Genomic DNA, 52,942 nt, shown 5'->3' with positions numbered 1-52,942 from the left:
TGACTACCACCATTTACGACTACAAAACTACTGCTTTTGAGGTTACTACAGGCTGTCATAACCACTAAAACGTTTGCTTTAGATGGCATGATAGGCTATAGTAACCTCAAAAGCGTCTTAGAAATATGTTTCTACCGCAGTAGAACGCCTACTTTTCGTTGTTGTGTCATCTGTACCGATAGTTTTCGATGTATGACACCGTGATTGGCTGCTTTGTCTCCGTTATTTCATCGTCTAACCGGTCATTTAGGCTGTGAAGAGGCCGATGAGCGAGATTTTTTTACTTTCTGAACGCATCTGTGTATATGGAATGTGCAATGTATGCCGAAAGTTACAACATTGATTCCGCGGGAAAATAATTTTAGTTACGTTTGAGACAGTTTTTTCAATTGCCTTGCCTTTTTAGCACGTCAGTCACATAATCACCATGATATAGAATAGTTATGAAACGATTACTACCACTTTTCGTCATGCTGTTGTTCCCTCTGTCGCTATACGCACAGAGTCTAACGCGAGCAGAAGCTCTCGCACGAGCGAAGAGCTTGTATGGAGAACATTTCTCTTCTTTCGAGTTTGCCGTCAAAGAGGATGTCATCCCACCTCAAACTCGTGTGTTCTCAGGGAAAGATTTGTTGCTTTCCCCAAATGTCCAATCATGGTTTGATTCCCATGCACAACTAAATTCTGACCAATCGGAACAACCGTCCCCCGTGCAAAATCTGAGTTACGAGATTGACGGTGATCAATTGACCCTCAAATGGGAAGCTTCGGAAACTAACGGGGAGATCCTACTCGTGAAAGAAGATTTTACAGAGTACGATCCTGTTTCTCTGCTACCCACCGGGTGGACAGCCATAGATGCCGACGAGGACGGGAATGGTTGGCGTGCGGGAGGCAATAGTTATCTGTACGACGGATTGCACGTTGCCATTTCGTTCTCATCATGGAATGGCCTTCCCGATCTTAATCCCGACAACTACCTGATTACGCCCGAGGTATCGGGTGCAAGCCGGATTACCTATTTGGTCACATCGGGCGATTATAACTGGCCGGACCACTATGGTGTCTTTATCTCTAAAACCGGAACGGCGGCAGCGGACTTTGTCCACCTCTTCGACGAGACGCTTACTGCTACCGGTCCAAGCCAAAAGAGCCTTATGAAAGATGGACGTTGGTATCAATTTCAGGCGCGCGAACTTATCCTGCCGGAAGGGACTAAATATGTAGCATTCCGTCATTACGATTCGTCGGATATGTTTGCCGTGGTAGTAACGCAAGTCCGCGTCTACGGAAAGACAGTCGCACGTTACAACATCTACAAAGACGGCTCACTGCTTCAAACCGATGTTGAGGGAATGAGTTTTACGACACCTCTTCCGGCCCAAACGAGCGAATACTGCGTCCGTGCAGTCGTTGATGGCGTCGAAAGCGATCCTGCGTGCGTGACCGTGGAGATGACTGCCCTCTCTGTGCCGAATGCACAGGTCATAGAGATCAGTGGAGAAGAGGGGCGGATCAGAATAGCGACTCTTCAGCCCGAGACGATGCGCCTGTTCGACCTGCAAGGACGCATGCTGCTGACCCGAGAAGTAAAGGGCCAGGTTTCAGTCTCGATCGCTGCCGGCATATACGTTGTGCAGGTAGGGAGCATCAAGCAGAAAGTAATCGTCCGCTAAGGGCGGATCCCCAAGCCAAGAAGCCGCAGCGTAAGGATAATTCCTTACGCTGCGGCTTCCGCTTTTGTTGCTCTCATAACCTCAAAAGCGTCTTAGAAATATGTTTCTACCGCAGTAGAACGCCTACTTTTCGTTTTGTACCATCTGCACCGGCAGTTTTCGAGGCTATTCACCGTGATTGGCTGCTTTGTCTCCGTTATTTCATCGTCTAACCGGTCATTTGGATGATGAAGAGACCGATGAACAGCGTCTTTTTGATTCTTGCCTTCTGAATGTGCTTGTTTGTGCGGAATGTGCAATGATGAAGTTTGGGACTAAATATTTGCATAATTCAATCTGCTTTTTTAAATTTCGGTCGAAAAACAATTGTAGAGACATCAACGTATGAAAAATGGCGATAATCCACCAAGCGCATTGTCGGCAGACCTGTAAATACAGAGCCGTGCCGCACCATCTGTGAAAACAAGCTAATATTCATTTGAAGACAATACGACAATGAGAAAAACAATAATTTTCTACTTGCTGCTCGCCCTGTTTAGCTTTTCTTGGGCACAAGAAAGAGTCGATGAAAAAGTATTCTCCGCAGGAACAAGTATTTTTAGGGGCATCCTTGAAAAGGTGAAAGCACCGCTTATGTATGGAGATCGTGAGGTATGGGGTATGGCTCGTGCGAGCGAGGATTTCTTTTTTATACTTCCCGTTACGGATGACCTCACTCCCGTGCTTTTCTATAACCGTCTTACAAACGAACCCTGCTTTGTGTCAAACCAAGGAATAACTGAGTTTTTCAAATTCGCTCAAGAAGGTGATTACATTGAAGTAGAAGGAAGCTCTGTATTCATGGGGAATCTTTTGTACTATCGTTTTTTTCCGACAAGAATTACCTCCTATAATGCTTCCATTGAAGGCGTTGTGAGCATGACGGGGAATCCTGCTTTTACAATTCCGATACTCCCCGGGGCTTCTGATTGCATAGAAATCTCAAACAACCGCAAAGTCTTTCTGACAAATCAATTAGGGGTTGTAAACATCACTGACGGGATGGAACCTCCGATTATTGCCGGAGTCTCTGCTTCCTATGGGTCTTCTGTTCGGGTGTATGGTCATGTCTCACAGCGGTGGGACATCATAGGCCACAGCTATTTGGATATCTACCCGACCAATTGCTACTCGCTCAGCATGAAACCCGTTGCAGGAGACGATGAAGTTTTTGTCAAACAACAAGGCAGGCAAATAGAGATCGATAGCAACAGCCCCATAGTCCAAGTGGTCGCCTACGATCTTGAGGGGAAAAGCGTTTTTCAAAAAAGAATGACCGAAAACGCTTATACCCTATCCTTTAGAGTACCTATGCTCGGCTTTATGACTATCATGATCGAAACACAAAATTCGATTATCAATAAAAAACTTAATGTTACACAGCTATGAAACGAATAATTTTATTACTCAGTGCTCTTTGCTTCTTTTTCTTTGTGTCACCTTATGTACAAGCGCAGAATGAAGGTTCAGATGCTTATTATCAACAAATGTTTGAGCTAATCCGCTCCGACTTCGAACGGGATATGCTCTTACCTCAAGTGGCCTCCATAACACTTCCGTCTGGACCGCTATCTGTGGTGAAAATTTTATATAATTCCGGCTCTTAACTAAAAATTTATGATGAAAAAAGCATTAGTTTTCTTACTACTGGTTTGCCTATTCTCCTCGTTCAGCAGTTTTGCCCAAACAGCTACGAACGGCAGCCGGAGTTATTTTACAGGACGAATTGAGAAGGTGAGTTTGAACTTAGGGCTCCCCCCCGTAAGCACAGAGATTTGGGGAATAACCCATGATGCGAATGGTCTCCCTTTCGAAATTCCTATCTCTTTCAGTCGTTTCAACAGCCTGGGAGATATAGCTACCACCTATTACATAGCGAATAGCGAGGCAACTTTGAATGAATGGTGCGACTATGCACACCCGGGCGACATCGTGACGATAGAAGGTCGTTTTATGAAAATGACTTACAACATACCAACCTACAATGCTGTCTGCACTCGGATCACATTTGAGAATCAAGAAATAGAAGGAGCGATCGTCTTGGTACCCAGACCCAAAGTCTCGCTGCCTCATGTATCGGAATCGGTGCCTTGTATCCGAACCGAAGCCGGGAGGGAGTTTATCCTTTGCGAAGAAGACGACACCTTTGTGTCTTACGATGGTAACGAAGTAACGATAGGAGGTAAACCTTTCTTGCTCAATACCAATGTAAAGATTGTGGGGGACGTATCCCAAAAGTATGCTGTGGGCGTAGGAGAAATTCGATTCTTGCAGATTTGTGCCAAAACAGTATCACAACAAAAATGAACACAAGATGAAACAAACAATACTCGGCATACAGCTACCGCAATGGACAAGGATTTGGCTTTCATTTTTCATGATTGCAGGATGTACAGTAGCATTATCGGGGCAATCGCAATCGAGAGGATACGCAACGACCGGCATCTTAGAGCCTGTCATATTGCCCGATACTGTCTCAGTCGATTATCACTCGGCCTGGGGGATGGTATGCGATGCACAACTGAATGCCTTTGACAAGCCGATAGCCTTTAGAGCACCATTCAGTTATCAGGGAAAAGGTTATTATTATCCTACAGCTTATTATGGGGGATTAAGGGAGTTCTGTCCATACGCCAAGTTGGGCGATAGGCTCGTTACAGAAGGTCGTTTCCATGAATTTGATGCCTACTATGAACTGATGTGCACACGCATCACTCTCCCCAATCGAACATTCGAGGGAGTGATTACCGAGATCCCAATGCCGCAATTTACGTATCCGGAAGTGACAGCTACCATTGTTTGCGTAAAAGACGACAGCGGCTTCGAGATCGCAATCAAAGATGACGAAGGCAACTTTATCAGTAGTGAAAATGGCGAAGTAATGATAGCCGGCAACTCCTACCCCCTCCAAACACACGTCAGGATAGAGGGAGATATTGTGCAGGATTACCAACTGAACTATCCCATTTTTTTCTACAGCACGGTTGCCAAATCATGCCACACGACAGACAATCAAACGGTTATACCGTCATCCAACGGCACAAACATCTCCACGCAAGGAACAACCATCAGTATCATGACAGAAAAACAGGTTAAAACAGTCTATATTTATGATATGGCCGGACGGATGCTCTTTGCCACGAGTCAAACACAAGCCAGAGAATTTTGCATTGACTTAAAGGCCAAAGGCCATGTTCTCGTCACTGTTTTGTTTGCTGATAATACACAGACGTCCAAGAACATCATCCTGTAAGACGGATATCGTCAGCTGAAAAACCTACCCTAAAGATTTTATCAGAAGGTATCACGAAAATATATTATTTGAATCTTATTGACGCCGATGAGAACACTTTCGTCGGCGTCTTTTTTTCTGTATTTTCCGCATAAAATCGGACTTTAGAGAGTTAATGGATTGATATTAAGTAGATAATATTGTTTCTACTCAGCTAAGGGGAACGGATAAGAAACGAGCGAGGTGCTTCTTACGTCTTGATTTTGCAACTTTACAAGCATCCCTTACTTCTTACTCGCAAAGGTACTGATTATCCGATGAAAAACGACTGCGATCAAAGAAAATCGTTGCGTCTGTCAAATAATTCTCTAAATCTTTCGTTATTAAGCTCTTGATATTGTACCTTTGTACATATGAGCTTAGAACGAAGAACAAACACTGAGGAATTATTCCTCAAAATTGCACGACTCATAGAGGAAAGTCGGGCACGTATCGCCACGTCAATAAACCTCGCAGAAGTATATACCAAGTATCATATTGGACAATATATCTTTGAAGAAGAGTTGCGGGGCGAAGAAAGAGCTCAATACGGCAAGCATGTGCTACAATCCCTCTCTGCTAAACTAACTGAGCGTTTTGGCATCGGGTGGAGCTATTCAAACCTACGACAAATCAGACAGTTTTATTTAGCCTATAGCAATTTGACAGCCACTGGTTGTCAAATTGAAGATAGTACACCCAATTTCTCCCTATCTTGGTCTCATTATTTGCTTTTGATGCGAGTAGATAATCTCGATGCCCGACGGTTCTACGAGATAGAATGTACGCAACAGCAATGGTCGAAACGTCAACTGTCAAGACAGATAGGGAGTAGCCTGTACGAAAGATTAGCTTTAAGCCGAGACAAAGAAGGCGTTATGCGCCTCGCACAAGAAGGACAATCATAAGTAAGCCTGAAGATATCATCAAAGACCCTATTACTTTGGAATTCTTGGGTCTGAAGTCTAATGTGGTTTATTCAGAGAGCAAACTTGAACACGCTATCATCGGTAAAATGCAGCAGTTTTTACTCGAACTCGGGAAAGGCTTCCTTTTTGAGGCGAGGCAAAAGCGTTTCACATTTGAAGAGAAGCACTTTTATGTAGACTTGGTATTCTACAATAGGCTATTGCGGTGCTATGTACTGATTGATTTGAAGATAGGAGAGCTCTCGCACCAAGATTTGGGGCAGATGCAAATGTATGTCAACTACTATGACCGCTACGTCCGACAAGAATTTGAAAGCCCTACAATAGGCATCCTACTATGCGAGAACAAAAATGATGCATTGGTAGAGCTCACGCTCCCAAAGGATGCTAACATCTACGCTTCCGCTTATCAACTATACCTTCCAGACAAAGCTCTATTGCAGGAGAAAGTCAAAGAGTGGGTTGCAGAATTTGAGAACACAAGCAAGTAAATATGAGGTCCAATATAGATATTAGCGAAACCGATTTGCGGAATCAATCGGAGGAACTGCTCACGGAGTTACTTCGAGATCACACCACAGGGAATAATATCTTCTGGGCTACAGATGACTATGAGCCTCTAGGAGCGGAATATGGATATTATTCTCCCATTACTGTCGCTTGTATTACAGGCGAGCGAGGCTCAATCATCCAACCACGGGTCCTCAAGTCCCGTGCAGAGCAGATAGGGCGTACCAAAGATAAGGCAGAGGTATTTACCCCATCGTGGGTGTGTAATGCCCAAAACAATCTGATTGATGAGGCTTGGTTTGGGCGTAAAGATGTATTCAACTACGAGGACAACGAGTCTAAAACATGGACAGCTACTACCGAGCCTATAGTGTTCCCCGAGGGAAAGACCTGGAAAGACTATGTACGCTCTACTCGCATGGAGATTACTTGTGGCGAGGCGCCCTACCTCGTAAGTCGCTATGATGCCACGACAGGAGAGTTTATTCCCATAGCACAGCGTATAGGTATGCTCGATAGGAAGCTACGCGTTATCTCGGAGAATACCGATAGCTCTGGGGAGTGGCTCAGGATGGCACAGGAGGCTTATAAGCATATCTATGCCTATGAGTGGCAGGGCGACAACCTTTTGCTCGCCAGAGAAGCCCTGCTGATAACCTTTGTTGAGTATTACACGGCGAAGTTTGGCAAGGAACCAGAGCTCCGTTCGATGAAATATATCGCCTACATTATTGCGTGGAATGTCTTTCAGATGGACGGGCTTCGTGGCGTTGTCCCTAACAGCTGTAAGCATGACAAAGTGGTTGTAGAGCAAGACTTATTCGAGAGGGTAGAGCGCCCTGACCCTTGTCTTGGATGTCAGAATGAAACCTTCAAAGGGCACAATGGAACGCACTGCTACATCCGTGAGTGGGGATGCAAAGACCCCCAGACTGGCAAAAACAATCGCAAGATACGATTTGTAGATCTCATCAAACACAATATATAACTATGGCAACCTTTGATTCATCGCTCAAGCCTCGCCTCATTTATGTGTTCGCGATTGCAGATGAGCAGCACGCAGGCAGTCTCAAGATAGGCGAAACGACACTCGGGGATGTGGGGGCTGCATCTACAGAGCCCAATAGCCCTGTCCTCAATAATGCCGCACGAGCACGCATAGACCAGTACACCCGCACGGCTGGTATCAGCTATGAGCTACTACATACAGAGCTGACCATATACTTCCGTGGGGGGAGTGTCTGCTCCTTCAACGATAAGGAGGTGCATAGGGTCTTGGAGCGTTCGGGCGTTAAGCGTAAAGCATTTGCAGGAGCTAGCGAATGGTATTCATGCGACTTGGAGACCGTCAAGCGCGCTATAGCTGCTATCAAAGAGGGCAAAGAAAGCCTAAAGGCGAGCGAAGTTACTTCTGCCGATAATCCCATCATCCTCCGTCCAGAGCAAAAGGACGCTGTCGAGCGTACGCTCAAGCAGTTCCGCAGAGGCAATCAGATGCTCTGGAATGCCAAGATGCGCTTCGGTAAGACGCTCTGTGCCCTGCGTGTCGCCCGAGAGATGGAGGCGCAGCGTACCATCATCATCACGCATCGCCCTGTGGTAGACGCTAGTTGGTTCGAAGACTTTGGCAAGACCTTTTACGACTGCCCCGAGTGGCACTATGGCTCGCAGAATAAGGGCGAGAGCTTTGCTTCGCTAGAGCGCCTAGCCTCCAAGGGCGGTAGGTATGTCTACTTTGCCTCGATGCAGGATATGCGTGGCTCCAAGGAGGTAGGGGGCAAGTTTGATAAGAATAACGAGATATTCTCTACCACCTGGGACCTCGTGATTGTAGACGAAGCCCACGAAGGAACGCAAACAGAACTTGGCAAGGCGGTGCTTGAGCTCCTTATTGGCAAAGAGACAAAGACTCTACGCCTCTCGGGGACCCCCTTCAACCTGCTCGACGATCACAAGGAAGGCGAGGTCTTTACATGGGACTATGTGATGGAGCAACAAGCCAAGATTGATTGGGAAATCAATCATTTGGGTGATACCAATCCCTATGCCTCTCTGCCTGCGATACATATCTACACCTACGACCTTGGTCGCTTGATGAGCGAGTATAGTGATGAAGAGAAGGCCTTCAACTTTCGAGAGTTCTTTCGCACTAAAGAGGACGGTAGCTTTGTTCACGAGGGAGATATAGATCGCTTCCTCGCTCTGCTGTGCACCGACGACGAGGACTCGCTCTATCCCTACGCCAACGACAAGTTCCGCCAGATCTTCCGTCATACCCTTTGGATTTTGCCTGGCGTCAAAGCTGCCAAAGCCCTTAGTCGTAAATTGAATGAACACCCCGTTTTGGGGCTCTTCCGAGTGGTTAATGTGGCAGGTGATGGCGATGACGAAGAGGAGAGCCGTGATGCCCTTGAGCTGGTCAACAAGGCTATCGGGAAAGACCCTGACGAGACCTACACCATTACCCTCTCGTGCGGACGATTGACTACAGGGGTGAGCGTCAAGCCTTGGACAGGCGTGTTTATGATGGCAGGCGCTTACAGCACCTCTGCAGCTGGTTATATGCAGACCATCTTCCGTGTGCAGACCCCCTACACGCATAATGGGCGGATGAAGACCGACTGCTACGCCTTCGACTTCGCTCCGGATCGCACGCTGCGTGTCCTCGCCGAGGCTGCTAAGGTATCGCACAAAGCAGGTAAGCAGGGCGAAGGCGACCGCAAAATCTTGGGAGACTTCCTCAACTTCTGCCCTATCATTGCCATCGAGGGCAGCCAGATGAAGCAATATCAGGTAGAGACGATGCTTGCCCAGCTCAAGCGAGCGCAGATTGAGAAGGTGGTGCAGGATGGCTTTGAAAACGGAGCTCTCTACAACGATGAGCTACTCAAACTGACCGAGGTAGATCTCAAGGAGTTTGACGATCTCAAAGGCATCATTGGCAAAACGAAAGCCATGCCCAAGGTAGGCGATATCGATATCAATCGCCAAGGGCTGACCAATGAGCAGTACGAGGAGAAAGAACGCCTCGAAAAGAAGAAAAAGAAAGACCTCACGCCCGAGGAGCAACGCCGATTGGAGGAACTCAAAGCCAAGGGCGATCAGCGCCGAGAGGCGATTTCTATCCTCAGAGGTATCTCGATCCGTATGCCGCTCATGCTCTATGGGGCGGAAATGAAAGACGAGGACAAGGAGCTAACCATCGACAACTTTGCTAACCTCGTTGATGAGCAGTCTTGGCTGGAATTTATGCCTCGGGGCGTGACCAAGCAAGTCTTCCGTAAGTTTAAGCGCTACTACGACCCCGACATCTTCCGCGAGGCGGGCAAGCGCATTCGAGAGATGGCTCGCATGGCTGATAAGTTCACTATCGAAGAGCGCATTGCGCGATTAACGAGCATCTTCGCTACCTTCCGTAACCCCGACAAGGAGACTGTCCTTACGCCTTGGCGCGTGGTCAATATGCACCTTGGCGATAGCCTTGGGGGCTATTGCTTCATGAACGAGGACTTTAGCGCCCCGCTCGATTTGCCTAGGTATATAGTCCATGAGGGCGTTACGAACGAAGTCTTTCATCCTCGGAGCGTCATCTTGGAGATCAACTCCAAGAGTGGTCTATATCCCCTCTATGCTGCCTATAATATCTATTATAGGCAACCCACCGTATCAAGTGATGGTCGAGGGTAATGGCAGAGCCAAGCCAGTATATCATCTTTTTATAGACCTTGCCTCACAGCTTGCACAGAGAGTATCGCTGATTACGCCTGCTCGCTACCTGTTTAATGCAGGCTTTACGCCCACAGAGTGGAACAACAAGGTGCTACAAGATGAACATTTCAAAGTGGTTACTTACAAAGCCGATAGTACGGAGATCTTCCCTACGGTGGATATTAAGGGCGGTGTGGCTGTGATGTATCGTGATAGTAAGCAGAGTTTCGGGAAAATCGGGACATTCAAAGCCTATCCTGAGTTGGACACGATAGCCTGTAAGGTAGAGGCTAGACAAGAGTCTTCGCTTACAGAAATCATCTATGCCGAGTCGAGCTATCGTTTCGACACCAGCAAGAGCGAGGTCGAGAGACTCGTTGCCCAGAGACTAGGAGGCGATAAGAAGATAATTAGTAACATCTTTGATAAACTACCCGACCTCTTTACCGAGGAGCAGCGTCTAGGAGCTATTGGTTTCTATGGCCGCACTAAGGCTGGGCGATGCCTACGCTATGCCGATAGGGCCTTATTTGAGGGACATCCGAATTTGGATAAGCACAAGGTGATTGTCCCCGAAAGCAATGGCTCGGGGGCAATCGGCGAAGTGCTTAGTACCCCCCTAATCGGGGAACCCCTAATCGGGGTTACCCAAACGTTCTTGACGATTGGGGCCTTCGACACTCGCGCCGAGGCCGAGGCCTGCCTCAAGTACGTCAAGACGAAGTTTGCCCGTACAATGCTCGGCATCCTCAAGGCTACACAACACAACCCGAAGGATACTTGGCAGCTAGTGCCACTGCAAGACTTTACCGAGCGCTCCGACATCGACTGGACACAGAGCGTTGCGGACATCGACCGCCAGCTCTACCGCAAGTACGGCTTAGAGGAGAGCGAAATAGCTTTCATCGAGGAGAAAGTACGAGCGATGGAATAAGCCCCTATATACCCCGCCGAATTTCCGTATATACGCAGACTTATTTTCGTATATACGGAAATTTATTTTTGTATATACAAAATCCCGACGGGTGTATAGGGGTATAAATTATGTGCTTACATAGACTTTATTGTTTTCTCTATGATTTGGATTTCCTCTTCATCGAAGCCAAATCTCCTATACAGCTCTTCGTCTGTCCATGTTTGCTTGAAGTCGAGCAGAGGTACAAACCGAAAGTTCGACCTTGAGATATTCATCGATGCCAATGCCTGAAGCAAAAGGTAGCGTAGTGTTTTTGTCCGCAGATAAATTGATAGGTTCTCTGCCTCTTGCTCTGTGTCGAAATTACCAATTAGCAGGTAGGAGTCTGTACACACAGACATTGGCTCTGCTCTCTGCACGGTAGCTATCACTTTCACCCGCCCTTGCTCGTCTGTCTCTCCAAGATGCCCACTTAGGACCTTCCCCATAAACACTTTGTGCCTATCTATCAAAGGTATGCTCGCACCTACCTCGTCCTCTTTAATCCACCCCACACCTCCGCTCGAATACACTTTTAACACAGTCTCATCTGTTGGAGTATCAGTCCCTCTAACCGCAGAAGGCAGACCGAACGGATTACGAGTAGATACAAGCGAGCTCAAACTTGAGAAACCCTGAGAAGACAGCACTTTCTTGATAATACTCAAAGAGGTATTGTAACGAATGAAGATGTCATGTTCATCCAATCGTCGCATCATCTTGTTTCGCTCCCCCTCTATAACATTCTCAAAGGCACACAAGCCCTCATACCTCCTATCCCATAAGAAATAGCATATTCCCCCGCTGATATTGGTATTGGGGAAGCATTCTTTGGGATTGGGGTAGTCTGTCATCTTCCTAATGCGTCTATCTGCCAGCATATCGGCTCTAAAGGCGTCCAATCCTTTTCCCCCTGTGTACCAGCGAGCAGGCATAATCATAGAGATGTAATTAGGTGTTATACTTCTGGCTATATCAACAAAATGATTGTACACAGCAATGGCTCCTGTTCCAGAGCCTCCACCATCCATCACTTGATACGGTGGGTTGCCTATAATAGCGTAAATCGGCGAGTTTTTTTTTACGATATTACTGAGAAATAAACTCAAGTAATATGGTAAAATCATTTAGACAACAGCTCAAGAAAGAAGAACTATCGGATAATACGATTACTGCCTACCTCTATGCGGTGGAGGATTTTGGAAAGAAGTACTCCAGTTTCAATCGAAAAAACCTTTTGCTTTACAAGGCGGAACAAATAGAGCAGTTTAAGCCCAAGACGGTCAATCTACGTATTCAAGCACTCAACAAATACTTAGTATTCATCGGCAAGCCACGCCTTCGTCTGAAATCACTCAAGATACAGCAAAGAACCTATCTCGAGAATGTGATAAGCAATGCGGATTATCAATACCTCAAGGCCAAGCTCAAATCCGAAGGGGAGGAAGTGTGGTATTTCCTCATTCGCTTCTTGGGAGCCACAGGCGCACGGGTGAGCGAACTTGTGCAGTTCAAGGCCGAGCATATAAGAGCGGGTTACCTAGACCTCTATACCAAAGGAGGGAAGGTACGCCGGATTTTTATCCCTCGCGAGCTTTGTCTAGAGGCTCGGGGCTGGTTGCTTCGCTCGGGTCTAGAGAGTGGACATTTGTTCTTGGATAAGCACGGCAGGCCGATACGTCCCCGAGCTATTCGGCATAAATTACAGCGCTTTGCCCGTCAATGGGGTATAAACGCTAAGGTTATGCACCCGCACTCTTTTCGGCATCGCTACGCTAAGAATTTCTTGGAAGTATTCAATGATATTGCCTTGTTGGCAGACCTGATGGGGCACGAGAGCATCGAGACTACTCGTATCTATCTACGCCGTACTGCCAGCGAGCAGCAGGCTATTGTAGACAAGGTCATTACTTGGTAGCCTGTTTAGCCCGATTCTCAAAAGCCATTGTCAGCTGTATCGCCTGCACTTGTAGTCTAATGATGGCTTCGGAGTAGACCTCAAGCTGGTGTATCATTCTTTGGGCTGTTTTAACCGAGTGGTAGCTATTGAGCGTCTTGACGGCTTCGTTGTCGAGCCACGCTTCTGTTTGGGGCGGATTACCGATGAGTTGCTCCACTCGGTGGATGAAGTCGGCAAAGGAGGAGCGGAGTTGCACCCACGCTTTGCCCTCTACGATGATAATTTTCATTGCTTCGGTTGGTTTTAAGTTGCGTTTCTATCTGGTGGCAAGTCGGGGCGGATGCTCTCGCTTGCCTTTCCTTTTGGAGGCAAAATTAGGGCTAAGAGTGCAGCTCTCAAGAGCTTCAGGAGGAGCAAGGAAATAGTGGGAAAAGGCAGGCAAAGCAGCAGGATAAAAAAGGGCTTACTTGCGGTAATGAGATGAGGAGTCGGCTCGTTCCTATGGGCGAAAATGGCTCGTTTGAGATGTCGATTTGTCGAGAAATCGATATATCGACATCTCGAGAGTTCGACATTTCGATAAATCGATTTATCGAAAGTTTGATAGGCTGTTTGAGCGGTAGGCAGTACGATTGCTTTGGCGATAGCCAGCACTATTGTTTGAGCTACCTCTCAAACGATAGCCATAGCGATAGATAGCTTTAAGCTTTGCTTGCGTCCAAAGAGCCTGAGTATGTCGTATTCGTTCGGGCTTTTCTCCACGAAGGGCGGTCTTGCCAAGCAAGGTGGGAGGGGAAGAATACGACCGCTATGATACAAAAAGTCCTGCGGTGGAGATTCTTCCCTCCGCAGGACTTGACCTTGATAGGCAAACAGACCGCCCTTGTACCTTTGCCCGAAATGAAGACGACCTTAGGCGGTGGACGGCTCGGCTTCGCTAGCTGTGGCTCGCTTGCGTGGTGGGCAAACTCGCAGAGCCTTGCGAAACGTCTGCGTCTGCTCGCTACCCATCAGTGGTAGCATCTCCTTGGCTATTTTCTGCTTGCTGACCTTGGCATATAGCTCTGTGGTGCTGATAAAGCGATGCCCTAACATCTTACTTACCGTTTCAATCGGTAAGCCATTCTCCAAACAGATGGTTGTGGCAAAGGTATGCCGTAAGCAATGGAAAATACCTACCATTTGAGAATTTGGAAGAATGTAGAGAATAAACCGATAACGTGTTGTGAATTAGTCGATTTTCTATATCCTGCGAGTATGATAGGAAAGCAGTTCGACACGGAATATTGAATCCTTTCGGTTACCAAACCGTTATCCGTTGGTTTCCCTAGTATGGTGAGGTAACGGAAAAAGGAAAGGTTTTTCTGACATGGGTTCTATCTCTCTGTTCCACAACGTTTTGCTTATCAAAGAACGCTTTAACAACGGGTAATTTTGCCCATAAAATTAAAGCGTATGAAAATAGAGAAATTCAAGGTGTTGCTCTACCTCAAAAAGAGCAGGTTGGACAAGTCGGGCAAAGCCCCCATCATGGGACGCATCACCGTCAATCGTTCAATGGTGCAATTCAGTTGCAAAATCTCCTGTACATCCGACCTGTGGAATCCTCGTGAAAGCCGTCTGAAAGGCAAGAGTCATGAAGCCGTAGAGACCAATGCAAAGCTGGACAAGCTGATGCTCTCCATCCACACGGCATTCGACACGCTTGCGGATAGGAAAATGGACTTCGATGCGGAGGCCGTCAAAAACCTGTTTCAAGGAAGCCTTGAAACGCAGATGACCCTGTTGGGGATGACGGACATCGTATGCGAAGATTTGAGGAAACGCATCGGGATAGACCGTGCAAAGGGAACTTACCCTGCCTATATCTATACCCGAAGAACCTTGGCGGAGTTCATCGACAAGGAGTTTCGCACCAAAGACGTTGCTTTTGGTCAGATGACGGAGCAGTTTATCCACGATTACCAGAGTTTCATCTTGGACGAAAAAGGACTTGCCATAGATACCTGCCGACACTATCTGGCTATCGTCAAGAAAGTATGCCGAAAAGCCTACAAAGAGGGACATGCCGACAGATGCTTCTTCGCCCATTTCAGCCTTCCCCAACCAAAGGAAAAAACGCCGAAAGCCCTAAGCCGGGAATCCTTCGAGAGAATCCGTGACTTGGTCATTCCCGAACATCGCGCCTCCCACATCTTGGCAAGAGACCTCTTCCTCTTTGCCTGCTATACGGGAACAGCCTACGCCGATGCCGTTTCCGTTACGCGCGATAATCTATTCACAGATGAAAAGGGGGATCTGTGGCTTAAATACCGCCGCAAGAAAAACGAGCTTCGTGCCTGTGTCAAGCTGCTGCCCGAAGCCCTTAACCTGATAGAGAAGTACAGGGATGATGCTCGTCCGACACTCTTTCCGATGCTGTATCACCCCAACCTTCGCCGTCTGATGAAAAGCCTTGCGGTTCTTGCGGGCATTAAGGAAGACCTGACCTACCATGCCGGCAGGCACTCATTCGCATCGCTGATTACCTTGGAAGCCGGCGTTCCTATCGAGACCATCTGCAAGATGCTGGGACATTCAAACCTGCAAACTACTCAGGTATATGCAAAGGTAACTCCCAAGAAACTCTTCGAGGATATGGACAAATATATCGAAGCGACAAAAGATTTGAAACTTGTATTATAACACCCCATAGATAATAAATGAATTTATGCGTAGCACATTTTCTTTACTACTCTATATCAATCGCAACAAGGTACGTGTGGATGGTACAACTTCCGTACTTTGCCGAATCTCCATCGACGGGAAAAGCACGACGATAACCACGGGCATCTCCTGCAATCCCAAACAGTGGAATGCAAAAAAAGCAGAGACCGCGGACGTGCGGACGAACAACCGCCTGAAAGAGTTTCGAAAGTATGCGGAAAGGCTCTATGATGAAATGCTCAAAGAGCAGGGTGTGGTCAGTGCCGAACTGCTGAAAAACAGGATAGCAGGTCAGGCGGTCATTCCTACTCATTTGCTCCAAATGGGAGAAAGGGAGCGGGAACGCCTTGCCGTCCGCTCCAAGGAAATCGACTCCACTTCGACCTACAGGAGTTCCCGGTATTACCAGAGCTATATCCGTGAGTTCTTGGACTCGAAAGGCAAGACGGACATTGCCTTTTCGGACATCACCGAGGAATTCGGACGGGAATACAAAGTCTACCTGAAGCGGTACAAGAACTTCGGTGCATCGCAGACCAACCATTGCCTCTGCTGGCTGAACCGATTGGTTTACCTTGCCGTAGACCATGAGATTATCCGTGCCAATCCTCTGGAAGAGTTGGAGTATGAGAAGAAACCGCCCTCCAAGCGAATGCACATCAGCAAAGCGGAACTCAAACAACTGCTGGAACTGAAACTGCCCGCGAATGATCCATTGAAGGAATTGGCTCGCAGAGCTTTTATCTTCTCCTGTTTTACGGGACTTGCCTATGTCGATACCCAGCTGCTGTATCCACACCATATCGGGCGGACTGCCGACGATAGAAGATACATTCGCATCAATCGCAAGAAGACAAAAGTAGAGTCATTTATCCCTCTGCATCCGATAGCGGAGCAGATACTTGATTTGTACAATACGACCGATGACACGCAGCCGGTCTTCCCTTTGCCAAGCAGAGACATGATGTGGTTTGAGATACACGAACTCGGTGTCATCATCGGGCGGAAGGAAAACCTCTCCTACCATCAAGCCCGGCACAGCTTCGGATCGTTTTTGATTTCCGAGGGAATTTGTACAGAGAGCATTGCCAAGATGATGGGACATGCCTCCATCACCAGCACGCAGACCTATGCGAAGATTTCCGAGAAGAAGATTGCAGAGGATATGGATAGGTTAATCGAAAGAAGAAAAAACAATGAATATTGAATTATTATGAAAAGAGAAATCATAACCATCAGAGAGAATGGAAACATACACATCCCGACAACTCCTGTTTGGATGTCGGCTTGCGAAATAGCCGATTTATTCGGCGTATTCTCCGGTAAGGTAAACAGTCATATCAAGTCTATCTTCAAAGAAGGATTACTCAGAGAAGAAGAGGTGATGCAAACGCTATTGTTTAAGGGCGGTGCAGTGGATTTATATAATATTGAAATGATAACGATGCTGTCATTTCGTTTTGCTTCTCCACGAGCCAAGAGCTTCCGTAAATGGATAATCAGAAGACTGACCGAAAAGAAGAGAACAAGTCCTCCGCTACTTGTGTGTTATGGCAAAGGTGGATGGTACAGTTGAATATGAGAACAGGCAGTAAGATAAATGCGTCTTACTACCTGTTCTTTTTTAGCGATCTTACTGCATCGACAGCAGTTTGCAATACATTCCGTCTTTTGCTTCGAGTTCGGCGTGCGTACCTTTCTCCATCAGGCTTCCCTTGTCCATCACGATAATTTGATGAGCATTGCGGATGGTCTGCAAATGGTGAGCAATGACCAAGACTGTGCGGTTTCGGATAAGGGCGGACATTGCTTGCTGTATTTTGTATTCATTGATGGGGTCAACATTACTCGTTATCTCGTCCAAAAGGAGGATGGGAGCATCCTTGAGGAAGGCACGGGCGATGGAGAGGCGTTGCTTCTGTCCGCCCGACAACCCCAAGCCGTTCTCTCCGATTATCGTTTCATAACCATCGGGCAGACTGACGATGAAGTCGTGTATCATCGCCCGACGTGCGGCTTCCTCGATTTCCCCCTGCGTGGCATTGCGGTTACCCACTTTGATGTTATTGGAAATGGTGTCGGAAAAGAGAATGACGTTCTGCATCACCACACTGATTTTACCGAGTAGATAATCGTAGTCCATTTCCCGTATGTCCACTCCGCCGATACGGATACAGCCCGCCTGTGGTTCCCAGAAGCGAAGCAGTAGATTGGTGATGGTGGTCTTGCCCGAACCAGACGAGCCGACAAGAGCCGTTACCGTCCGTTCGGGTACGTTGAACGTGAGATCTTTCATCTCGAACCCCTCTTTTTCATAGTGGAAACCGACACCATCGAACGAGAGGTCAAAGCGTTCCGCCGTTTTTGGTTGGTCGGGGTTGACGATCACGGGAGCATCCAACAGACGGGAAATGCGTTCGTAGCTGTCCTTTACTTTGATGTAGTTCAGCCAATGACTCTCCATATTGACAAAAGGTTTGTAGAATTCTTTCGAGACGATGACGAACATCAGGTAAGCGAAAAGGGAAAGTTCGCCACGCCAAGTCCACCAAAGACCGAGCGTTGCCATCAGAGCGAAAGCCAATTCTATCAGAAAGGTGTATCTACCCACACTCACAGCTGCCAAACGAGAAGTATTCTTACTGCTTTCTCCAAATTCATTAACGGAGTGGTCGAGTCTGTCACGAAACATTCCTTTTCCTCCGAAAACTTTCAGCACGGGTATGCCCTTGACATATTCCACGAAGAGGCTAACCATATCTGCCAAACCGTCTTGTGCCTCCTGTTGCGCTTTCATTCCCGAACGGATGCCCCGATACAAGGAGAAGAGGGCAATAGGAAGGATGGCGATCATCGCCAACCCCATACGCCAGTCCACACAAAACAATCCGATACCAAGTATCAGCGCCACGATGAAATCGGCGGACATCCGCGTCCAAAGGTGCCCCACCACCATTTCCATATTATCCACGTCTTTGTGAATGACGGTGCTTATCTCGCCCAGACGCTCATTGGTGTAGAAGCCGAGCGAGAACATTTTCAGTTTCAAGATGATTTTCTCACGGATGCGTTCCACGAGGTCGAAGCCGGCAAAGTGCTTGCTCATATCGGCTACGGCATTGGATATGGTTTTCAAAACCAGCAGACCACCGAGTATCCACGCTGCCGAAATGAGCGAAACGCTTTCGCCCGATATATAGCGGTCGATAAGGAACAGGACGGTAAGCATCATTGCCGTTCCGCAAAGGGCATAAATCACGAAAAACAGCGCGGAGATTATCAGATGCCGCACTCCACGGGCGGTCAATTCATTCAATATACTGCGTATCATTGTTTATACCTCCTCCTCTTTCAGTTGCCATTTGCTTACCCGTTCCTGAGTTTCCGTCATATTGCGATATAGTGGGCAGTTGTCCATCAATTCTCCGTGTGTTCCTGTCGCCACGACCTGCCCCTTGTCCATCACGACAATGCGTTCCACCTCCTGAATGGTGTTGAGCCGGTGAGCGATGGTGATGACGGTCTTGTTGCGTTGCAATTCGTCCAAAGCCTCTTGAATAAGCTTCTCGTTCTCTCCATCCAAGGCAGCGGTGGCTTCGTCGAGAATGACAATCGGTGAGTCTTTGAGCAGCATCCGCGCAATGGAAATACGCTGTTTCTCTCCGCCGGAGAATTTTACGCCCGCTTCACCTGCCGACGTATCGTAACCATTGGGCAGTCCCACGATAAAGTCGTGTATGCGTGCCCTTCGTGCCGCCATTTCCACCTCCTCTTGCGTGGCGGAGGGCTTGCCGATACGGATATTGTCCCGAATGCTCGTATTGAAAAGGAACACCTCCTGCTGCACCATTGAGAAGAAATCGGCAATGTTTCGTTCGGAGAGTTCCGCAAGGCTCTCTCCGCCTAGACGGACGGTTCCCGACTGCGGTTGCCAGAAACCCATCATTAGACTTGCCAATGTGCTTTTGCCTGACCCCGATTCGCCCACAATAGCCGTATGGCTGCCCTTGGGAAATTGCAGACAGACGTTACACAAAGCACTGTCCTGCTTGTTCGGATAGGCAAATGTCACATGTTCGAAACTGACATCGGTCTGCATGGTATCCGTATCCCTGTCTGCCGTATCCTTTGCAGATACTTCGGTAATCGACTGCACCTTCGCCAACGATTGCCCATAGACAATCCTGAAGTGCTGGAACGTAGCCAGTTTGGCAAAGGCGGACGAAAACAGTCCGTCCAATATCAGGGCAAGAATGAAACGTGCCACGGTCAGTTCGCCCGAACTCATCAGCCATAGACCGACAAGAGTCATTACCACGATACCGCCCTCCAAGAACATCGTGATGAGCGTCATCGGTACGGTAACGCTGAACATACTCCGCTTCACCCAGCGGATATAGTCGCGCATATTGCCAAGTACTCGTTCCGTGCGTGTTTCCTCGTGGCTGAATGCCTTGATAACCGGTATTGTAGCCACATATTCCAGGAGGTCTTCTGACATCTTCTGCGTACTTTCCATAAAGTGTTGGAAACTCTTGCCCCAAAGCGTTTTGACTGCCATCTGCAAGAGAAACGCCAACGGTAGCAGCGAGATGAGCGACAGTCCCAGCCGCCAGTCCAATACCATAACAATTACCCAAAGCAAAGCAGGGAAAAGCGTTGCCGAGAGGATTTCGGGCAGTCCGTGTGCTAAATAAATCTCGATTTGCTCCACGTCGTGGTTGATGATGTTCACCAAGTCGCCCACCTTCCGCTCCTGAAAGAAGCCGAGCGGCAACCGTTGCAAGTGGCTCACGATACGCAACCTCAACCGTGTGAGGGCGTTGTAAGCTGAGCGGTGCGCCCGCCAGATCGACATTCCGTAGAACATGCCGCGAAGCAGGGTGAACAACACCATCGCCGCCCCGACAATCCAAATCATTGTAGAAGTGAGCGTTCCGCTCATCAGCCTGTCCACTGCCCACACCACGAGCAATAGGGGCAGTGTGCCGAAAACAAGATGCAGTATGACCACCGCATTGGAGAGCAGGCTGCGACTCTCCCGTTCCTCATCGAGAGGCTTGATTTTTTGTTTATCCATATATCTGTATCGTTTTGATTTTCTAAGATGCAAAAGTACGGAGACGCACAGGGGTAAAATAACCCGAATGAGCATTACACTGCCCGAAAACGATAACTTGACACATATAAAACTCAATAGGGGTATAAGTGTGAATAGTAGGGTTATTTCTTTGTTCGATAGGCGGGTAATTTTGTACGAGTTTTCATAAACAGATAAGATATGTCAATCAACTCAATAGTTCATTTATACAAAAGAGTGCTCATCGTCAGCATCCTATTGCTGTGGGCTTATCCGATGTTTGCACAACAGCATTCCATCGAAATAAAAGTTATTGATGCAGAGAATGGTAACAGTATAGAATTTGCCACGGTGCAATGGAAAGGCCTGAACGAACCTTCATACAAGAACGGTACAACCACAAATAAAAAAGGAGTGGCGAAACTAAATACGCCTGCCCATCAAAAACTTGTACTAAGGGTAAGTTACGTAGGTTACCAGACAATTACCGACACGATTACGGCAAATGAGAAACGTCATACCCTGAAGTTACGTCCGGAATCGACGGAATTGGCAAATGTGGTAGTCTTCGGAAAAACAAAAACACAGGTTATTAGAGAGTCGCCCGAAGCGGTTTCAGTAATAAACGCTAAGGAATTGCAAGGTCGCTCTGTTTCTTTAGAAACCATCTTGAACAAAACCATTGGTTTGAAGGTCGGGCAGACAGGTGGATTGGGAAGCAGTTCGAGGATTATTGTTCACGGTTTGGAGGGAAACCGTATTCAGATTCTTTGGGATGGTATTCCGATGAATACTTCGGACGGAGCCTTTTCGCTTGATGAAATTCCGATAGACATTATCGAACGGATAGAGGTCTATAAAAGCATTATCCCTGCACGTTTCGGTTGCGATGGCTTGGGTGGTGCCGTCAATATCGTTACGAAGGAGTTCAGTACGGACTATTTGGATGCTTCGTACGAACTCGGTTCTTATCAGACGCACAAGGGAAGTGTCTTCTCGCGCAAGAACTTTCCGAAGAGCGGTATTCTGCTCGGTGCGGGAGGTTATTATACATCGGCAAAGAATGATTACTCATTTAGAGTTCCTGAAAGAGAGAACCTATTGGTAAAGCGAGACCACGACCGTTTTCGTTCGTATATGCTGAAAGGAAAAGTCGCTTTCACAAAACTTTGGTTCGATGAGATTAGTACTGAGTTCGGGTATTACAACCGTTTCAATGAGATACAAGGAGTATTGAAGAATATCCAGCACGCTGAAAACAAATCCGGGATGTTTATGCTCGAAAACAAACTGATAAAAAGCGGAATACTGAACAATCGACTTAACTTCGAGTCGCATTTCTCCCTCTCGCATACGACGAACAATTTTGTGGATACGGCACAAGTTAATCACGATTTTGAAGGAAATATATATCCGAGCCCGAACGGACAGGGAGAAACAGGAGACGTTCCCCACAACTCAAACGACAAAGGTTTGGAAATCAACGAACGTATCAACCTTGATTACAAATTGTCCACCAATCACAGTTTGAACCTGAACACGCTTATTAACTATGCCCAAAGACAACCGAATGATGACATTGCAAGTCAGCACGCAGGGTTTATTATCGGAGGATTTCCCAGCAAAAAGACCAGCGTTGTCTCGGGCTTGACTTGGGACGCGAAACTCTTCGGCAGGAAACTGACGAATATGTTCTCTGCAAAGTATTTCCATCTCCATTCCGAGATAGAGGATTTGACGTCATACGAGATGATCGAGGCTCCGAAGAAAAAGAGCAATACGACATCGCAAATCGGCTGGATAGAGGCAATGAAGTACGAACCGTTCAGAGGTTTTCACCTGAAAGCATCTTACCAACGGGCGATACGACTCCCCAATTCGCAAGAGTTGTTCGGCGATGGTATCATTACCTTTCCTGCTGCCGGACTGAAACCGGAAAAAAGCCACAACTTCAATCTGGGCTTCTTGATAGACAAAAATGACATACTCGGACTGTCGCGATTGCAATTTGAGGTGAATGGCTTTTATATGCAGGTGAGCGATATGATAAAACTGATGAAACAGCATATGGCAGCCGGATATGTGAATGCAGAAAAGGTGCATATCAAAGGTATAGAGACCGAGTTGAAATTGGATATATCGCCGACAGTCTATGCCTACGGGAACCTGACTTATCAGGACGTACGCGATGTTTTGGACTATTTGCCGGGCACCCAAGCCCCTAATCCGACAAAAGGATTGCGACTGCCGAATATTCCCTACCTGTTTGCCAACTTTGGAGCGGAATATCACAGCGACCGATTGTTCAAGAACTGGTATGTTAAGGCATTCTGGGACGGGAAATTCACGGAAGAGTTCTTCTATTTTTGGGAACTTACAGAATTGCAGAAACGGCGTATCCCTCGCAGTTTCGTCAATGATATTGGTCTGCTATTGACCTACAAGAACAAATATTCCATCGCTTTGGAATGCCACAATCTGATGAATAAAGAAGTTTGGGACCAGTTCCGCCAACCGTTGGCAGGACGGACATTCCACCTCAAATTCAGATACGTCTTCTCGAAAGGTATTTTATAACTCTAAACATAAATGATAATGAGAACAACAACATTGAAGAACATAGCCCTTTCTGCTATGCTGGTCGGCTCCATAGGGCTGACGTCCTGCGACAAGAACGATGACCCGAAACCTACGCCCAATGAGGTGCAACAGCATTTTGCCTTTGTGCATTATGTGGACAAAAGTGCTTACGTCGGCACGTTCGGCGATTTGACTCCTCAAGCTACCGACAACAAGAAAGCATTCGAATTTGGCTTTGGGTGTTATCTCTTCGCAAAAGGAAACACGGTACTTGTGCCCGAAGGGAAATTCGGAGATAAGGTACATAAGTTTACAAGAGGGGCGCACGGCGAACTTCTAAAAGCAGGTACGATGACCTTTGAACAGATGGCGCAACCCGGAGAAATCAATTTTATCGACGAGCAGCGGGCATATGTCGCTTTGCACGGAAGGGGAAAGATTGTGCTAATCAATACCGCTACGTTGCAAAAAGAGGATGAAATCGACCTCTCGCCTTATGCCGTTCAGGACAATAATCCCGACCCCGGTTGCAACGTCATTCGAGACGGAAAGATGTATGTAGCCCTCAACCAGCTCAATTCGCCCCACACCTCCGTACCGGGGACGGGTGCAGAGGTGGCTGTTATTGACCTTAAAACGAAAAAGACCGAAGTCATCAAGGACAGTCGCACAAGTGTTGTCGGATTGTTCCGCCATTCCGATGCCTTTATGGACGAGCGGGGAGACATCTACTTTTACAGTGCGGGCAACAACTTCAACGTTGCCAATAAGGAAGGTTTCCTGCGTATCCGCAAAGGAAGCGACCAATGGGACGCCGACTACCTGTTCAACCTGTCGAAGACAACTATAAAAGGGATTGGCAAAACGGGGCAGTATATGATTAAGTCTTACTATGCGGGCAATGGTATAGTGTACAGTTGTGTGAAAGTAACGGATACGGAATTCGGAATACTCAAAAAAGACTTCCAACCCGTGAAAATCGACATTTGGAACAAAACCATCGAAAAACTCGATTTGCCGATGACCGACAGCAACGGCTCTTTTGCCATAACTCGCTACAAGGATTTCATCGTCTTTGGTATGACGTGTAATAACGGAACGGGCTACTATACCTACAATACCAAGACGGGTGAATGCTCGCAAACACCCGTTGTTACTGCCGTGGGAGTACCGTCAAGTTTAGTCGCGTTTGAGTAACCAAATACGATATACGGAAGAACTCATAAGAAACCCATCAAAAGCACCTAAGCTTTCTGCCGATTACACCTAAGCTTTTGCTCAAAAGCTTAGGTGTTTTTTGCAATAAATCAAGTACATTTGCGTTATCGAACAAAAAGCCTTTGCTGAAAGCCAATACCTCCGACTTCGGCAGGGGAAGTAAAAGGAGGAAAAACTATTGATTTATGGCTAACAAACCATTACAGTTCGTTCTTGTAGAACGCAAATTGAACGTAGGTGCAAATGCCGGTAAAGTCGTGCAAATAGCCCAGCCAACGGGTAGACATCGAGTGAGTTTCCGCAATTTCTGTGAGCGTGTGGCAAAATCGACCACATTCAATCGTCAGGAAGTGGAAGCCGTATTGAACTACGCCACCGAGATTGCCAGAGACATCGTGGCAAATGGCGACATCGTAGAATTTGGTGATTTAGGTACGCTCAAACCCTCATTCAAGAGTAAATCCGTCCCTAAAGGCGAGGTTTTTAATGTGCAGAAGCATATCGAGAAACCGGTTGTACGTCTCAGCCCATCGAAGAAATACTTTACACTTACCGATGTGAGCTACGAGCAGATTGAACCCAAAGCCAAGAAAGGCACAAAGCCTTCAGACGAACCCCACAATAGAGGCAACTCGGGTGAAAGTTCCAATGAAAATGCGAACGAATAAGTAACCTCTGAGATTTTATCCATCCTTGGCGGAGCAATTGTCTCTATCGGTAGTCACTCCGCAAATATAATTTATCTCGAATATAAACATAGTATGAAAATAATATGGAAGCCAAAGAAATGAAAGAAATGTATGTACTCTACGCCGATATAATGGGATTCAAAGAAAGGGTTATGAGGACAGAGCATCAGGATTTAGAGAAAGAATTAGAGGAGCTAAAGGAGAAACTCGATAGCTGGCTAAGCCCTTTTTTAGAGAATGTGGAAACATTCAAAGTCTCTATGTTCTCAGATTCTGTCCTTATTGTTGATGAAAACACAAAAGAAGGATTCAATCGCATATCCAAAGCGGGAATTGGTCTGATGCATGTTGCATTAAAAGCCTCTTTTGCGTTAAAGGGAGTTATTTCAAAAGGACTGTTTAGTTACAAAGAAGAGAAACAGTTGTTTTTTGGCCGAGCTTTAGTTGATGCTTATCTGCTACAAGAACAAGTCCACTACTATGGAATTGTTGCCCATCATTCGATAGAAAAGGACATAAAAAAATATGCTAATGGTTGGGGAGAGAATGGTAATAGAAAAGGCATTAATCCATATATTCTAAGCCTCATTCCTTTGAAGAATGGAAATACAACTCATTATCATTTGGCTTATAATCTAATTAGTGAAATACGAGAAACAGGGAAAGATGTAGAAAAAACGCATAAGAAAATTATCTCTTGGTTAGAGAAGATTAGAGGAACTGTTTCTGGGGCTCCACGTATCTATGTGGACAAAACACTACAGGTTCTAAAAGAAGATTTGTCTATGTTAAAAAAATACAAGGAAAAGAATAATGGAGAAATCAAGTTTCCGCTATTCAATGAATAGCGCACCTATGACCATAGAATTTTGTGCAATCAATAAGCCTGAAGATTGGATGGAGATGGTTGCCGAGCAATTCGGCACATCGGTAACGGATAATGGTTTTGCCGTTCCGCCCTCAGTGGGCAGCGGCTTTTTCAAGCAATACTACCCGTTGTCATGGCTCACATTGACCTACATCAGTTTCGTGTCATACGAACCGATGACAATGGTGCGTCGCTCGGTGGAAAACTCGAAATGGATTCCCGTGATGTTCTATATCAACGAGCATAAGCACGAGCAGATTATCGGTACAAGCACGAAAACGGTTGGGGTGGATACACTTGACGGTATCTTTATGCCTTCGAGCAATATCCCTACGGAATGGACTTTCGCGCCTAAACGGCAGTATGAAAACATCACATTGACTTTCAACAAGGATTGGATAGAGCAAATGGATACGGCTCACGAAACCTATATCGGTCGGTTGCTTCGGTCGGACAAGTCTTTTTATCTCTTCGAGACCATCACACCTGCTATGCAACGAGTATTGGATGGCATCAAGGCCACAGCCAAAAGCGATGCGCCTTTCTATCCCCTCCATCTGCACGGAAAGGCAATAGAATTGCTGACGATATTCCTTGAAAAACTCGAAAAACGTTCGGAGGTAAAATCTCTTTCCAACTTGAATTTGAACGATGTGGAGGCTGTCTTCCGTGTCCGTCGTCAGATATTACAAAGTTTGAACAACGTACCGAGCATTCCCGAACTGGCACGTGAAGCGGCAATGAGCAGCTCCAAACTACAAAAGTGTTTCAAACAGGTTGTAGGAAAAGCCATCGCCGAGTATGCCTTATCCGAAAAGATGGAATGGGCAAAACATTTGCTTTCCACTCGTCTTTACTCTGTTTCCGAAGTAGGCTATAAAATTGGATATGCCAATCTCAGCCACTTCACAGAGGCTTTCCGCAAATATCACAGAATAAAACCCAAGCAATATCTCGACTCTTTGTAGGTTTGACGCAATATGGATATTACTTACCGTTTAAGGGTTATTTTGCCCTAAGCAATCTTCCGAACTTTACCTGCAAAACATCAGGCAATATGAAAAGACTTATCAAAAAAGAATCCTTTGAGATGCTTTCCTCCAATCAAAGCACGGAAGCAACCGACGACCTTATCGGAGAAATCATAAAGTTGGGGGATAGTGAAGAAAATCTTGTTTCATTGTTTCGCACATTGAACTTTACTCGATTCCATCTAAGAGGTATGGTTGAAAAAATAGGTATAACAACCGAAATGGGGAAAAAATGTATCGGAACTGCTCTGTGTTATTGACACAGAGTTGCTATTGTTGAGGATGCGAATGCAGGGGCTTCTTCCTGCTTTGCCAGTCAGACCTGCGAAGAAACTCCGTTGGACAGGCAGGGCAACAGACTTGGTCGAACTACTCTATGCACTCGATACCTATGGCTGTATTAACGATGGTGAAATTGGTATAGAAGAATTGGCAGATGCCTTTTCTGAAATCTTGGGTATAGAAATCAAGAACTGCTACAACGTCTATATGAACATGAAACACCGCAAGGATGACAGTCGCACCTATTTCCTTGATGACCTCCGAGAGAAAATGAACAAACGAATGGTTGAGAGTGACCTGAAAGGCGGAAAATACAAGAAACGATAAATGCATTCAAATGCTTAATCAGGCTTCCCGAAATGAGAGGGAAGCCTGATTTTTGTTCATTAAGGAATAACAATGCACAGTAAAAGGCTATTGCCGATGTTGCCATTTCTCCTGAAACTCACGAGTAAGTTGTACGATTTCACCTCCAATTATTGCCAATTCAAACGTCATTTTCTCCAACTTGGCAAGCATCGCAAAGGCTTTTTTCTCAGTAAAGTTGCTCTTCAAAGCGACAACTGTCTGGTTGTAATTCACTCCGACACTGCGAAATTGTCCGTACAAAGTCGTCAGTTTTTGATAATAGTCAAGCAAGGAACGATCCACTTTTATCACTCGGAAAGTCTCGTTAAAGACCCTTGCCTTGATGAATAGTGACAGACTTGGCACACCGCTTTCCTCTTTCATCGTGAGGAAATGAGCGTATTCCGTCGGCGTGAAATTGACCGAAACACGCTTTTCTGTCTTCTCTTTGGAGCGTGCGCTCCGAATTTCCTTCATTTTCATTTCTTACTTTGTATTTTAGTGTTTCACGACATCACCGGCATTTAAGGCATCGCGTTCTCTCTTCCAAGAAAAACGACTTTGGAGTTTTTCAGCCCTCTCGGGGAGCAAGGGTTTTATGCTGCAAAAACGAAGTCATGCTGCATAAAACATACCTTGCTATTTGCACTGATGCAAATAAATTCATTCCGAAGAACGATATGTTATTCTCTTGAAAGGTATGTTTTCAAAGCCATGAAATACCGACTTATCGCTTGCTGCAAAGTTACCAAGTGTTGTGTCTAAATCCCTTACCTCATACAAAGCCACAACTATTCAAATCGATGCCACAAGTACGCACTAAAGAAAATGACGCTGATTACAGCATCACTGAGCCATATATTTGTACTGTCGAATATGTCGGTAATGGTATGTGTCTTCGATGACATCACGTTTCGATGAGCGATATAGGCGAGGGTATATGTCAAAGAACATGTCCTTGATTTTTTCACTCGAACGTGGAAATGTGCGAAAGCAGATACAATCGTTCGATTGTATTGATGGGCACTAATGAACATCTCTACAGAAAGGGTATGAACGAAAGGATGTACCTCTACTGGTACAAGCCGACTATCGGGCATATCTTCGATAGCGGACGTATTCATCTTGATCGGTAAATATATCGGCAACGAAATGGACAGTGAATTATATAACGATAGAACTTAAGAAAGTATGAAAGAGAATCAAAACGGCAAGGTTGATTCCGTTGCCATCCGGGAACTTATTTCACTGGGTATTCCTATGAAAAGAAAAGAGAGTGAGATGAAACGCCCTCAATCAGAAGAGCAGTGTGTAGAATCGGAATGTCCCAATGAGGAACCAATATCAAAGGATTTTTCAAGAGTCCCAAGAAGAGAAAGGCGAAAGTCCGATAAGAGCGATTATGAGTCGCTTTTCATCTGTCGCAACACTTTGAAAAATCGCAAGACTATCTATATCGCCAAAGAGTTGCAGGACACGCTGGCGGAGATAGTCATGTCTATGAGAAACAGGGATATGACCATCGGCATCTATGTGGAGAACATCATCCAGCATCACCTTGAGACCTACAAAGATGAAATCAACAGATTGGCGGAGATGAAATTCAAGAAGCTACTGTGAGGCGTTTAGCAATGGCTTTTTGTTACTTTTGAGCCGTATCAACTCACTGTCAAAAGTAACGAGGTGTTTTTCATTGGGAGGCTTTGTCCGCCCAAAGCATAAGACAGAAAAGGAGTGGTCGGCAAATCTGCTGACCGCTTCACTTCATCTATTCTTCTTGAATGATTATTTTTGATTTTATGCGGATTCCAGAGGAGAGGGAGTTTGAGTTTCTACTCTTCTTTTTCCTTGCTTCTCGCATATCCGACATTTTTTTATGCGTTTTCCCGTCGGGTCGGTCGTTTTCGTTTCAGTGGCGTAAAAAGGTAAGGGCTTAAGACAAACAAGGTTTTATGGCGAGAATACTACCTGCAATGAAATGGAAGTGTGGAGATTGTCGTCTAAACGGCTTGCCGCCCCGACCTTTTTTGTCTCCGTGGAAGCCCGAAATTACCTTTGCCGCTGACAACGAACAATCGATCCCGACATAACACACGGGCATAAGCGGAGGATGTGCAGGGAGAGAAGCGGGGCGAAAACATAAAACGCAGTCTTCGGAGACTGCATTTTATGCATAAGAACGGAATACATGGAAAACAAAAAGCCACCCCAACGGACGGCTCAATGAAAATAATTGGGGGAAAATTCTTTTTTCTCACGATATACCCTTATCTTTGCAATAGGTTATTCGAGTTATGCAAAGCGTTGTATATCATCGCGGAAGATAGATTGCTAAATCATTGCCTACTGCATTTCATAACTCATAAGGCTATTGAAAGCCAATCATTTGAACCTAAATGATAGATTTTAGTTCAAAAATATGAAGATACATTCAGTCCATATCAGAAATTTCCGCAAACTAAAGAATTGTCATATAGACTTCGGTGAGAAGGAAACTGTATTTATTGGCGCAAATAATAGTGGAAAGACTTCTGCTATAAGTGCTATTGTGTGGTTTTTGAAAAACAAAGAGAAGTTTACCCTGAAGGAGTTCACAGCTACCAATTGGGCATTGATTGATACCCTTGGTGACCAATGGTTGGCTAAAGATCTTGTAGATGAGGAATTGTTGAATCCACATAAATGGGATAGTATTGTTCCGTCAATGGATATTTGGATCGATGTTGCTGATGGAGAACAATATAGAGTCAATCACCTGATTCCATCTCTTAGCAAATGGGATGGCAAAAAAATTGGTGTCCGTGGACAATATGTTCCTAAGGATATAACTAAGTTATATTCAGACTACAAAGAATCCAGAGGGAAAGCGATTGCCCTACAAGCAACTGAAGAATGGAAGGAGGCATTTTCTCCAGATTTGTTTCCAAGGAATCTTTGCGATTTCTTAGGTAAAGGCTCAAATCTCAGAGACTACTTCGATGTAAAATACTATATCATTGATCCATCTATAGAGCCAGCTGAAGAAGATAAAGTTCAGTCTACTCCTGATAATGCTCTTGATAAGAATCCTCTGGATGAACTAATAAGGGTGGACGTCATTTTGGCTTCACGAGATTTCTCAGATCCAGAAGGACAATCGGATAACGAGATAGATACCTTGTCAAGACAATTCCAAAAGTATTATTCAAGTTTAAATCCAGAGGAAGAGGTTTTAGCGCCTTGTGATTTAGGGCTTGTTAGCGGAATTGCAAAAGCAAATGAAACATACAATACAAAACTGACCAAGGCCTTTGAAATTCCAGTTAAAGAACTGGGGAACATTAACTATCCAGGATTTCTAAACCCTGAGATTAAGATATGCAGTAAGATTCAAATAGAGGAGGCCATCAAGCACGATTCTGCTGTGCAATTTGCTATTCAAGGAATGTCCGAATTTGCCTTGCCTGAGAAATATAATGGACTAGGTTATCGAAACCTAATCTCCATTTATTTGAAGTTGATTGATTTCAGAGAAAAATGGTTAAAGACTTTAAGTGAGGACAAGAATATAGAACCGATTCACTTGGTGTTTGTGGAAGAGCCAGAAGCGCATCTTCATGCACAAGCACAGCAAGTGTTTGTAAAAAAGGCGTTCGAAGCTCTATGTAACAACAAAATTATCAGGGATAACTCATGGCTCAACACTCAGCTTGTACTGAGTACGCACTCTAATCATGTTGTCAATGAACTTGATTTAAACTGTATGCGTTACTTCAGACGAGTATTGGATGCAGGTGATAATATTCCTGTTTCGAATGTTATTAATCTGTCAGGTACATTTGGCTCTGGTGACGAAACTAAGCAATTTGTGACAAGGTATATCCGTTTGACACATTGTGATATATTCTTTGCTGATGCTGTGATATTTGTTGAAGGGCCAGCAGAAAAAATCCTAGTTCCAAGTTTCCTTACCAAATTTGGACTTGATTCGTATTACATTTCTATTATTGAAGTAAATGGTCGTCATGCCCATAGTTTTTCTAGTCTGATAAACAAGTTAGGAATTCCTACTTTAATAGTTACAGACATTGATGCTTCTGAAACCATTGAAGAGGATGGAAAAGAAAAACAAAAACCAAAAATTACAGCCAAAGGGAAAGGCTATAAGACAGGAAATCCATCGATACAGTATTGGTTGCGAGGTAAGGAACTGATTGATGATCTTATTGCTCTTGATGGGAATGGTAAGACAATAGATAATGTTAGAATTGCCTTTCAGATCCCAATAATGGTAAAGTGGACTAAAGAGAAAGACGAATATACCGAAATATGCCCCTATACATTTGAGGATGCTCTGATCTTTTCCAATCTGGAACTGTTCAGACAAGATGGATTAAAGAAGATGGGTGCTATTACTACAATCGCTAATCTATTAAAGAAAAATAATTCTCCTCAGGATTTACAGGAATCAATTTTTAAGAAGCTAGAACGTAAAGGTGGTTTCCAAAAAGCAGATTTTGCAAACTCCCTATTGTATAAGGAGGATTTTTGTGAAATAAGTGCTCCTGCATACATCCAAGAAGGTTTGGAATGGTTGAAAAGATGTTTGGATTTAAATGGATAAATTATGCCGAATAATAATATCGATTCACAGGTTGATGAGACTTTAGAAAAATGTATACTGGCAACACCCCGCAAAAGTTTCTTTCTCTTTGCTAGTGCTGGTTCAGGAAAGACATATTCTTTGGTTCTTCTTTTAAAGAAGATACGCGACAAGATTGGACAAGATTTGATGTTGCGAGGAAAAAATGTAGCTGTAATTACATATACGAATGCTGCTACCGATGAGATTATCAATCGATTAGATTACAGCCCGGTTTTTCATATATCCACTATTCATAGCTTTGTGTGGGATGTTATCAAGTATTATCAAAATGACATAAAGCAACTTTATTGCCAGTATCTTCGAGACGATATACGTATAATCGGTGAGAAGTTGGACTCTGCCAGAAATAAGACGACCAAAACATATCGTACTAATTTTGAAAAAATGAATTACCTGAAAGATCGGTTGGAACGAGCAGAGACTATAGAAAAGTTTGTGTACAATCCCAATGGAAGTAATCCTGAATATAACGCACTTAGTCATGCAGATGTAATTAAGATTTCTGCTCAAATGATTATGAATAGTTTGATGCTCCAGCGAATTATAGCACAGCGATATCCAATTTTTCTAATCGATGAGAGTCAAGACACAAAAAAAGAACTTGTGGATGCTTTCTTTAGTATTCAAAAGAATTTCGGAGAAGCATTTACCCTCGGACTTCTTGGTGACCAAAAGCAGCGAATCTATACTGATGGGAAGAAGGATATGGTGAGTATTATTCCTATAGAGTGGGAACAGCCAGTCAAAAAGATGAACTATCGCAGTGCTAAACGAATTGTCAAGTTAGCAAATGCAATTGGTAAAGATATAGACTTTCATGCAGAACAGGTCTCACGGGAAGATGCTATTGAAGGATTTGCTCGACTGTTTGTTGTTCAACAAGGTAATGGAATAAATAAGGATGAGGTTGAACAGACAGTTATGAAGAAGATGTGTGAACTTGCTAAAGATGCAAAATGGGTTGAGGCAAATACAAATGTCAAAATACTAACTTTGGAACATATGATGGCTGCAAGGAGATTGGGATTTGAACAGTTTTTTGGACCATTGTCCAAAGTGACCAAGTATCAAATGACTTTTTTGCAGGGTACTGTATCAGAATTGGAATTCTTCACAAAAGAGATTTTGCCTATAGCAGATTCCATAAAGGAGGATGGTCGAATCGCTCTTGAAATATTAAAGTCGAATTCACCATTACTTAGCAAAAAAAATATTGAGAAATCATACGGACTCTACTTACGTTGCAGAGAAGAAACGGGTACAGTCGCTAAAAAAGTTAATGATGATCATTCAATCCGAGAGGTTGTTAAAGCCGTGCGAGACTCTCAACTACTGACTATTCCAGAGGTTATAAGACAAGCGTGTGAACTTACACCTGATGAAATTAATGATGAAATGGAGGAGGATTTGCAGGCATGGGTTAAGGTTATGGATTTACCAATTAGTATGGTTAGAAAATATGATGATTATGTGAATCAACGTACACGTTTTGATACACATCAAGGCGTGAAAGGCCTAGAGTTTGAAAGGGTTATGGTCATAATTGATGATTCTGAGGCAAAAGGCTTTATGTTTAGTTATGATAAGTTATTTGGCGTGAAAGAACTAACTGAGACAGACATTAAGCACATTGAAGCAGGGGAAGAGTCGTCGATTGACAGGACACTAAGGTTGTTTTATGTGACATGCACACGTGCAAAAGAATCGCTTGCAATAGTCATGTATACAAGTGATCCCAATAAAGTTAGAAATCAAGCCATAAACAAAGGTTGGTTTGCTGAGCAAGAAATAGAATTACTCTAACAAAAAGAATAAATTTTTTTTCGGGCAGTATCTAGAAATTTACAAATTTCACAATCTTGCTTAAGTATGTTTCTGTTTAGTCTTATTTACCATTTTGTCGAAGAGAAAATTCTTTTTTCTCACGACAGATCCTTATCTTTGCAACAAATAAAGTGATTCTTTGAAATGGCAAAATAAGGTGGAGTATAGAAGTTAGCTGGTTTCCTTATCGTTACCCCCTTTATTGATAAACGATATAATCAGTTGATTATTTGATGTTTATAAATTCTCTATGCCTTGCCATGTGGAAGGTGAGGCATTTATTGATTTTGCAGAGTTTCGCAATCTTCTTCAGATGGATATTGACCGTATCACAGCCAGGAATGGGCAGAAGATAGCCCTTGGGAGGTTCGTGGCGAAAGGCTCGGGTGTGAATGCCTCGGTACTGCTCAATGATGGCAGCAGCCTCGGGCAAGAGGGGGATGTGGCACACATTGCCTGTCTTGATGCGAGGCTTGCGTATCCAAGTCATACCGCCCTCCTCGACAAGATGTTCAGCCGTAAGGTGGTAAATATCCGTGTACGATAAGCCCGTATAGCAAGCAAAGACAAACATATCCCTTGACACCAGCTCATAATCTCCTAATTGTGTTTCATCTAAGGAGATAATACGCAAAAGCTCCTCTTTGGTAATATAGCGTGGCGAGCCGACATCCCAGCGGATAGAATAGCCCAAGAAGGGATAAGTGTCGATGATATGCCGTTTGTATAGGTCTTTCAGTAGCGAAGCCAACATAGAGAGGTAGCCAGCCGTGGTATTGAGCTTGAAAGCCTTCTCTCGGGAGAGATAAACCTCAAAGTCTTCAACCAAGGCTTTACCAACTTTCTGAACAGGCAAGTCGCCTACTCGATAGCAGTGTTTGATGAAAGCCTCAAAATGCTTGCGAAATAGCAAGATACACTTATACCTGCGTTCACTGCGGTCTATGCCCACACGCTCTCGAAAGCGTGCCAAATAGCCCTCCAAATGATAGAGTAGCCCTTGACTATCGCTGTTTAAGCCAAAAAGCGTATTTTTAACCTCCTCAGCTGTTACTATTTCCCCTTGCTTCCTCTGCAAATGTTCAAAAGCACGATGTACAGAGAGTTGTAAGCGGTCGAGTTCTGCGTTTACGGATACAGCTTCGCCACTCTTGCCCACGAGCCTGCTCTTACGACTATCCCATAGCTGGGGAGAGCAAGCAATTTTGCAACTGAATTGCACCATTGTTCGCCCCACACTGAGGCGAGCCATAATGGGGCTTTTCCCGTCCTTACTCTGTGTTCCTCTCTTGAGGTAAAAGAGTAGCTTCAATGTATTTTCTTTCATTGTCGTTTTTGTTTACAAAGTTAGACCTCCAAGAGATAGTTATCGCTACGCAAAACATTGAAAACAAGAGAGAAAACACTATTTTAGTTACCACTTTCTACTTACCTCTTCCGAAGCCCCTAAAAGGGAACGATTTGGTAACTGAACTCGCTCTTTTATCCGCCTTTTATTGCCTTCTCTCCCAGTGCAAGACTGAGCAAGGAACTGCAATACCATCTGACAATCAGATGAATAACGTTTATCCTACTTCCTTTACCCTTAGCTCCCATACCTCCAATAGAAAGTGCGCCACAAAGGGAAACAAAATACCCATGGAGGCTAGCCTCCATGGGTATAAAATCCATCGTTTAACTTTGTGCTGCAATGCGAAAATATAAACAACTGACTTCAGAACAAAGGTATGCGATTTCTTGCTTATACAAGTAGGGCATTTCGCAACGCAAGATTGCCGATACGATCGGCGTGAACCATGAGAATCACTGTAATTGATGCGTATTTTCTATTTTTGAGATCGCAAAACGCACCATTCTCGCCTGCTCTTCGGAGAGTAAGAAGAGTTGTTATCCGTATGGAGGGATAGTCTCATCTTCTCAAGAAGGCGTGCGAGCAAGCCGAAATACAACCACCATCTATATGCAAGAAGTAACAAAAGTGTATCGCCATCTGACAGACGAAGAGATCGCTGTCTTAGAGAAAAATTACTGCCAATGCGCCGACTGGAGCATGGTCACCGTGGCCGAGGGTTTCGATCCCGCTCGCTGCACGCACGTCATGTTCAGCGGTATTATCCGCATCGGCTCGATGCGCGGCAGTCATCTGCTCCCCGGTGGACTGCGGGTACCCACGGGTATCAATATCGCACGCCTGCACAACTGCACCATCGGTGACGAGGTGGTTATCTTCCACGTCAATAGCTATCTGGCCAATTACTGCATAGGCGACAATACCCGCATTGAGAATGTGGACACGATAGCCGTCACTCAGTCAACGACCTTCGGCAACGGCGTACAAGTCTCCGTCCTCAACGAGACGGGCGGGCGCGAAGTGACCATTACCGATCGGCTGACGGCTCAGACGGCTTACCTTATGGCCATGTATCGGCACGACAAGGAACTCACCGCATCGCTCACGGCTCTCTCCACGGCCTATGCTGAGGCACGTCGTTCCGATATGGGACGCATTGGCAGCCATGTGGTCATCCATGGTTGCAATACAATAGAGAACGTATGGATCGGGGACTATGCCGAGATCACCGGCTCTTCTCTCTTGGAGAATGGCACGATCAACAGTAAGAAAGAAGCACCCGTAACGTTGGGTTACAACGTTGTGTGTCGCGACTTCATCCTCTCGACGGGGAGTAGCGTCACGGACGGCGCCACGGTGTCGCGCTGTTTCGTCGGCCAGGGCACACACCTGGGACACCTCTTCTCGGCGCACGACTCGCTCTTCTTTGCCAACTGTCAATGTGAGAACGGCGAAGCCTGTGCCGTTTTTGCCGGTCCGTACACGGTGACGATGCACAAGTCCAGCCTCCTCATCGCCGGACTCTACTCCTTCCTCAATGCCGGTAGCGGTTCCAACCAAAGCAATCACCTCTACAAGCTCGGCCCCATCCATCAGGGCATTGTGGAACGCGGCTCCAAGACCACGAGCGACTCCTATATTTTATGGCCCTCCCGCATCGGCCCCTTCACCCTCGTGATGGGGCGCCATGTGCACCACATCGACAGCTCGGCCTTCCCCTTCTCCTATATTATAGAGGACAGGAACGAATCGTATCTGGTGCCCGGCATCAATCTGCGCAGCGTGGGTACGATCCGCGATGCCAAGAAGTGGCCTTCGCGAGATAAGCGCACGGACACGGATTTGTTGGACAATATCAACTTCAACTTGCTGAGTCCTTTCACGGCGGGCAAGATGATGCGTGGCAGTCACAAACTCAAGAAGCTCCGCCGACTGCTCGGCAGTGAGGGGCAGACCTATGTGTACCACGATATGCGTATTCGCTCCACGGCCGTGGACAAGGGATTGAAGTTGTACGAGATGGGGCTCAATAAGTTCTTCGGCAACTCCATTATCAAGCGTCTGGAAGACTGTCCTTGTCGCACGGACGAGGAAGTGATAGCCGCGCTGCGTCCCTCCCATAAAGAGGGTGATGGCGCTTGGTCGGATATCTGCGGTATGATCGCACCGCTGCAGCAAGTGCAGCGTCTGGCTGCTGATGTAAAAGCTGGCCGCCTCGCCACCCTCGATGACGTGAATGCACGGATGCGTGAGATTCATGTCCGCTACTACGACTACGAATGGTGTTGGGCTTATCAGGCACTCTTGGAGTGGTATGAGTTGAAGCCTGAGGATCTCACACGTGCCAAGGTGGCTGAATTGGTGAAGACCTGGATGCGCTCGGTCATCTGCTTGGACGAGATGCTCTACGAGGATGCCAAGAAGGAATTCCAGATGCACAGTCAGGTGGGCTTTGGCATCGACTTGGTCGGGGAGATGAAGCACCGCGACTTTGAGGAGGTGCGGGGCGACTTCGAGAGCAATCCCTTTATCGTCGAAGTCTTGGAGCACATCCGCAAAAAACGAGCACTTGGCGAGGAGATGCTCGCACGCTTGGCATAGGTTCCGTCGTGCTCCACAGGCTTTTGGGGCCAGGCGTACGGAAAATATGCGTTTCTTTGTAACAAACTGAATAGAAAAGATAAATGGCTGCATACAAACGAGTACTACTCAAACTGAGCGGTGAGTCACTAATGGGTGCACAGCAATACGGCATTGATCCGAGCCGGCTGGCAGATTATGCATCGGATATCAAAGAAGCCTGCGCCATGGGCGTGCAGATGGGCATTGTGATCGGTGGAGGCAATATATTCCGTGGGTTGAGCGGTGCTTCCAAGGGCTTCGATCGGGTCAAGGGCGACCAAATGGGTATGCTCGCAACGGTCATCAATAGTTTGGCCCTTAGCTCTGCGCTCGAGAGTGCGGGCGTGAAGACCAAGGTGCTCACGGCTGTGCGCATGGAGCCGATAGGGGAATTCTATAATAAGTGGCGCGCCATCGAGCTGCTCGAACAGGGCTACGTCACCATCTTTTCTTGCGGCACGGGCAATCCTTTCTTCACCACGGATACAGGTTCCTCGCTGCGAGGCATCGAGATAGAAGTGGATGCCATGCTCAAGGGTACGCGTGTGGACGGCATCTATACGGCCGATCCGGAGAAAGACCCCACGGCGACGAAGTTCGACCGCATCACCTACGACGAGATTTACGCCCGTGGGTTGAAGGTCATGGACCTGACTGCCACGACTATGTGTATGGAGAACAATCTGCCCATCGTTGTCTTCGACATGGACACGCCGGGCAACCTCCTCAAGGTGCTGCGCGGCGAGCCGATAGGCACCTACGTCTCCAACGAAAAAGCATAATACGGAGAGAAGTACAAACAAACACAATACAGAGAGATATGGAAATAAAAGAACTGATAGCCAAAGCAACGGCTAATATGGAGAAGGCAGTGGAGTATCTGGACGAACAGTTGTCACATGTGCGTGCCGGAAAGGCCAGCCCCAAACTGCTCGATGGTATCATGGTAATGTATTATGGCAACGTTACACCACTCACACAGGTTGCTTCCGTGAATACGCCCGATGCCAAGACCATCGTGATCACTCCGTGGGAGCGCACCCTGATCAAGGACATCGAAAAGGCCATTATGGACTCTCCCCTCGGGATCACACCGGAGAACAACGGTGAACTGATCCGTCTTGGACTACCACCTCTGACCGAAGATCGTCGTCGTCAGCTCGTGAAGCAGACCAAAGGCGATGCCGAGGATGCCAAGGTGAGCGTGCGCAATGCTCGTCGCGATGCCATAGATGCCATCAAGAAAAGTGTCAAGACAGATGGTGTTCCCGAGGATGTAGCCAAGGATGCTGAGGCGGAGATGCAGAAGGTGCACGATCGCTATATCAAGAAGATAGACGATCTCTTCGCCGAGAAGGAGAAGGAAATCATGACCGTATAAGGGATAGACAATACTTTTCAGAGGGCTGTGTTATAAAGAGATGAAATGCAAGGCGCTGAGAGCGAGGGGGAAGGGAGTATACCATCGTATAGGACCGAACCCGAGGCTCGAAAGCGACACAGCAGTTCGCTCTTTATAGTGCAGCTTGCTTTTTATTAGAGATGAGCAGTCTATGGAGGGGATAGTCATCAAGAACACGGGGAGCCACTATCTGGTGCGATGCACGGATGGAGCGGAAGTCTATTGTCTGGCCAAGGGAAATCTGCGTCTCAAAGGCATACGCTCGACAAATCCCGTGGCTGTGGGCGACCGTGTGGAGATCGATCCGGCCGCACAGGAAGGACAGCCGGCCTACATCCGGCGCATACACCCCCGACGCAACTATATTATCCGCCGTGCCAGCAACCTCTCGAAGGAGTCCCATATCCTGGGGGCCAATCTGGATGCGGCCATGCTCGTCTGCACCATCAATCATCCGGTGACTACGACCGTTTTTATCGATCGCTTCTTGGCTACGGCGGAGGCCTACCGTGTGCCGGTCATCTTGGTGTTCAACAAAACTGACCGCTATGCCGAGGAGGAGCGGAATCGCATGCACGAACTGTTTTTGCTTTACTCCTCGATTGGCTATACCTGCTGCGCCGTTTCGGCAACGACAGGTGACGGGCTTCCCGAATTGAAAACGTTGCTTGATGGCAAAGTAACCCTCCTCGGAGGGCATTCGGGGGTAGGGAAAAGCACACTCATCAACGCCCTTATTCCCGAAGCGGGCCTCAAGACGGGAGCCATTTCGCAGGTGCATCACACCGGTATGCACACGACTACTTTTTCGCAGATGCTTGATGTCCCCGATCTTTCGCCCGGTACAGCTCTGATCGACACGCCGGGGATCAAAGGCTTTGGCACGCTGGAGATGGGCGAGTACGAGGTGTCGCATTATTTCCCTGAGATTTTTACTGCGAGCGAAGGCTGCCGATTCGGCAACTGCACCCACACGCACGAACCCGGCTGTGCCATCCTCGAAGCCCTCCAAAGAGGGGCGATAGCCGAAAGTCGGTACATCAGCTATCTGAGCATCCTCGAAGATGAGAATGCCGAGCGTTATAGGCCGGAGTATTAATTGAACGCGAGTTTTCTTAACTTTGTCCCCTGAAAATGGGAGAAGGGGTGCTGCCCGCATAAGTGGACGAATGCGGACGGCTGAGAACACACCCTCATTACCTGAACCGGATAATACCGGCGTAGGAAACTCTCCGCCCTGCCTGCTCTGTGGCATTGCGAACGGCATTCCTTCTCTCTTTTATGATTTCTGTAACAAAACATATAAGATGAAGAAGAAAATCCTCCTCCTTGCAGCTTTTTCCCTGCTGCCATTCGGCCTTGTCGCTCAAGTAGCGCAAGGCCAAACAGATAGTCTCAGAAATGTAGAACTACAAGCCGTACAAGTAGTCGCTACGCGTGCCACGGCGAAGACGCCGGTCGCATACACCAACGTGCGCAAGGCCGAGCTGACCAAATCGAACTTCGGCCAAGACATTCCCTACTTACTTATGCTTACTCCTTCGGTCGTAGCCACGAGCGATGCCGGTACGGGAATTGGCTATACGGGCTTCCGTGTGCGCGGTACCGATGCCAATCGTATCAACATCACGACTAACGGTGTGCCGCTGAACGACTCGGAGTCGCAATCGGTCTTCTGGGTCAATATGCCCGATTTTGCCGCTTCGGTCGAAGACTTGCAGGTGCAGCGTGGTGTGGGCACCTCGACAAATGGTGCCGGAGCCTTCGGTGCCAGCATCAATATGCGCACAGAGAATCTGGGGATGACTCCTTATGGACGTGTCGATCTCAGTGGAGGTTCGTTCGGTACGTTCCGCCGTTCTGTCAAATTGGGCAGCGGACGCATCGGTCGTCACTGGGCTGTGGATGCACGTCTGTCCAAGATCTGTTCGGACGGCTATGTCGATCGGGCGGATGTCGATCTCAAATCATACTTTGCGCAGGTCGGTTATTTCGGCACCAATACCGCCGTTAAATTCGTGACCTTCGGTGGAAAGGAAATTACCGGTATAGCCTGGAACGGACTTTCAGCTGAGGACGAAGCCCTTTACGGTCGCCGTTACAATAGTGCGGGGTTGATGTATGTGGACGATCAGGGTGTGCCGCATTATTATCACAATACGGACAATTACGAGCAACGCCATTACCAAGCCATCCTCACGCACAGTTTCTCTCGTTCTCTCCAGCTCAATCTGACGGCGCACTATACAGACGGATTTGGTTATACCGACGAGTATCGCCGCGGACGTAAACTCAAGGAATACGCCTTGCAGCAGTACACGGAAAATGGTGTAACGATCAAGAAAACCGATCTGATTCGTCAGAAATATCTCGACAATGGTTTTGGCGGATTTATCGGTTCACTCGCTTGGCGCACCGGTGCATGGGAATGGCTGTTCGGAGCTTCCGGCAACATCTATCAGGGCGATCACTTCGGACGCATCACCTACATCAAGCAATACTTCGAGGCGCTCCCGCCCAATTTCGAATACTATCGCAACAACGCAGAGAAGAAAGAAGGAGCCGTTTTCACCAAGGCCAATTGGCAACTTACCCCTGCTCTCAATGTCTTCGCCGACTTGCAACTCCGTGCCATCGACTACACCATCGACGGCATTACGGACGAATATGACGATGTGCAGGACGGTATGCAGCATATCGCTTTGGACAAGGCCTTCCGCTTCTTCAACCCCAAAGCCGGACTTACCTACCGCTTCGATGATGCTCACACGGCCTTTGCCTCTGTTGCTGTGGCGCATCGCGAACCCAATCGAACGAACTATACCGAGGCGGGTATCGGACAGTATCCTACTCCCGAGCGTCTCATCGACTACGAATTGGGCTACCGCTATGCTTCGCCCGCACTCTCCGTCGGGCTGGGGCTCTATTATATGCAGTACAAGGATCAGTTGGTGCTCGATGGTCGCTTGAGCGATGTGGGACAAATGCTCACGAGCAACGTGCCCGATAGTTACCGCATGGGTGCGGAGCTGACACTCGGATGGCAGCTTGTTCCCCGTCTGTTGCGTTGGGACGGAGCCTTGACGATCAGCCGCAATAAGATCAAGGAATATACGCAGTACACCTCGGTCTATGATGCTGACTATGAGTGGATCGACCTCAAAGAGGAAGTCCTCCACGACACGGACATTGCCTATTCTCCTTCCGTTGTCGGCAGCAGTATGCTCACGTTCACGTGTGCCGGCATGGAGGCTGCATGGACCAGTCGTTTTGTTGGCAGTCAGTATCTGGACAATACGCAGCGTTCCGATCGTTCCTTGCCCTCCTACTGGGTGAACGATCTGCGTCTGGGCTATACTATTCCCATGTCGCTCGTGCGCAAGATGACCGTCGGTCTCCAACTCAATAACTTGTTCGGGTTGGCTTATTCATCCAACGCCTATATATATGATGCCGGCTATGTGCAGACCGCTGCAGGACTGGGTGCTTATGCCGATCTGCGCTATTATCCTCAGGCAGGCTTCAACGTAATGGGCAGTCTCGCCATCGAATTCTGATCATCATGCTGGCCGCAACGCTCGAATACGTGCTGGCTCATCCCATAGAACTGGCAGCCGCACTCGTCAACTTTATTTGGGTCTATCTCGAATATAAGGCGAGTGTCTGGCTTTGGCCGGTGGGCATTATTTTGCCCCTTTTCTACATTTATCTCTCCATCGAGGCTCAGTTCTACGGCAATGTCCTCATCAATCTCTACTATTTCGTGACCTGCATCGTCGGCTGGATCGTATGGTTGCGCCACCGTTCCGATACCGAGGAGGGAGCCATCGTAGATATTACCGCCCGCCGTTTGGCGCTCTTTCTCATCGGGGCGGTCGTTGCTTATGCCCCCATGTACTACGTCCTTGCACACCATACCGATAGCTTGGTGCCGTGGGCCGATACGTTGGCTACCGTGGTCAGTTTCGTGGGGATGATCTGGCTGGCGCGTCGCATCCGGCAGCATTGGATTTGTTGGCTCGTGGCCAATGTGATCAGCTTGGCACTCTTCTATCGTGCCGGCGACAATGTCAGCACCGTTGTTTTTGCTGTCAATGCCTGCATCTCCGTCTTGGGATATATCCGCTGGGGCAAGCTCCGCCATTCTAATTCCGTTACTCCCATATCATGATCCGCTTCCCCCTGCTTACGGCTGACACGGCCCCGCGCTTTGTCATCTTGGCCAATGGCGAATTTCCCCGCACGCCTCTCTTGCTCTCCATTCTCGATCGGGCTGCTGCCGATCCTCAGGGGATGATCGTTTGCTGTGATGGTGCCACGCAGCAGTTGCTTGACTACGGTCTCACCCCCGATGCAGTCGTAGGCGATCTGGATTCGGTGGGGGCAGCCGCGCTTCGGTTACCGCCCGAGCGGCTCCACCACATCGGCGAGCAGGAGACCAACGACCTGACCAAGGCCGTCACCTTCTCAGTCCGTGAATACGCCCCTGCATCCATCTGTATCCTCGGTGCTTCGGGCAGGCGTGAGGATCACCTCCTCGGCAATGTCTCCCTGCTGCCGCATTATGCGCGCCTCTGTGAGCGAGTCGTCATGCCCACGGACTACGGCTGTTTTCTGGCTTTCGATGGCGAGGCCGAGATATGCGTAGGTTATCCTGACAGGCAACTCTCTATCTTCAGCTTCGGGGGCTCGCGTGTTGCGGCCCAAGGGCTCGTCTGGCCGATGCCTCCATCTCCTCTGTCTGAGCTGTGGCAGGGCACGCTCAATCGCTCCCTCTCCGACACCATCCGGCTCTCTTCCGACTCTCCGCTCGTTCTTTTCCTCGCCGACGAACCGCGATAGCACTAATCCCGCTCTTTACCGGCGTTTTCTTCCGCGGTCATAGGCCTTGGAGAGTGCGTTCATGTCCGATCTTTTTTTCTGTTATAGAGGTCTCAATAGTTGCTTAGTCATGAAATAAAATCTTCTTAATCATGAAACTCCATGAAGTCCGGGAGGCTTTTATGCGAATCGGCTCAGCGCACTAATTCTCTGGGGCATATGCCACACGAGAGCGGTTAGCCACGAGAGTGAAATAGCTCCTCGGGACAAAGCTTGTCGTCCGATGTAGGCCGTGTGCATAGCCCCAAAAAGCACTAACTTTGCGCCTATATGACAGATGCTTTCATCTTTGAAGACAAAAAGGCGGCTTTCCTGACGCTCGGTTGCAAGCTGAATTTCGCCGAGACCTCTACCCTTGGCAAAGCCCTTGCTGAGCAGGGGGTGCGCCCGGTGCGCCCGGGCGAGAAGGCCGATCTCTGTGTGGTCAATACCTGTTCCGTGACAGAGCTGGCCGACAAGAAATGTCGCAATGCCATCCGTAAGCTGCACAAAGAACATCCCGATGCTCTCATGGTCGTCACCGGCTGCTACGCACAGCTCAAGCCCGAGGACATCGCACAGATAGAAGGCGTGGACATCGTACTCGGTGCCGATGAGAAGCTCGACCTCATCTCCGTCCTCAGCCACCGCGCTGCACAGGCCGGTGGAGGGAAGACCATACTCACGACTCCGACCAAGGACATCCGCAAGTTCCAACCCGGCTGCTCGGCCGACGATCGCACCCGCCACTTCCTCAAAGTGCAGGACGGCTGCGACTATTTCTGCTCCTATTGCACCATTCCCAAGGCGCGGGGGCGCAGTCGCAATGGTTCCATTGCGTCGCTTGTGCGTCAAGCCGAAGGTGTGGCAGCTGAAGGCGGCAAGGAGATCGTGCTCACGGGTGTGAACATTGGTGACTTCGGGCGTAGTACGGGGGAGACCTTTACCGATCTGCTTCGTGCGTTAGACGAGGTGGAAGGCATTGAGCGTTATCGCATCGGATCGATCGAACCTAATCTCTTGTCCGACGAACTGATTGATTTCTGCGCTTCTTCCAAGCGCATCGCCCCCCACTTCCATATGCCGTTGCAGAGCGGTTCGGACGACGTGCTCAAGCTCATGCGTCGCCGCTACGACACGGCACTTTTCCGTGATAGAGTAGAGCATATCTGTCGAGTATTGCCCCATGCTTTTATCGGCATTGATGTCATCGTGGGCACAAGAGGGGAGCGCCCCGAGTTTTTCGAGGATTGCTTCGATTTTCTACAGAACGCCATTTCCTTCAGCCGATTGCACGTATTCACATACTCCGAACGCCCCGGTACTCAAGCGCTGCAAATACCATATATAATAGACGCGCGCGAGAAGCAACGCCGCAGTCGCAGGCTGCTGGACTTGTCCGACCGACGTCTGGCTGAGTTCTATCGTTCGGAGGAGGGTTTTCGTAGGCGGGTGCTTTGGGAAGACGTCAGTCACGAAGGCTTGATGCAGGGCTTCACGGAGAATTATGTTCGCGTGGCAGCTCCCTATACAGCCGAAGCCGTGGGAACCGTGTCCGATGTGGTACTCGGCAAGATGCATCCTTCCGGCGAATACGTTCTTTTGTCAGACAATAACCTTTAGTATGAAGTATCCCGCTCTCTCCTATTATATACTCTATGTCCTCACCTATCTGTTTGCCTTGTTGCCGTTATGGGTGATCCGCCTGAAGAGTAAGCTGCTGGCGGGCTTGCTGTACTATGTGCTGCGCTATCGTCGGCGGGTCGTTCGCGACAATCTGACTCGCTGCTTCCCCGAGAAGAGCGAAAAGGAAATAGGTGCTATCGAACGACGCTTCTACCGTGGCTTCACCTATCAAGTCCTTAGTTCCTTCAAACTGCTCACCTATACCCCAGCTCAGCTCTGTCGTCATATCTCCCTCGAAGGACTCGATGTGCTGGAGCAGCTGCGTGCCGAAAGACATCCCGCCATCCTGCTGATGATGGGACATTACGGCAACTGGGAGTATTTTTCGGGTAGTCAGGAGATGATCAAGGGTTCGGGCTTACAGATTTATCAGATCTATCGCCCGCTCAAAAATACCGCCGCCGACCGCCTCATGCATCGGATCCGCGAGCGCTTTGGCTCACGTGGAATCCCCAAACACGATGTGCCGCGTGAGCTCTTGCATCTCATGCGCGCTCCTTATCCTGCGGAGACGCCTCTCGTTATCTTCATTGCCGACCAGAGTCCCGCCTATGCCGGTTCGTATTGGACGACTTTCCTGGGGCGAGAGACGGCTTTCTTCAACGGTACTGAGAAGCTGAGTACGAAGTTCTCTCTCCCCGTCGTTTATATGGATGTGAAGAGGACGGGTGCCGACAGCTACGTTGGTACGATTGAATTGCTGCACCATCCGCAGGAAACAGTTCCCTCGGGGGCTGTCACCGAAGCCTATGTGCGCAAGATGGAGAAGACCATCCTGCGCGATCCTGCCCTCTGGCTTTGGAGCCATCGTCGCTGGAAGCGTCCCCGTCTGCCCCAATAACCATCCCTATGACCACAGCCGTTATCATCCTCAACTGGAACGGGCGCTCTATGTTGGAGAAGTACCTCCCCGCGCTTGTGGCCCATACGCCGCAGCAGTCGGCGCGCCTCATCGTGGCCGACAACGGATCCACGGACGACTCTGTGGACTTCCTTCGCCGAGAATACCCGCAGGTGGAGCTGATCGTCTTTCCTGAGAATTACGGATTTGCCGAAGGCTATAACCGTGCCATCGAGCTGACCGAATGCGACTGCATGGTCCTGCTCAATAGTGATGTGGAGGTGACAGCCGGATGGCTCGACGCCCCGCTGGCGTTGTTGCGCGACCGTAGCGATGTGGCTGCTGTGCAGCCCAAGATTCGTTCCCTTCGAGAGCGGGGTTCTTTTGAATACGCAGGAGCTGCGGGTGGCTACCTCGATCGCCTGGGCTATCCCTTCTGTCGGGGACGTATATTCAGTACGCTGGAGACCGATGCCGGTCAGTACGATGACACGACAGAGGTGTTTTGGGCTTCGGGAGCTGCTCTTTTCGTCCGTCGGCAGGTGTATAGAGCAGTAGGAGGATTGGATCCGCGCTTCTTTGCCCATCAGGAAGAGATCGATCTCTGCTGGAGGCTTCATAGCCGTGGTTGGCGAGTGGCAGTGACGCCACACTCCGTCGTTTATCATTTGGGTGGTGGCAGTTTGGATGCCAAGAATCCCCGCAAGACGTATCTCAACTTCCGCAACAACCTGCTGATGCTCTACAAGAATCTGCCCGATGCAGACCTCCGACATACGATGCGCATCCGCGCATGGTTGGATGGTCTCTCGGCCATGATGTTCCTCTTCTCTGGTCGATTCCGCCATGTGGCTTCGCTCTTTCGCGCTCGTCGGGACTATCGTCGTATGCGAGCGAACTTCTCCGCTTCGCGAGCAGATAATCTTCGCCTTGGCCCCATCCCTGCCCCGATGAAGCCTTACTCCATTGTCTTCCAATACTACGTCCGAGGCAGGAAGCTCTTCTCCCAATTGTAGAAAGTTCGAGTCGTCGGAATTATCCGATGGTTCAGGTGGCTCGAATGACTCCGAACGCTTTCCTCTTTCTCCCCCTAAAACCTCTATTTACGTCGTGCTCTGCTGAGAAATACGCTATAATTGGGTGTTTTACGTATATGCACGTAGCATTTTACGTGTTTTTACGTATATACAATATAGAGGATGGCAGTAATTTTGCCTTTGAAGAGTTGAGTCAGCATCATGAGAGGGAAGCAATGTGTGCTTCCCTCTCATTCAGAGTGCTCAATACTGTGATTGCATGAGAAGAAAAGTTATCACACTACCACTACTATAGTATTATGAAAAGGAAAGTACGATTATTATTAGTCGGAATTGCACTGATGGCAGGATTTCTCTCTGCTCTCCACGCGCAAAACGTGGCTCTCAAGACCAATTTGCTTTATGGAGCTACGACCACGCCTAATGCCGGATTGGAGTTTCGCTTGGGCAAAAAATGGACACTCGATATTTCGGGTGGTTACAATCCGTTTACCTTCGAACATCATCGCAAACTCAAGCACTGGCTTGTAGCACCAGAGCTTCGTTACTGGACTTGTGAGGCTTTCTCCGGTCACTTCTTCGGCTTGCATGCCATCGGCGGTGAGTACAATGTCAATGACATCGACATTCCCATCGGTCGTCTCAAAAAACTCAATAACTATCGCCACGAAGGCTATGGTATTGGTGCCGGTCTGACTTATGGTTATCAGTGGTTGCTGGGGCGCAGATGGAACCTCGAAGCCTCCATTAGTGCCGGCTATGTCAATCTGGACTACAGCAAATACGAATGTGCCAAGTGCGGTAAGAAGATCGGTGAGGGCAAGTATGACTACTTCGGTGTCACCAAGGCCACCCTCTCACTCATCTACATTATTAAGTAATCACTTTTTATATCTGTAAGAAGCTATGAAACTCAGTCGCTATATCATCCTATCGCTCCTTGTTGGAGCTTCTGCCCTCGTCCTCTCGGCGCAGCAAAACCACCTAAGCGGCATTCAGGTGCCAGAGAAACATGTGATCAAAAAGAAAGGACGCACGGCCGAGGTGAAGATGAACCTCGATCTGACGGCTATGCCCGATATGAAAAGTAATCTCTTGATGGTTGTTACGCCCGTGATCCAGTCCAATACTTCGGGCGAGCAGGTGGCCTTACGCCCCTTCGTGCTGGCCGGTAACAAACGCTACCGCATTGTGGATCGACGAGTGTCGCTCAACAAAAAACATCCTTTCAATAATCCAGAGACAAAGCCTGCTGCTGTGGTCAATCGCCGCAACGGTAAGGCGCAGAATTTGGACTATGCCACGACCACTCCTTACCACCCTTGGATGCGCAATTCGTCTCTCATTCTCATGGCAGAGAACACAGGTTGCGCCGAATGTCCGATGGGACATGAAGAGACCTCTCTTACCGACGATGCATTGGTGCCCCTCTATGAGGCTAATTACCAATATAACATCATGGTACCGGAAGGCGAACTAGTGAAGGTGCGTGAGGAGAGTCTCTCGGCGCATCTGGCCTATCAGGTAGGCAAATACGAGGTATTGCCCAACTTTGACGGCAACCCCGCCGAATTGCAACGTATTGACAGCAAGCTGAAAGAACTCAGAGGCAATAGCGACATCACATTCGAGAAGCTAAGCATGGTGGGTTATGCTTCACCTGAGGGTGGGGTGGACTACAACCTCCAGCTTTCCAAAAACAGAGCGAACTCTTTTGCCGACTACCTCGTGGGCAAGTACCCGATTCTCAAAGGACGATTCGAGTCTGACTGGAAGGGGCAAGACTGGGACGGTCTCAAGGCTGCTGTGGCTAAGAGCAATCTGCCCAATCGTGACGCCATCCTCCGGATTATCGACGAAAAATCGGTAGAAGAACGTCCGTCAGCTCTCCAAGCGCTCGACGGTGGCACTACTTATGCTACGCTCTTGGCCAGCTTCTATCCTCCTCTGCGTCGTAGTGAACTCACTTTCCATATCGTTGTCAAAGGTTTCGAGCTGGATAAGGCTCGCGAGATTATTAAGACGCATCCGACTCGTTTGAGCTTGGCCGAGGTCTATGCTGTGGCACAGAGCTATCCCGAGGGTAGCGCCGAGCGTTACGAGACGTGGACTATCGCAGAGGCGGCATTCCCCCAAGCCATAGAACCTACTGCTAATGCTGCTATCATCGATATGCGTGCAGGTCGCTATGCCGAGGCTCTTCGCCGTCTCGAAGCTCGCAAGTCTGAGCAGAAATTGTGGACACTCTTGGGATTGGCATACGCTTACAATGAGAAGTGGACGGAAGCCGAAAAATATCTCTCCTATGCTGCTCAGCATGGCATGCCCGGTGCACAGCACAACCTCAACGAACTGCGTCTCTATATGCAGGACAACCTCTAAGACAAAGAAGCAAATACAGAAAAATCCTACTAAGGAAACAATCGAAAACAATATTCACTTTTTTAAAAACAAAAAACGAGATGAAAAAGACAAAATTTTTCTTATTGGGACTTGCTGCTCTTGCTTTGGCAGCTTGTAACAAAGACAACGAGGGACCCATCGTTGAAACTGATGCTACTGTAAGCTTCGTAATTAAGACTGGCGAAGGACGTGCTGTGGGCGATGGCCTTGCAGATGCTAAGATCACGAAGCTCACGGCTATGGTCTATTCTGGTCAAGTGCAAGAAGCACTCAAGACGGTTGAAGATGCTAATGGTGTAACTAAGGTTGAAGGTATCACTTGTAAGTCTGGTGCCAACCGCAAGTTAGTTGTGATCGCCAACCACAATTATACCCTTGATGGCAAGAGCTATAATGAAGTTATGGCACTGACCACAGAATTGGTTGCTGCTAATCAGTCGGCTCAAGGTTTGGTGATGACAGGTGAGTCTGCCACTTTCACGATTAAACCGGGAGCCAATCATTACGGCTATCCTACAGGAACAACATCGGACAACCTCATTTCTGAAGGCTCTCCTCTTGCAGTAACTCGTGTACATGCAGGAATGTCATTTTCGGGAGTAACGGTTAATATGGCTACGCAGTATGAAAACTACTATTCTTTCAAAACTGACGATGCTAAGATTGCAGCTCTCGTGGCAAAGAAGGATTCTAAGATCTTTGGTTCGTCTTTGGTTACTGACACTAAGGCTTATCTGTTTGGTGTGGCTACACCTGCCGGTCTTTACACTCCGGATGCAACTGGCGAATCATATACAGAAGAGACTTCTTTAAAGTCTGACTATGCTGTAGGAGCAGGTTTCTATGTGTTAGAAAGCAAATATGATGTGACGAACGAATTGCGTCCTACGATTCTCTGTATCTATGGTAAACTTCTTGATAAGAATGGCAACGCTCTTACGGGTCAGGCTTTGGCAGACGCTATTGCTGCAGGGTTCTGTAACGCTGAAGGTATTACTTACTATCCGGTATTGGTTAATTACAATGGTAATGGCTATACTTATACTGGTACTCACACAGCAGAAAACAAGATTGTTCGTAACAACCATTACAAGATTGCATTGACGATTACTGGCCCTGGTACAGATACACCTGAAAATCCTCAACCTGTACAGGCTAACTTGAATGTTAATTGCACTGTTACTCCTTGGGTTGTTGTAAATCAGAACGCTACTTGGTAATCACCACAGACTGACGAAAGAACTATTAAGATAGTTTGTCAATAGCTGAATGCAGGGAGCGGGGTTACCGTTCCGCTCCCGAGCATTCTACAATTTTTTCTCTCATAAGAGAGAACCAAAACACGAACAAAAGCAAAGAACTACCATTATGAACGACGCTAAGAAATATATCGTATCGATACTGATCGTACTCCTCTCCGGAATACTGACAGGATGCATCAAGGAGGACTATTCCGATTGTCCCCGCCCATTCCGCCTGACGGTGAGGGCCTGGGATGCCGATATGCAAGATATTACTGAATCCGGTGACGTGGAGCGCGTCGTTATCTTTGTATTCGACGAGAACGGTCGCCGCATCGATCGACTGATGATGACTGCTGCCGAAGTGGCTACACATAAGCCGATCCCATTGGAATATGACGGTCCCAAGAGCGTTTCGTTTGTCGCTTGGGCCAATCCAAGTGACGATGCACTGGCTGCGACAGCCCATGTGCATGACGTCAAAGACTTATTCTTCAGGCTCTCCTCTGCCAACGGCATAGCTCAGTCGCCTAAAGACCTATTCTCCGGTGCCCTCACTTGCCCCATCGAGTACGGATCTATTGAGCAGGGCACAGAACGGACTATCGACATCTACCGCCGTACGGCACAAGTGCACATCTTCGTACGTGGCTATAAGGACTGGCTTGATGCGCACACTGTGCGTGATTTGCCAGACTATGCCGACATTTTGCTGGGAGAGACTCCCGACACCTATACCGGCCTCGCTGAGCTAATCGGCAACGCCGTGCAATACCGCCCCGAAGGACAGATAGAGGATGGAGACTTTATCTCGTCCGTATTCAGAATTTATCCCACGCTCAACGCTTCGCCCCTGCATCTGGACTTTCTTATTAACGGTGCTACGGCGCTCTCGTTTACCGAGGGCTCTGACGGGACTCCTTTTGTTCCCGTAGCGGGCAAAATGCTCAATATCTACATCGATCTCCGCGGTGCTAATGTGAACGTTGTTGTGAACGTTACGCCTTGGAACGTTGTGCAACAATACGCCGAATACTAATCTGAAAACCCACTATGGAAATGAAATACTTTCGACTAACATCCGGACTACTTCCCCGCCTCTTCCTATTGTTGCTTCTGGCAGCAGGGTTGGCTGCGTGTAGTAAGGAAGACAAGCCCGTCGGACCGGACTCGGACGAACTGGCTACTGTGAAACTGTCACTTGCCGATGTAGAGATGCGCGCCGGTGATCTGTACAGTG

Annotated in this window: 41 protein-coding genes, 3 pseudogenes and 1 riboswitch (1 of these 45 only partly in view); of the genes and pseudogenes, 37 read left to right on the top strand and 7 right to left on the bottom strand. The window is 47.6% G+C overall.

The annotated features are described in order from the left end of the window. Positions 1 to 443 precede the first annotated feature (443 nt). The 8 genes and pseudogenes from C7382_RS04190 to C7382_RS04155 all read left to right on the top strand — a co-directional run bounded on the left by C7382_RS04190 (position 444) and on the right by C7382_RS04155 (position 11,067). Positions 444 to 1,676, top strand: a complete 1,233-nt coding sequence (locus C7382_RS04190) for a choice-of-anchor J domain-containing protein (protein WP_116679055.1) — start codon at positions 444 to 446, stop codon at positions 1,674 to 1,676. Positions 1,677 to 2,171: 495 nt separating this feature from the next. After that, entirely contained in the window at positions 2,172 to 3,104 is a 933-nt protein-coding gene (locus C7382_RS04185) for a hypothetical protein (protein ID WP_116679054.1), read from the top strand. Next, positions 3,101 to 3,322 (top strand): hypothetical protein, encoded by a 222-nt coding sequence (locus tag C7382_RS04180; RefSeq protein WP_116679053.1) that lies wholly within the window; start codon positions 3,101 to 3,103, stop codon positions 3,320 to 3,322. The genes C7382_RS04185 and C7382_RS04180 overlap by 4 nt, the downstream gene beginning before the upstream one ends. Positions 3,323 to 3,332: 10 nt before the next feature. After that, on the top strand, positions 3,333 to 4,022 hold the full coding sequence (locus C7382_RS04175; RefSeq protein WP_116679052.1) for a hypothetical protein: 690 nt from the start codon (positions 3,333 to 3,335) through the stop codon (positions 4,020 to 4,022). A 7-nt stretch (positions 4,023 to 4,029) separates the two neighbouring features. Then, positions 4,030 to 4,968: a T9SS type A sorting domain-containing protein gene (locus tag C7382_RS04170; RefSeq protein ID WP_243405656.1), complete on the top strand. Its 939-nt coding sequence runs from the start codon at positions 4,030 to 4,032 to the stop codon at positions 4,966 to 4,968. 392 nt (positions 4,969 to 5,360) lie between these two features. Beyond that, positions 5,361 to 6,406 (top strand): annotated as a pseudogene (locus C7382_RS04165) (PDDEXK nuclease domain-containing protein). A gap of 2 nt (positions 6,407 to 6,408) precedes the next feature. Beyond that, a complete protein-coding gene (locus tag C7382_RS04160) occupies positions 6,409 to 7,413 on the top strand; it encodes a restriction endonuclease subunit M (RefSeq protein ID WP_116679051.1) in 1,005 nt (334 codons plus the stop codon). Between the two features lie 2 nt (positions 7,414 to 7,415). After that, positions 7,416 to 11,067 (top strand): annotated as a pseudogene (locus C7382_RS04155) (DEAD/DEAH box helicase family protein). A 116-nt stretch (positions 11,068 to 11,183) separates the two neighbouring features. Here the strand turns inward: C7382_RS04155 and C7382_RS04150 are convergent. Continuing rightward, positions 11,184 to 12,215, bottom strand: a complete 1,032-nt coding sequence (locus C7382_RS04150) for an Eco57I restriction-modification methylase domain-containing protein (protein WP_116679050.1) — start codon at positions 12,213 to 12,215, stop codon at positions 11,184 to 11,186. Here C7382_RS04150 and C7382_RS04145 point away from each other — a divergent pair. Beyond that, the gene (locus C7382_RS04145; RefSeq protein ID WP_116679049.1) at positions 12,203 to 13,006 is read left to right on the top strand and encodes a tyrosine-type recombinase/integrase; all 804 of its coding nucleotides are present in this window, start codon (positions 12,203 to 12,205) and stop codon (positions 13,004 to 13,006) included. The two genes, C7382_RS04150 and C7382_RS04145, sit on opposite strands and share 13 nt — an antisense overlap. On the opposite strand, the gene C7382_RS04140 is transcribed toward C7382_RS04145, so the two are convergent. Both C7382_RS04140 and C7382_RS04125 read right to left on the bottom strand, forming a co-directional pair. Then, entirely contained in the window at positions 12,996 to 13,277 is a 282-nt protein-coding gene (locus C7382_RS04140; RefSeq protein ID WP_243405655.1) for a plasmid mobilization protein, read from the bottom strand. The genes C7382_RS04145 and C7382_RS04140 overlap by 11 nt on opposite strands. Positions 13,278 to 13,900: 623 nt before the next feature. Next, a pseudogene (locus C7382_RS04125) lies at positions 13,901 to 14,155 on the bottom strand (tyrosine-type recombinase/integrase); the annotation flags it as partial. Between the two features lie 288 nt (positions 14,156 to 14,443). Between C7382_RS04125 and C7382_RS04120 the strand changes: the two are divergent. The 3 genes from C7382_RS04120 to C7382_RS04110 are packed head-to-tail and all read left to right on the top strand — an operon-like array spanning position 14,444 to position 17,270. Further along, positions 14,444 to 15,673: a site-specific integrase gene (locus C7382_RS04120; RefSeq protein WP_116679046.1), complete on the top strand. Its 1,230-nt coding sequence runs from the start codon at positions 14,444 to 14,446 to the stop codon at positions 15,671 to 15,673. Between the two features lie 25 nt (positions 15,674 to 15,698). After that, positions 15,699 to 16,901, top strand: coding sequence for a site-specific integrase (locus C7382_RS04115; RefSeq protein WP_036889405.1), 1,203 nt, complete (start codon positions 15,699 to 15,701; stop codon positions 16,899 to 16,901). 6 nt (positions 16,902 to 16,907) lie between these two features. Further along, positions 16,908 to 17,270: a hypothetical protein gene (locus C7382_RS04110; RefSeq protein ID WP_036889407.1), complete on the top strand. Its 363-nt coding sequence runs from the start codon at positions 16,908 to 16,910 to the stop codon at positions 17,268 to 17,270. Positions 17,271 to 17,327: 57 nt separating this feature from the next. On the opposite strand, the gene C7382_RS04105 is transcribed toward C7382_RS04110, so the two are convergent. Both C7382_RS04105 and C7382_RS04100 read right to left on the bottom strand, forming a co-directional pair. Further along, entirely contained in the window at positions 17,328 to 19,025 is a 1,698-nt protein-coding gene (locus C7382_RS04105; protein ID WP_116679045.1) for an ABC transporter ATP-binding protein, read from the bottom strand. A 3-nt stretch (positions 19,026 to 19,028) separates the two neighbouring features. Next, entirely contained in the window at positions 19,029 to 20,774 is a 1,746-nt protein-coding gene (locus C7382_RS04100) for an ABC transporter ATP-binding protein (protein ID WP_116679044.1), read from the bottom strand. 201 nt (positions 20,775 to 20,975) lie between these two features. Here C7382_RS04100 and C7382_RS04095 point away from each other — a divergent pair, with 201 nt between their 5' ends. From C7382_RS04095 to C7382_RS04065, 7 genes are all read left to right on the top strand, one after another. Continuing rightward, positions 20,976 to 23,351, top strand: a complete 2,376-nt coding sequence (locus tag C7382_RS04095; RefSeq protein WP_116679043.1) for a TonB-dependent receptor — start codon at positions 20,976 to 20,978, stop codon at positions 23,349 to 23,351. Between the two features lie 18 nt (positions 23,352 to 23,369). Beyond that, a complete protein-coding gene (locus C7382_RS04090) occupies positions 23,370 to 24,551 on the top strand; it encodes a hypothetical protein (RefSeq protein ID WP_116679042.1) in 1,182 nt (393 codons plus the stop codon). 206 nt (positions 24,552 to 24,757) lie between these two features. Continuing rightward, on the top strand, positions 24,758 to 25,240 hold the full coding sequence (locus C7382_RS04085) for an HU family DNA-binding protein (RefSeq protein WP_116679041.1): 483 nt from the start codon (positions 24,758 to 24,760) through the stop codon (positions 25,238 to 25,240). Between the two features lie 104 nt (positions 25,241 to 25,344). Then, a complete protein-coding gene (locus tag C7382_RS04080; RefSeq protein ID WP_243405654.1) occupies positions 25,345 to 26,109 on the top strand; it encodes a hypothetical protein in 765 nt (254 codons plus the stop codon). A 7-nt stretch (positions 26,110 to 26,116) separates the two neighbouring features. Further along, positions 26,117 to 27,097 carry a helix-turn-helix domain-containing protein gene (locus tag C7382_RS04075; RefSeq protein ID WP_116679066.1) on the top strand — a complete coding sequence of 327 codons (981 nt, stop codon included), beginning with the start codon at positions 26,117 to 26,119 and terminating at the stop codon, positions 27,095 to 27,097. Between the two features lie 89 nt (positions 27,098 to 27,186). Further along, positions 27,187 to 27,420 (top strand): ribosome biogenesis protein, encoded by a 234-nt coding sequence (locus tag C7382_RS04070; RefSeq protein WP_116679040.1) that lies wholly within the window; start codon positions 27,187 to 27,189, stop codon positions 27,418 to 27,420. A gap of 22 nt (positions 27,421 to 27,442) precedes the next feature. Next, positions 27,443 to 27,769, top strand: a complete 327-nt coding sequence (locus tag C7382_RS04065) for an RteC domain-containing protein (protein ID WP_080745524.1) — start codon at positions 27,443 to 27,445, stop codon at positions 27,767 to 27,769. Positions 27,770 to 27,856: 87 nt separating this feature from the next. On the opposite strand, the gene mobA is transcribed toward C7382_RS04065, so the two are convergent. Beyond that, on the bottom strand, positions 27,857 to 28,273 hold the full coding sequence (gene mobA, locus C7382_RS04060) for a conjugal transfer protein MobA (protein WP_116679039.1): 417 nt from the start codon (positions 28,271 to 28,273) through the stop codon (positions 27,857 to 27,859). 708 nt (positions 28,274 to 28,981) lie between these two features. Between mobA and C7382_RS04045 the strand changes: the two genes are divergently transcribed. The 3 genes from C7382_RS04045 (at position 28,982) to C7382_RS04030 (ending at position 34,238) form a co-directional block, all read left to right on the top strand. Further along, entirely contained in the window at positions 28,982 to 29,410 is a 429-nt protein-coding gene (locus tag C7382_RS04045; protein ID WP_116679037.1) for a DUF3408 domain-containing protein, read from the top strand. Between the two features lie 799 nt (positions 29,411 to 30,209). Further along, on the top strand, positions 30,210 to 32,393 hold the full coding sequence (locus tag C7382_RS04035; protein WP_116679036.1) for an ATP-dependent endonuclease: 2,184 nt from the start codon (positions 30,210 to 30,212) through the stop codon (positions 32,391 to 32,393). A 3-nt stretch (positions 32,394 to 32,396) separates the two neighbouring features. Beyond that, positions 32,397 to 34,238, top strand: a complete 1,842-nt coding sequence (locus C7382_RS04030; protein ID WP_116679035.1) for a UvrD-helicase domain-containing protein — start codon at positions 32,397 to 32,399, stop codon at positions 34,236 to 34,238. Positions 34,239 to 34,485: 247 nt separating this feature from the next. Here C7382_RS04030 and C7382_RS04025 read toward each other — a convergent pair whose 3' ends face one another. Then, positions 34,486 to 35,586: a site-specific integrase gene (locus C7382_RS04025; RefSeq protein WP_116679034.1), complete on the bottom strand. Its 1,101-nt coding sequence runs from the start codon at positions 35,584 to 35,586 to the stop codon at positions 34,486 to 34,488. 633 nt (positions 35,587 to 36,219) lie between these two features. Between C7382_RS04025 and C7382_RS04015 the strand changes: the two genes are divergently transcribed. From C7382_RS04015 to C7382_RS03945, 15 genes are all read left to right on the top strand, one after another. Beyond that, positions 36,220 to 38,211: a DUF4954 family protein gene (locus C7382_RS04015; RefSeq protein ID WP_116679032.1), complete on the top strand. Its 1,992-nt coding sequence runs from the start codon at positions 36,220 to 36,222 to the stop codon at positions 38,209 to 38,211. An 83-nt stretch (positions 38,212 to 38,294) separates the two neighbouring features. Beyond that, positions 38,295 to 39,014: a UMP kinase gene (gene pyrH / locus C7382_RS04010; RefSeq protein WP_116679031.1), complete on the top strand. Its 720-nt coding sequence runs from the start codon at positions 38,295 to 38,297 to the stop codon at positions 39,012 to 39,014. A gap of 38 nt (positions 39,015 to 39,052) precedes the next feature. Next, positions 39,053 to 39,613 (top strand): ribosome recycling factor, encoded by a 561-nt coding sequence (gene frr, locus C7382_RS04005; RefSeq protein WP_116679030.1) that lies wholly within the window; start codon positions 39,053 to 39,055, stop codon positions 39,611 to 39,613. Between the two features lie 172 nt (positions 39,614 to 39,785). Continuing rightward, positions 39,786 to 40,733 carry a ribosome small subunit-dependent GTPase A gene (gene rsgA, locus C7382_RS04000; RefSeq protein WP_116679029.1) on the top strand — a complete coding sequence of 316 codons (948 nt, stop codon included), beginning with the start codon at positions 39,786 to 39,788 and terminating at the stop codon, positions 40,731 to 40,733. Between the two features lie 33 nt (positions 40,734 to 40,766). After that, a riboswitch (TPP riboswitch) is annotated at positions 40,767 to 40,878 on the top strand. Between the two features lie 63 nt (positions 40,879 to 40,941). Beyond that, positions 40,942 to 43,191, top strand: coding sequence for a TonB-dependent receptor (locus tag C7382_RS03995; protein ID WP_116679028.1), 2,250 nt, complete (start codon positions 40,942 to 40,944; stop codon positions 43,189 to 43,191). Positions 43,192 to 43,196: 5 nt separating this feature from the next. Beyond that, a complete protein-coding gene (pnuC, locus tag C7382_RS03990) occupies positions 43,197 to 43,805 on the top strand; it encodes a nicotinamide riboside transporter PnuC (protein WP_116679027.1) in 609 nt (202 codons plus the stop codon). Then, on the top strand, positions 43,802 to 44,476 hold the full coding sequence (locus C7382_RS03985; RefSeq protein ID WP_116679026.1) for a thiamine diphosphokinase: 675 nt from the start codon (positions 43,802 to 43,804) through the stop codon (positions 44,474 to 44,476). The genes pnuC and C7382_RS03985 overlap by 4 nt, the downstream gene beginning before the upstream one ends. Before the next feature lie 309 nt (positions 44,477 to 44,785). Next, complete coding sequence (mtaB, locus tag C7382_RS03980; RefSeq protein ID WP_116679025.1) at positions 44,786 to 46,117, top strand: tRNA (N(6)-L-threonylcarbamoyladenosine(37)-C(2))-methylthiotransferase MtaB; 1,332 nt, start codon at positions 44,786 to 44,788, stop codon at positions 46,115 to 46,117. A 1-nt stretch (position 46,118) separates the two neighbouring features. After that, on the top strand, positions 46,119 to 47,021 hold the full coding sequence (locus C7382_RS03975; protein ID WP_116679024.1) for a lysophospholipid acyltransferase family protein: 903 nt from the start codon (positions 46,119 to 46,121) through the stop codon (positions 47,019 to 47,021). 8 nt (positions 47,022 to 47,029) lie between these two features. Next, complete coding sequence (locus tag C7382_RS03970) at positions 47,030 to 48,037, top strand: glycosyltransferase family 2 protein (RefSeq protein ID WP_116679023.1); 1,008 nt, start codon at positions 47,030 to 47,032, stop codon at positions 48,035 to 48,037. Positions 48,038 to 48,357: 320 nt separating this feature from the next. Then, a complete protein-coding gene (locus C7382_RS03965; protein WP_116679022.1) occupies positions 48,358 to 48,939 on the top strand; it encodes a DUF3575 domain-containing protein in 582 nt (193 codons plus the stop codon). Between the two features lie 25 nt (positions 48,940 to 48,964). Further along, positions 48,965 to 50,440 carry a DUF3868 domain-containing protein gene (locus tag C7382_RS03960; RefSeq protein ID WP_116679021.1) on the top strand — a complete coding sequence of 492 codons (1,476 nt, stop codon included), beginning with the start codon at positions 48,965 to 48,967 and terminating at the stop codon, positions 50,438 to 50,440. Positions 50,441 to 50,520: 80 nt separating this feature from the next. Then, the gene (locus C7382_RS03955) at positions 50,521 to 51,681 is read left to right on the top strand and encodes a fimbrial protein (RefSeq protein ID WP_116679020.1); all 1,161 of its coding nucleotides are present in this window, start codon (positions 50,521 to 50,523) and stop codon (positions 51,679 to 51,681) included. Between the two features lie 148 nt (positions 51,682 to 51,829). Beyond that, entirely contained in the window at positions 51,830 to 52,741 is a 912-nt protein-coding gene (locus C7382_RS03950) for a FimB/Mfa2 family fimbrial subunit (RefSeq protein WP_116679019.1), read from the top strand. 20 nt (positions 52,742 to 52,761) lie between these two features. Beyond that, positions 52,762 to 52,942, top strand: the beginning of a protein-coding gene (locus tag C7382_RS03945) for a fimbrial protein (protein WP_243405653.1). The gene runs 1,175 nt beyond the window's last position; 181 of the gene's 1,356 nt are visible here — the first part of the coding sequence; the start codon lies at positions 52,762 to 52,764; the stop codon falls past the right edge of the window.

This window comes from Porphyromonas loveana, from assembly GCF_003096695.1.
In the GTDB taxonomy this organism is placed as follows: domain Bacteria; phylum Bacteroidota; class Bacteroidia; order Bacteroidales; family Porphyromonadaceae; genus Porphyromonas; species Porphyromonas loveana.
This window is presented reverse-complemented; position numbering and strand designations above follow the sequence as displayed.

What these genes read in the sequence shown, in the direction of transcription:
- C7382_RS04190 (WP_116679055.1), top strand. Translation starts at nt 444, where the DNA reads ATGAAACGATTACTACCACTTTTCGTCATGCTGTTGTTCCCTCTGTCG.
- C7382_RS04185 (WP_116679054.1), top strand. Translation starts at nt 2,172, where the DNA reads ATGAGAAAAACAATAATTTTCTACTTGCTGCTCGCCCTGTTTAGCTTT.
- C7382_RS04180 (WP_116679053.1), top strand. Translation starts at nt 3,101, where the DNA reads ATGAAACGAATAATTTTATTACTCAGTGCTCTTTGCTTCTTTTTCTTT.
- C7382_RS04175 (WP_116679052.1), top strand. Translation starts at nt 3,333, where the DNA reads ATGATGAAAAAAGCATTAGTTTTCTTACTACTGGTTTGCCTATTCTCC.
- C7382_RS04170 (WP_243405656.1), top strand. Translation starts at nt 4,030, where the DNA reads ATGAAACAAACAATACTCGGCATACAGCTACCGCAATGGACAAGGATT.
- C7382_RS04160 (WP_116679051.1), top strand. Translation starts at nt 6,409, where the DNA reads ATGAGGTCCAATATAGATATTAGCGAAACCGATTTGCGGAATCAATCG.
- C7382_RS04145 (WP_116679049.1), top strand. Translation starts at nt 12,203, where the DNA reads ATGGTAAAATCATTTAGACAACAGCTCAAGAAAGAAGAACTATCGGAT.
- C7382_RS04150 (WP_116679050.1), bottom strand. Translation starts at nt 12,215, where the DNA reads ATGATTTTACCATATTACTTGAGTTTATTTCTCAGTAATATCGTAAAA.
- C7382_RS04140 (WP_243405655.1), bottom strand. Translation starts at nt 13,277, where the DNA reads ATGAAAATTATCATCGTAGAGGGCAAAGCGTGGGTGCAACTCCGCTCC.
- C7382_RS04120 (WP_116679046.1), top strand. Translation starts at nt 14,444, where the DNA reads ATGAAAATAGAGAAATTCAAGGTGTTGCTCTACCTCAAAAAGAGCAGG.
- C7382_RS04115 (WP_036889405.1), top strand. Translation starts at nt 15,699, where the DNA reads ATGCGTAGCACATTTTCTTTACTACTCTATATCAATCGCAACAAGGTA.
- C7382_RS04110 (WP_036889407.1), top strand. Translation starts at nt 16,908, where the DNA reads ATGAAAAGAGAAATCATAACCATCAGAGAGAATGGAAACATACACATC.
- C7382_RS04105 (WP_116679045.1), bottom strand. Translation starts at nt 19,025, where the DNA reads ATGATACGCAGTATATTGAATGAATTGACCGCCCGTGGAGTGCGGCAT.
- C7382_RS04100 (WP_116679044.1), bottom strand. Translation starts at nt 20,774, where the DNA reads ATGGATAAACAAAAAATCAAGCCTCTCGATGAGGAACGGGAGAGTCGC.
- C7382_RS04095 (WP_116679043.1), top strand. Translation starts at nt 20,976, where the DNA reads ATGTCAATCAACTCAATAGTTCATTTATACAAAAGAGTGCTCATCGTC.
- C7382_RS04090 (WP_116679042.1), top strand. Translation starts at nt 23,370, where the DNA reads ATGAGAACAACAACATTGAAGAACATAGCCCTTTCTGCTATGCTGGTC.
- C7382_RS04085 (WP_116679041.1), top strand. Translation starts at nt 24,758, where the DNA reads ATGGCTAACAAACCATTACAGTTCGTTCTTGTAGAACGCAAATTGAAC.
- C7382_RS04080 (WP_243405654.1), top strand. Translation starts at nt 25,345, where the DNA reads ATGGAAGCCAAAGAAATGAAAGAAATGTATGTACTCTACGCCGATATA.
- C7382_RS04075 (WP_116679066.1), top strand. Translation starts at nt 26,117, where the DNA reads ATGACCATAGAATTTTGTGCAATCAATAAGCCTGAAGATTGGATGGAG.
- C7382_RS04070 (WP_116679040.1), top strand. Translation starts at nt 27,187, where the DNA reads ATGAAAAGACTTATCAAAAAAGAATCCTTTGAGATGCTTTCCTCCAAT.
- C7382_RS04065 (WP_080745524.1), top strand. Translation starts at nt 27,443, where the DNA reads ATGCGAATGCAGGGGCTTCTTCCTGCTTTGCCAGTCAGACCTGCGAAG.
- mobA (WP_116679039.1), bottom strand. Translation starts at nt 28,273, where the DNA reads ATGAAAATGAAGGAAATTCGGAGCGCACGCTCCAAAGAGAAGACAGAA.
- C7382_RS04045 (WP_116679037.1), top strand. Translation starts at nt 28,982, where the DNA reads ATGAAAGAGAATCAAAACGGCAAGGTTGATTCCGTTGCCATCCGGGAA.
- C7382_RS04035 (WP_116679036.1), top strand. Translation starts at nt 30,210, where the DNA reads ATGAAGATACATTCAGTCCATATCAGAAATTTCCGCAAACTAAAGAAT.
- C7382_RS04030 (WP_116679035.1), top strand. Translation starts at nt 32,397, where the DNA reads ATGCCGAATAATAATATCGATTCACAGGTTGATGAGACTTTAGAAAAA.
- C7382_RS04025 (WP_116679034.1), bottom strand. Translation starts at nt 35,586, where the DNA reads ATGAAAGAAAATACATTGAAGCTACTCTTTTACCTCAAGAGAGGAACA.
- C7382_RS04015 (WP_116679032.1), top strand. Translation starts at nt 36,220, where the DNA reads ATGCAAGAAGTAACAAAAGTGTATCGCCATCTGACAGACGAAGAGATC.
- pyrH (WP_116679031.1), top strand. Translation starts at nt 38,295, where the DNA reads ATGGCTGCATACAAACGAGTACTACTCAAACTGAGCGGTGAGTCACTA.
- frr (WP_116679030.1), top strand. Translation starts at nt 39,053, where the DNA reads ATGGAAATAAAAGAACTGATAGCCAAAGCAACGGCTAATATGGAGAAG.
- rsgA (WP_116679029.1), top strand. Translation starts at nt 39,786, where the DNA reads ATGGAGGGGATAGTCATCAAGAACACGGGGAGCCACTATCTGGTGCGA.
- C7382_RS03995 (WP_116679028.1), top strand. Translation starts at nt 40,942, where the DNA reads ATGAAGAAGAAAATCCTCCTCCTTGCAGCTTTTTCCCTGCTGCCATTC.
- pnuC (WP_116679027.1), top strand. Translation starts at nt 43,197, where the DNA reads ATGCTGGCCGCAACGCTCGAATACGTGCTGGCTCATCCCATAGAACTG.
- C7382_RS03985 (WP_116679026.1), top strand. Translation starts at nt 43,802, where the DNA reads ATGATCCGCTTCCCCCTGCTTACGGCTGACACGGCCCCGCGCTTTGTC.
- mtaB (WP_116679025.1), top strand. Translation starts at nt 44,786, where the DNA reads ATGACAGATGCTTTCATCTTTGAAGACAAAAAGGCGGCTTTCCTGACG.
- C7382_RS03975 (WP_116679024.1), top strand. Translation starts at nt 46,119, where the DNA reads ATGAAGTATCCCGCTCTCTCCTATTATATACTCTATGTCCTCACCTAT.
- C7382_RS03970 (WP_116679023.1), top strand. Translation starts at nt 47,030, where the DNA reads ATGACCACAGCCGTTATCATCCTCAACTGGAACGGGCGCTCTATGTTG.
- C7382_RS03965 (WP_116679022.1), top strand. Translation starts at nt 48,358, where the DNA reads ATGAAAAGGAAAGTACGATTATTATTAGTCGGAATTGCACTGATGGCA.
- C7382_RS03960 (WP_116679021.1), top strand. Translation starts at nt 48,965, where the DNA reads ATGAAACTCAGTCGCTATATCATCCTATCGCTCCTTGTTGGAGCTTCT.
- C7382_RS03955 (WP_116679020.1), top strand. Translation starts at nt 50,521, where the DNA reads ATGAAAAAGACAAAATTTTTCTTATTGGGACTTGCTGCTCTTGCTTTG.
- C7382_RS03950 (WP_116679019.1), top strand. Translation starts at nt 51,830, where the DNA reads ATGAACGACGCTAAGAAATATATCGTATCGATACTGATCGTACTCCTC.